Origin of the sequence: Pseudomonas sp. GM84 (genome assembly GCF_000282535.1) — a bacterium.
In the GTDB taxonomy this organism is placed as follows: Bacteria; Pseudomonadota; Gammaproteobacteria; order Pseudomonadales; family Pseudomonadaceae; genus Aquipseudomonas.
The window spans coordinates 1-42,495 of the sequence record NZ_AKJC01000166.1 but is presented as its reverse complement, the minus strand read 5'-3'; the positions used below and the strand labels follow the sequence as shown (position 1 = coordinate 42,495).

Genomic DNA, 42,495 nt, shown 5'->3' with positions numbered 1-42,495 from the left:
GGCACGTTGCAACAAATGTAGGAGCGAGCTTGCTCGCGATGCGCCGCGCGGGCGGCGCTCGATCTCAAGGGCGCTGCAACACCCAAGACAAGCGCCCGCAGCCAACACAAAAAAAGGAGAGCCTAAGCTCTCCTTCTTCTTCAACCACTAGCCATCAGCCAATGGTCATCAGGCTGGCGTTCCCCCCCGCCGCAGCGGTATTCACACTCACCGCCCGCTCGATCACCAGCCGCTCCAGGGCAATCTGATGATCCCCGCTGGACAGCCCATGCACGCCAACAATCGCCCCGGCACGCTTGGCCACCTGCTGGCAAACGCCGCGCAGCTGGTCCGAGTCGCCATGGTGGATCACGGCGTCGAACGCCACTTCATCCTTGTTCCAGTCCGCCACCAGCTTGACCTTGGCCTGCAGCTCCTTCGGCAGGCGGCTGCGCAGGGCTTTGCCTGGCTCGCCATCGACCCACACAGCCGAGCTGCCGACTGCCAATACAGCGGCGAACTGCGCGAGCAGGTCAGCCTCGTTGTCGGCCAGGCACAGCACGTGCTCGCGCGGCAGGATGGTGTAGCTGTTGCGCTCACCGGTAGGGCCTGGCAGCAGGCGGGCGATGCCGCTCTGCGACTGGCCGGCGAACTGGCTGCACAGGGCGGCCAGGTCGGCTTGCTGGTTGCTCTCGGCCCAGGCCTTGAGGCTGTGCAGCGGCTTGACCAACTGCTCGTGCAGGGTGCGGTCTGGCTTGCCTTCGCCATCCTGCAGCTGGAAGTGGCGGCCAATCGCGTCGGCCGGGCGGGTCGACAGCAGGCGGTACAGGTACAGCGGGCCACCGGCTTTCGGGCCGGTGCCGGACAGGCCTTCACCACCGAACGGCTGCACGCCCACCACCGCACCGACGATGTTGCGGTTGACGTACATGTTGCCGGCGTTGGCGGTTTCCACGACCTTGGCGATGGTCTCGTCGATGCGGGTGTGCACGCCGAGGGTCAGGCCATAGCCGGAATTGTTGATCTGCTCGATCAGCTGGTCGAGGTTGCGGCGGTTGTAGCGCACCACGTGCAGCACCGGGCCGAAGATCTCGCGCTTGAGCTCGTCGAAGCTTTCCAGCTCGATCAGGGTCGGCATGACGAAAGTGCCGCGCTTGACCTCGGCAGCATCGGCGATGGCCACCTGGTAGACCGAGCGACCTTTCTCACGCATGCCCTGGATGTGCTTCTCGATGCCGGCCTTGGCCTCGGCGTCGATCACCGGGCCGATATCTACGGCCAGGCGGTCCGGGTTGCCCAGGCGGCTTTCGGCCATGGCACCCTTGAGCATCTCGATCACGCGGTCGGCGGAGTCTTCCTGCAGGCACAGCACGCGCAGGGCCGAGCAACGCTGGCCGGCACTGTCGAAGGCCGACGACACCACGTCGATCACCACCTGCTCGGTCAGCGCCGAGGAGTCGACGATCATCGCGTTCTGGCCTCCGGTTTCGGCGATCAGCGGGATCGGGCGACCCTGGTTGTCCAAGCGCCCGGCGACATTGCGCTGCAGCAGGCGAGCTACCTCGGTGGAACCGGTGAACATCACACCTTTGACGCGTTCGTCACCGACCAGGCCGGCACCGACGGTTTCGCCGCGCCCTGGCAGCAGTTGCAGCACGCCTTGCGGAATGCCGGCTTCGAGCAGCAGGCGCACGGCCTGGGCCGCGATCAGCGGCGTCTGTTCAGCAGGCTTGGCCAGTACCGGGTTGCCGGCGGCCAGCGCAGCGGCCACTTGACCTGTGAAGATCGCCAGCGGGAAGTTCCACGGGCTGATGCACACCACCGGGCCCAGCGGGCGGTGGGCGTCGTTGCTGAAGTCGTTGCGTGCCTGCACCGCGTAGTAGCGCAGGAAGTCCACCGCTTCGCGCACTTCGGCGATGGCGTTGGCAAAGGTTTTGCCGGCCTCGCGGATGAGCAGGCCCATCAGCGGCTGGATCTCGGCTTCCATCAGATCGGCGGTGCGCTCCAGAATGGCGGCGCGCTCGGCGGGCGGGGTGGCCTGCCAGATCGGGGCGGCGTTCAGCGCGCACTGGATGGCGTTGTCGACGTCGGCGACCGTGGCTTCCTGGACGTGACCCACCACGTCGCGAAGGTCGGCCGGGTTCAGCACCGGCGCGGCAGCGGCTTCGCTGGCGGCGCAGGCCAGCAGCGGGGCGGCTTTCCAGTCGTTGTGAGCGGTGGCCAGCATGGCGCAGGACAGCGACGCCAGGCGATGTTCGTTGGCCATGTCGATGCCGGCCGAGTTGGCCCGCTCGCTGCCGTACAGGTCACGCGGCAGCGGAATGCGTGGGTGCGGCAGGCCAATGCTGCCTTCCTGGGTGCCCATGCGCTCGATGCTGGCGACCGGGTCGGCGACCAGTTCCTGAATGGAGATCGAGTGGTCGGCGATGCGGTTGACGAACGAGGTGTTGGCGCCGTTTTCCAGCAGGCGACGGACCAGGTAGGCCAGCAGGGTTTCGTGGGTGCCGACCGGCGCGTACACGCGGCACGGGCGGTTCAGCTTGCCTTCGGACACTTTGCCCACGACTTGCTCGTACAGCGGTTCGCCCATGCCGTGCAGGCACTGGAACTCGTACTGGCCGGGGTAATAGTTCTGGCCGGCGATGTGGTAGATGGCCGACAGGGTGTGGGCGTTGTGCGTGGCGAACTGCGGGTAGATGGCTTCCGGTACTGCCAGCAGTTTGCGGGCACAGGCGACGTAGGAAACGTCGGTGTACACCTTGCGGGTATACACCGGGTAGCCTTCCAGGCCTTCAACCTGGGCGCGCTTGATCTCGCTGTCCCAGTACGCGCCTTTCACCAGGCGAATCATCAGGCGGTGGCGGCTGCGCTTGGCCAGGTCGATCACGTAGTCGATCACATACGGGCAGCGCTTCTGGTAGGCCTGGATGACGAAGCCGATACCGTTCCAGCCGGCCAGCGACGGCTCGAAGCACAGGCGCTCGAGCAGGTCGAGGGACAGCTCCAGGCGGTCAGCCTCTTCGGCGTCGATGTTCAGGCCGATGTCGTACTGCTTGGCCAGCAGGGTCAGCGACAGCAGGCGCGGGTACAGCTCTTCCATCACGCGCTCGTACTGGGCGCGGCTGTAACGCGGGTGCAGGGCCGACAGCTTGATCGAGATGCCCGGGCCTTCATAGATGCCACGGCCGTGGGAGGCTTTGCCGATCGAGTGGATCGCCTGCTCGTAGGAGGCCAGGTATTTCTGTGCGTCGTGCTCGGTCAGTGCCGCTTCGCCGAGCATGTCGTAGGAATAGCGGAAGCCCTTGGCCTCGAAGCGGCTGGCGTTGGCCAGGGCTTCGGCGATGGTTTCGCCGGTGACGAACTGCTCGCCCATCAGGCGCATGGCCATGTCGACGCCCTTGCGGATCATCGGTTCGCCGCTCTTGCCGATGATGCGGGTGAGCGAGGAGGTGAGGCCGGATTCGTTGTGGGTGGAGACCAGCTTGCCGGTCAGCAGCAGGCCCCAGGTCGCGGCGTTGACGAACAGCGAGGGGCTGTTGCCCAGGTGCGGCTGCCAGTTGCCGGTGCTGATCTTGTCGCGGATCAGCGCATCGCGAGTGCCTTTGTCCGGGATGCGCAGCAGCGCCTCGGCCAGGCACATCAGGGCAACGCCTTCCTGGGACGACAGCGAGAATTCCTGCAGCAGGCCCTGAACGATGCCGGCACGGCCGCCGGCGCTCTTCTGGTTGCGCAGTTTTTCGGCGATGCCCGCGGCCAACTTGTTGGTCGCTTCAGCCAACGGCGCGCTCAGGCGCGCCTGTTCCAGCAGCATCGGCACGACTTCCGGCTCAGGGCGGCGGTAGGCGGCGGTAATGGCGGAGCGCAGTACCGACTGGGGCAGGATGCTCTCGGCAAACTCCAGGAAGCACTGGTGAGCGTGATCCGCTTGTACTTCGCCAGCGTCGTCGACCACGCTGCTGGCATGACCGTTGAGTTCGGTCAGGGTGGCACCACCCTCGAGCTTCTCCAGGTAATTGAAGATTGCTTGCTTGATCAACCAGTGCGGCGTGCGGTCGATGGACTGCGCTGCGGCCTTGAGTCGCTCGCGGGTCGGGTCGTCAAGTTTGACCCCAAGGGTGGTCGTCGCCATTTCTTATCCTCATTATTGGCCATCGGTCGTGGCCTAAGCTGGCATCAAGAGTATCTGTAGGACAATTCGGGTGCAACCAGGTGCAACCCGAATTTTTGCGGTTTCAGGTGCAACTCGTCTGGCGACATTTCTTACTCTTGAATTAGAGGCTTTCTATTGCTTTTTCTGATGGGAGTGCTGTCCTTTGCTCAAAAATTGAGCAAAAAATCGACATTGCCTGAAATCGCACAGGTGGGTGCAACTTGCAAATGAAAAATGGTTGCACCTGCTTCCGGTTGTTGCATAGGATTCGCCGCCTGGGTGCAACCGGCTGATTACGGTTGCGCATGAGATAAAAACAAACGCCAGGGCACAAGCATGGGCAATCCACTAACGATCACCTTTGTGATCTACATCGCGGCAATGGTGCTGATCGGCTTCGCCGCCTACCGCTCCACCAACAACCTTTCCGACTACATCCTGGGCGGGCGTAGCCTGGGGAGCGTGGTCACCGCGCTTTCCGCCGGTGCTTCCGACATGAGTGGCTGGCTGCTGATGGGTCTGCCGGGCGCTATCTACTTCTCCGGTTTGTCCGAAGCCTGGATCGCCATCGGCCTGACGGTCGGTGCCTACCTCAACTGGCTGTTCGTTGCCGGCCGCCTGCGCGTGCAGACCGAGCACAACGGCGATGCGCTGACCCTGCCGGACTACTTCTCCAGCCGCTTCGAAGATACCAGCGGCCTGCTGCGGATCATCTCGGCCATCGTCATCCTGGTGTTCTTCACCATCTATTGCGCTTCCGGCATCGTTGCCGGTGCCCGTCTGTTCGAGAGCACCTTCGGCATGCCTTACGAGACTGCGCTGTGGGCGGGTGCCGCGGCGACCATCGCCTACACCTTCGTCGGTGGTTTCCTGGCGGTGAGCTGGACCGACACCGTGCAAGCCTCGCTGATGATCTTCGCGCTGATCCTCACGCCGATCATCGTGCTGATCTCCACCGGCGGTTTCGACACCACCTTCCTTGCCATCGAAGCGCAGAACCCTGCCAACTTCGACATGTTCAAGGGCGCGACCTTCATCGGCATCATCTCGTTGATGGGCTGGGGGCTGGGCTATTTCGGCCAGCCGCACATCCTGGCGCGCTTCATGGCCGCCGATTCGGTGAAGTCGATCGCCAACGCCCGCCGCATCTCCATGACCTGGATGATCCTGTGCCTGGCCGGCACCTGTGCGGTGGGCTTCTTCGGTATCGCCTACTTCTCTGCGCACCCTGAGCTGGCGGGCCCGGTCACCGAGAACCGTGAGCGCGTGTTCATCGAGCTGGCGAAGATCCTGTTCAACCCGTGGATCGCCGGTGTGCTGCTGTCGGCCATTCTGGCGGCGGTAATGAGCACCCTGAGCTGCCAGTTGCTGGTGTGTTCCAGTGCCCTGACCGAGGACTTCTACAAGGCATTCCTGCGCAAGAATGCTTCCCAGGGTGAGCTGGTCTGGGTCGGTCGTCTGATGGTGCTGGCCGTGGCCCTGATCGCCATCGCCATGGCCGCAAACCCGGAAAACCGCGTGCTGGGCCTGGTGGCCTACGCCTGGGCTGGCTTCGGTGCCGCCTTCGGTCCGGTGGTGCTGATTTCGGTGCTGTGGAAGGGCATGACCCGTAACGGCGCACTGGCCGGTATCGTGGTCGGCGCACTGACCGTGATCCTGTGGAAGCAGATCGATACCTGGGGCCTGTATGAAATCATCCCGGGCTTCCTGTTCGCCAGTATCGCCATCGTGCTGGTGAGCAAGCTGGGCAGCCCGTCCAAGGGCATGGTTCAGCGTTTTGAAACGGCTGATGCGGCGTATCACGCCGACAAGTAACCGCTGAAGACGTTTCGGCCTGCCGCGCGAGCCCTGCAGGGTTCGCGCGGCAGGCCGTGCTGTTACAGCGAGAAGTTCAGGCGGGTGGCTTCGAACACACCTGCTTCCCTTGGGCGGATCACGGCTTCGTAGTTCCCGGGTACGCAGTTGTTCAAGGTGATCTCCCACGCTTCGCTGCCGGTGCTGGATACCACGATGTTGTCGGTGCTGCCGTCTGGCCTGGTCAGTTCGACCACGGCCGTGTAGGGCGCGTTGATGACGCCCAGCGTGCCGTTGAGGCGAGGGACGGAAGCGCTAGTGTCGAGCTTGATGGAAGCTTTCATTGCAGGTACTCCTGAGTGGGTGGAGGCAGGAGTGTCGCCAGTGCGAATGAATGAAGGGATCTGGAATTACCCCCTGCTTTTTGCGCTGCCAATCGGCTGGTGCACCTGACTCCGCTCCTGTGACAAGGTAAACTTGTCGCCCCCGCAGGAGTTTCCATGAACTATCGTCACGCCTTCCACGCCGGCAACCACGCCGACGTCCTCAAGCACATCGTGCTGACCCGCCTCATCGCCCTGATGTCGCGCAAGGAGCAGCCGTTCGCCTACATCGATACCCACGCAGGCCTTGGTCTGTACGACCTGCAAGGTGACCAGGCGACCCGTACCGGTGAATACCTGGAAGGTGTCGCGCGCCTGTGGAATCGTGATGACCTGCCCGCGATGGCTGCCGATTATCTGCGCATCATCAAGCGCCTCAATGCCGATGGGGAGCTGCGCTACTACCCGGGCTCGCCTGAGCTGGCTCGCCGCCTGATGCGCCAGCAAGACCGCGCGTTGCTGAATGAAAAGCACCCTGAAGACGGGCCGCTGCTCAAAGAAAACATGAAGAAGGATCCACGCGTAGTGGTCCATCTGGGCGAGGGCTGGCACGTGCCGAGGGCGCTGCTGCCGGTGCCGGAGAAGCGCGCGATCATGCTCATCGACCCGCCGTTCGAACAGGCGGATGAGCTCAAGCGCTGCACCACATCGATGAAAGAGGCGATCGGCCGCATGCGCCAGACTGTCGCGGCCATCTGGTACCCGATCAAGGATCAGCGCTCGCTGACCCGCTTCTATCAGGACCTGACCAGCACTGGCGCGCCCAAGCTGTTGCGGGTCGAGCTCTATGTGCATCACCAGGACAGCCCGCAGGGCCTCAATGGCTCGGGCCTGGCCATCGCCAACCCGCCATGGGGGCTGGAGGAGGAGCTCAAGGAGCTGCTGCCCTGGCTGGCCAAGGAGCTGGCGCAGACTGCGGGCAGCTACCGCATGGACTGGCTGATCGCCGAATAAGCGGTTGTCCCTTCTGGCCCTGTCGCCGGCAAGCCGGCTCCCACAGGTATGGTGCTGCTCCTGGAGGTAGCGCCGTACCTGTGGGAGCCGGCTTGCCGGCGATAAGGCCAGTTGGAATTCTTTGCGTTATAATCTCGCCCTTTAGCCGCCACCCGCCTACGAGGCCGCTGGCGCATCTCTACCGAATGAAGAGGCTAAACCCTTGGCATTGACGATTCTTGGCCTGTCCGGCGCCCTTAGCCATGACCCTTCCGCGGCCCTGTACATCGACGGCAAGCTGATTGCCGCCGCCGAAGAAGAGCGCTTCGTGCGTGACAAGCATGCGAAGAACCGCATGCCCTACGAGTCGGCGAAGTTCTGCCTGGAGCAGGCAGGTATCAAACCGTCCGATGTCGACGTGGTCGCCATCCCGTTCGCGCCCATCAGCCTGTTCGGCAAGGCCCGCTGGCACTATGCCAAGCGTTACTGGTACGCCCCGGACCGCGCGCTTGACGCCATCCTGATGGGTAACCGCCGCTACAAGCGCTACCGCAAGAAGATCGTCTGGTGCCTGGAGCAACTCGGCTTCGACCCGAAAAAGGTCAAGATCGAGCCGGTCGAGCACCACCTGGCCCACGCATCCAGTGCTTACCACTGCTCGGGCTTCAAGGAAAAAACCGCGATCCTCGGCATCGACGGCAAGGGCGAGTACGCCACGACCTTCTTCGGCTACGGCGAAAACGGCAAGATCCACAAGATCAAAGAGTTCTTCGACCCGGATTCGCTGGGCGGCCTGTATGGCGCGATCACCGAGTTCCTCGGCTTCGAAATGCTCGACGGCGAGTTCAAGGTCATGGGCATGGCGCCTTACGGTGATGCCAGCAAATATGACTTCTCGCGTCTGGCCAGCTTCGAGAACGGCGAACTGGTGATCAACACCGAATACGCCAACGTGATTGGCCTGCGCCGCTATAAAGAGAAGGGCAAGGGCTTCTACTTCTCGCCGAAGCTGATCGAATGGCTGGGCCCCAAGCGCGAAGGCGATATCGCCGACGAGCCGTACATTCACTATGCGGCGAGCATGCAGGCGCTGTTCGAGAAGCTGGCCCTGCAGATGATCGACCACTACCTGGGCGATACCCTGCGTGAAACCGGCAAGCTGGCCTTCGCCGGCGGCTGCGCGCTGAACGTCAAGCTCAACCAGAAGATCATCGCCCGTTCCGACGTCAAGGAACTGTTCGTCCAGCCGGCCTCCGGCGACGCCGGTACTGCGGTCGGTGCCGCGGCCTACGTGTCTCACGCCCGTGGCGTGCCGGTCGAGAAGATGGAACACGTCTACCTCGGCCCGTCGTACTCCAACGAGGACGTGATCGCGGCCTGCGCCCGTCACCCGAACCAGCCGAAGTGGCGCAAGCTCGACAACATGCCGCAGCAGATCGCCAAGATCATGGTCGACGGCAACCCGGTGGCCTGGTTCCAGGGTCGCATGGAGTTCGGCCCGCGTGCGCTGGGCGGTCGTTCGATCATCGGCTGCCCGAGCGTTGAAGGCGTGGCTGACCGCATCAACCACCAGATCAAGTTCCGCGAGCGCTGGAGACCTTTCTGCCCGTCGATGCTCGACACCGTCGCCCCGCAGATGATCAAGGTCGATCACCCGGCGCCGTTCATGACCTTCACCTTCGAAGTGGCTGAAGAGTGGAAGACCCGTGTGCCCGAAGTGGTCCACGAAGACGGCACCTCGCGTGCCCAGGTGCTCAAGCGCGAGTACAACCCGCGCTACTACGACATGATGAAGGCGCTGGAAGACCTGACCGGCAACGGCGTGTCGCTGAACACCTCGCTCAACCGCCGTGGCGAGCCGATGATCTGCTCGCCGACCGATGCCTTGAACATGTTCTTCGGCTCGGACCTGCAGTACCTGATCATGGAAGACATCCTGGTCGTGAAGGACGGCGCAGCCGCGTATGACCAGCCGCTCTGAACAGCGTGTCCTGCAGTTCTGCCATGGCTATGACGGGCCGTTCCTCGACTGTGCCCGTCAATACGCCAGCCTGTTTCAGGGTAGTGGCTACAAGGTCACCACGGTCTTTCTCACCGGCGCCAGCGACCCGCAGGTCGCGGCCGGCTGCGCCTCGGACGAGGTGCTGTTCCTGGAGTTCAGCTCCAAGGCCGTGCGCGGCCTGAAGCTGGGTGCCATCCGCGCGCTGCGTCGGATCGCGGCCGAGCGCCATTTCAGTTTCTGCATCGCTCACCGGTTCAAGCCGATCTATGTGGCCTTGCTGGGCACCAACCTGCCAGTCATTGGTGTGCACCATGCCTTTGGTGACTACCAGCGCAAGGGGCGGCGGCTGTTCGCCAACCTGTTCAGCAAACGGTTGAGCCTGCTCGGCGTGTCCGATGCGGTGCGTGACGACATGCGCCGTTGCTTGCCGCAGTGGCCCGCCGAACGTATCCAGACCCTGTACAACCGCATCGACATCGAGGCGCTGCAAGCAGCGTTGGTGCCTCGTGCCGAAGCGCGTCAGGCCCTGGGGCTGGACGCACAGGCCTGGGTCGTCGGCAACGTCGGCCGCCTGCATCCAGACAAGGACCAGGCCACCTTGCTACGTGGCTTTGCCCAGGCGCTGCCAACGCTTCCTGCCGGCGCACGCCTGGCGATCCTTGGCAAAGGGCGTCTGGAAGACAAGCTCAAGGCGCAGGCCGCAGAGCTGGGCATCGCCGGGCAGGTCGACTTTCTTGGCCAGGTGCCCGATGCCCGGCGCTACTTCCAGGCGTTCGACGTGTTCGCCCTGAGCTCCGACCATGAGCCGTTCGGCATGGTCCTGCTCGAAGCCATGGTCGCTGGCGTGCCGCTGCTGGCCACTGCCTGCGGCGGTGCCCGCGAAGTGGTCGAGGGTGTCGGCATGCTGTTCCCGCTCGGTGATGCCGGGCAGTTGGCGCAGGGCCTGAAACACATGGGCGAGCTGGATGCGCAGCAGCGCGAGGCATGTGCCACGCACATGCTGCAGCGCCTGCACCGGCGGTTTTCCGACCAGGCAGTACGCGAGGCCTTCTGGCAGCTGCCACAAGTTCGCGCGTTGGTGGCGCAGGCGTGATGCTCAATCATATTCAGGCCTTCCGCGAACGCGGTTGGCAGGTCATCGATGCAGCCGCCTATGCCGAAGCCTGGGCGCGCTTTGGTGGCAGTGTCGCGACGCATCCATTGGTGATCGAACAACTGGCCGATCTTGCGCAGATCCCCGTGCGCTACCTGGGCTGGCATCAGTCGGGTGAACTGAAGGCTGCCATTCCTGCCTGGGGGCGTCATCTGGCACTGTCCAAGGAAGTGCTCAAGCGCGCCGGCAAGAAAGGGCTGTTCGATCTGGGCAATGCCGAACTCATTCTGCCGGCCGCCGCCGATGCCGCTGCCCCCTTGCGCCATGCCGGGCGCTACCTGTCCGAACTGAACCAGGGGCGCTTCACCGGCCTCAAGGTGCAGAAAGAACAGTTGGCCATGGCCAGGGCGCACGAAGACCTGTCGAAAAAATTCCGCTACAACCAGCGCCGCGAATTGCGCCTGCTGGAAGAGGCGGGCGGCGTGGTGCGCCCGATCAGCGACTTCAGCAGCAGCGAAATCGCAGTGATGTACTGCGACCTGTTCCAGCGCCGCTGGGGCTTCCCCGCTACCGGTGCGGAGCGTATGGCCGATGTGCTCGAGCGCCTGCGCGAGCTGTTGATCGGCTCGGTGCTGCTGCTTGACGACAAGCCCATCGCCATTCAGTTGGTGTATCGGGTCGAAGCCCCAGAGTGGATCAGCGTCGAATACGTCAACGGCGGCGTCGACCCTGAAACCAAAGCCTTCAGCCCCGGCAGCGTGCTGAGCTTCCTCAATACCCAGGCTGCCTGGGAGGACGCCCGCGCGCGCAACAAGCCGCTGCGGTTCTCGTTCGGTCGTGCCGATCGCGAGTACAAGGACCGTTGGTGCAACCCTGTGCCGGTGTTCCAGGCGTGAGTCGCAAGCAGCAGTTGCTCAAGCGCCACCGGCGCAACAAGCGCCTGGGCCTGCTTGCGGGTCTGGTCGCACTGGTCTGCCTCGGGGTATTTGCCTGGTGGTGGCTGCCGCTGTTGCTGCTGCCGTTGCTCTGGGCCGCGCATGAGGCTTGGTTCGCCGATCACCTGTTCTATGCGCCGAATGAAGACTACGCCTATCGCTTTGGCGAGCAGACCCGTGAAGGCGCGGTCAGCTGGCGTGACGGGCAGCTCAAGGCCGACGCCCTGCTGCAAGGGAATGAAACACTGATTCTCGAAATGCGGGTGAAAAGCGGGTGGCTGGGGCGTTTCCTTGATCCTTGCGTGCAGCTGCTGGCCGACTCGCAAAGCGATCGCCAGACGTTCGAGCGTGGCGTCGACGGGGTGCGCTTTCTCAACCTGACCGGCCTGGCCGCGCCGCTGCAGGCAGGTACGTTGCGCGTGCGGGGTCGCCATTGCCGGTTATTGGGTGAGCCGCGTCTGTGGATCACGCCCAGCGTCGAGTTGCAGCGTCGCCGCGTGATGGTCATCGCCCCGCATGCCGATGATGCCGAACTGGCTGCCTACGGCTTGTACAGCCAGTCTGACGAGACTTGGGTGGTGACCCTGACCGCCGGCGAAATCGAGGCCGAGCACTATCAGCAGATGGGGTTGGGCAAGGCCGAGGCTGCACGCCTGAAAGGCCGCCTGCGCGCCTGGGACAGCATTGCCGTACCGCGCTGGGCCGGCGTGCCGGAGGCGCGTTGCCTGCAGTTGGGCTATTTCTGTCTGCAACTGCCGGCCATGCAGGCCGCGCCGGATGTACCTGCGGCCTCCCGCGAGGCCGAGATGGCCGATATCCGCCCATTCCGTCAGTTCAATCCGTTCACGCTGCCGGGCGATAGCGATGGTGCGCCGACCTGGCACAACCTGCTGGCCGACCTCCGTGCGCTGCTGACATTGGCCAGGCCAGAGGTGCTGGTCATGCCACACCCGCAACTCGACCCGCACCCTGACCATATCTGCGCCCAGGCAGCCGTGCTCGAGGCCTTGCAGGGCCTGGAATGGCAGCCACAAACGCTGCTGTGCTACGCCAACCACCTGCATGACAACGACCGCTGGCCGATGGGTGACAGCGGTGATGGCGTGGCCCTGCCGCCGCAGATGACGGCCGACCAGGCCTGGGCGCCATGCGCGCTGGTGCTGGACCTGCCGACCCAGCGCGACAAGGCCATGGCCTTGGGCATGATGCACGACCTGCAGCCTCCGGCACCGTTCAAGCGCCGTTTGCGTCGCCTGCTGCAGCGCTGGCTGGCCGGGCGGCGGCCGTCGCCTTACGGGGAGAACGAGTTCTTCCGCAAGGCCGTGCGCCGCCATGAACTGTTCTGGCGCCGTGAGCTGTAAAACAATGCCCATGGTTGACCGCGATGGCGCAGAGCGCCCAAGGAAAGCAATGAAAGTCCTATTTCTGGTGCAGAAGGAACAGCGGGCGATCCTCGATCGCCTGTACGACGGCGTCGCGGCCAACTGCGAATGCGACTTGCGCTGGTTGACCAGCGAAGACCAGCGCAACCTGCGCCGCTACTTCAAGCGCGAAGTGCAGGTCGAGCGCTATGACCGCATCGTCTTCTTCCTGCGCTTCAAGCAGGAAATCCGTCAGGTCGCATTCATCCGCACGGTGCCGAACCTGGTCATCCTCGAGCACGACGCGTACCAGAACTACATCCCTTGCAAATACACCGGCAAGTTCAGCGCCCACTACCGCAAGCTGCCGTGGGCGCGGGTCATCAGCTCCGGCCACATGGTCAGCGAGCGCCTGCGTCAGGAAGGTTTCGACGCAGTATTCGTGCCCAAGGGCTACGATGAACAACTGCTCACCGACCAGGGTCGCGAGCGTGATATCGAGCTGGCCTTCGTCGGCAGTACCAACAGTGTCGCCTATAGCGGGCGCAAGGCGCTGCTGGACGAACTGGGGCGGGTGGAGAACCTGGTGGTTACCCGTACCAAGTCGGGTGAGGACTACTGCAATACCCTCAACCGCATTCGATTTTTCGTCAGTGCCGATGTCGGCATGGGCGAGTACATGATCAAGAACTTCGAAGCCATGGCCTGCGGCTGTGTGCTGCTGGCGTTCGATCAGGGCGAAGAGGAAAATCGCGCCCTGGGCCTGCAGGACATGCACAACGTGGTGTTCTACGACAGCATTCCTGCACTGCAGGCGAAACTGAAAACCTTGCGCGGCGATCCTGCGCTGGCGCGGCAAATTGCTGAAAACGGGCGCCATTTGGCAATTTCTCGTTTCAGTTTTGCCGAAGTTGGCCGTAGCATCGTCGACCATATGCGCCCGGCACTGAGGCCGCATCCACCCCTGTCTGCATGGCAGCGGTTGCGGTTGAAGTTGGGTTTTTAACCAACAGAACTTTCGTGCTCACGGACCGGGAACGGGAAGTCGATTGTCGCAACGCGGAGGGAGTCCGGTGCGCTTTTCTGAAGAAAGTGATGTCACGCTTGTCGTGACCAGCTGCGGTCGATTCGACCTGCTCAAGCATACCCTTGAGAGTTTCGATCGCTTTAACACCGCGCCGATACGTGAAGTGTTCATTACCGAAGACTCGGGTGACGATGCCGTGCACGGTGCCGTGCCCGAGCATTGGAAACCGTATTGCACGGTATTCGTCAACCGCCCCAAGCTCGGGCAGTTGGCGTCCATCGACCTGGCCTACAGCCGGGTCAAGACGCCCTACATCTTTCATTGCGAAGATGACTGGCAGTTCTACCGCCAGGCATTCGTGGAGGACTCCCGGGCGGTCCTGCAGGAGCGGCCCGAACTGCTGCAAGTCTGGTTGCGCAGCTACGCCCACGACTTGGCCATCCACAGCCCCTACATTCACTTGGGCGATCGCCAGGTGGTGGCGGGGGTGCCGTGCTACCCGCTGCTGTCCGAAAAAGCCGAGTGGCAGGCGTTTTCGCTCAACCCAGGCTTGCGTCGCCTCAGTGATTATCAGCGTTGTGCGCCTTTTGCCGCCTATGCTGGTGAAAAGGCGCTTTCCCGTCGCTATGCTGAGTTAAATCTTACAGCCGTGACGCTGGAAGGTGATGCAGTGTTGCACACTGGGTTTGGCAGCCACGTAACCTTGCCTGAAGAGGTTCAGCGCAAGGCCAAACGGCGCCAAAGGGATCGGGTAAAGCTGGCATTGACGCTGCTTATGGGTGCCTTGGTAGGCATGGGAATATCACTATTTGTTCACTGAATTCGCTGTCCCACCTGGCTTGAGCGGGAGAGGGGCACTATCCCCATGAACATCGTCAACATGATGTGGGCTGGCGGTTCGCCATACATGTCCATCCATCAGGTTCACCGGCAGGTGCTGTCGCACGCTGGCGCAGATGCTCGCATCAGTAACTGGCTGCTGCTGGGCAGTGGCTTGTGCTGTGGGTTGGGCTCCACGCGCGAATGGCACATGCCGCAGCGGGCGCTGAAAGGACGGCATCTGTGGCGCCTGTTGCGGCCGTGGTTGCGCATGCGTCTGCGCAAGGCGCTGGCCGAGGCCGAGGTCGATGTGCTGCTGCTGGATGGTGTCGGCGTTGCCCGCCTGGTGCTGCCATTGCTGCAGCAGATTCCTGACGTGCGGGCCAAGGTGCTGTTCCATGGTCGGACGCGTTTGAACGCCAGTGACATTCGCCTGTTGCGCGAACTGCCTGCCGAACGCCTGAGCATCGCAGCGGTTTCGCAGACGCTCGCTCAGGCGCTGGAGCAGGATCTCGGTCGGCCGGTTCAGACACTGCGTATCGCCCTTGAGCCAGAAGCTTTCCGTCGATCCTTGATGAGCCGCGAACAGGCGCGACTGGCCCTGGCCTTGCCGCAAACCGACGGCCAGGTGCTTGGCGCCGTGGGCCGGTTGGTGGAGAGCAAGGGTTTCGAGATCTTGATCGACGCGTTCGCCAAAGGCGCTGCCCGGCATCCGCACATGCACCTGGCGATCATCGGTGACGGTCCGTTGCGCGCGGATCTGCAGGCGCATGTCTATGCACTGGGGCTGAGTGACCGCGTGCACTTGTGCGGCCACCGCGATGACCTGCGACAGCTGTACTGTGCGTTCGACTGGTTGCTGGTGCCATCGCGCGCCGAGGGCCTGGGCCTGGTGGTGCAGGAAGCGGTGATGGCCGATGTGCCGGTCATCTGCAGTGACTTGCCGGTGTTTCACGAGCAGCTCGAAGGGGCTGGTTGCTACCTGCCGGTTGGCGACATGGACGCCTGGGCCGAAGCGATAGCGCGCTGCGATGCACTCGGCGCGGCGACCTTGGCCGCCCGGCAGCGTCAGGCTCTGGCGCCGGAAGCGGCCTGGCGGGCCTTCCAGAATGGCTCGGCGAGCCTGCTGCGCGGCTGAGGTTCAGCGCGCCAGCAGGGCCGCCTCGAAGTCGGCGAGGGGGAAGCGGTCGCCAAGTTTCTCGCGCTCGATGTAACGTACCATGTGCTGCACATTACGCCGGATCATGCGTGCGGAAAGGGGCGGGCGCAGGAAACGCATGTCCGCCACGTCGATCAGGCCAAGGCGCTCATCAGGCGTTACCACCACATTGCCCAGGTGCAGCGAGCGGAAGTAGATGCCGCTGCGGTGCAGTTGGCGGATCAATTCGATCAGGCGGGGCAGGTAGGTGGCCCAGCTGAAGTCGGCATCGCGAGACATCTGCAACAGCGTGCGCCCGGGAAGCGGGCGGTACAGCACTGCAGTTCGGCCTGGCAGGTCGAGCTTGTGCTGGCTGATCACCTGCAGCGTGGGAATGCCCATTTGCGCGAGGCGCGCAGCATTGTCGACGAAACGCTGGGAGTAGGGGCGAAGCAGCGCAGATGAAATCAAACGTTTACGACGAAAAACCTTGAGGAAATTGCCATCCTCGAGCAGGTAGACTTTGGCACCATAGCTGTCTGCCTCTAGAACCTGGGCGCCACGTGTCAGCTGATCGAAGTCGACCTGGTTGAGCGGGGAGCATTGCATGAATTGAGCCTTGTCGTCTGGCGATCAAAATGACGGCAATAATGCCGAAAATAATGCGGTAGCACCATGATGGTGTCTTTGATTGACCGGGGGAATGAATGTTGTACGAAAAAAGCTGGGCACGGGCCTGGTTGGGTTTTGGTCTGGTCTGGTTCATTGCTGCGATTGCATTGGCGCCTAGCAACAAGGTCTATCAACAGGGTCTGGTGGTGTTCTTGTGGTTGCCGACGCTGGTCGTGGCCTGGTCTGCCCGCGGCGTGTTCATGGAGGCCTGGCGGCGCCAGCCGGCGCTATGGGGGGCACTGCTGGCGTTGATGCTGTGGGCAGGGCTCAGCTTGTCCTGGTCAACAGGTGAGGAGCCTGGGCGGGAGGTCAAGCGCCTGGTGTACATCCTGGTATTCCTGATGGCGTTTCCGTTGCTGGCCCAAGCCGGCCTTGTGCGGATCCGCCACTTGCTGCAGCTGGGTGGCGGCTTGCTGGCCGTCGCCGCGCTGATCTCCATCATCAACTTCTATGTCGTACTGGGCATCCCGTTGATCGGGCGGCTGGAAGGCATTGGCGAAATTTCCCACCCGATTCTCGGCGCCTACGTGGTGGGGGCCGCGATACTGATGCTGCTCTATCAGGTACCTCGCAAGCGCGGTGCGCAGCTTGCCTGGTTCCTGGCATTGGCGTGCCTGGGGACGTATGTCTTGCTCAGTCAGAGCCGTGGTGCGTCGCTGGCGCTGGTGCTCACCGCCGTGCTCGCGCCGCTGTGGTTCCGTGACCGCCACAGCCGGCTGATTGCAATTGCGGCGATGCTCGCCTCTGGCTTGGCCTTCTACATGCTCTACGAGGATCTGACAGCTCGTGGCTCCTCGTTCCGCCCGGAAATTTTCGGGTCGGTGCTGCAGATGATTGGCGAGCACCCTTGGACCGGGCTGGGCCTGGGCGCAGAGTACAAGGTGAGTGCGGCGGGCATGCTGTTCGATCACTCGCACAACATGTTTACCCATGTCGCCATGGAGCTGGGCCTCCCGGGCATGCTGCTGTGGATCACGGTGTGGTTGTTCACGTTGGGCGAAATCGTTCGCGCCCGGGATACCGTGCTCGGCAAGATCCTGCTCGCGTTGTGGGTTTACTCCACCATGGCCATGCAGTTCGATGCCGCCAGCCTGACCGGGACACCGCGTGCCGAGTGGTTCGTCAGCTGGCTGACGGTCGGCCTGGCCATGTTGTTACCCTGGGGGCGTGCCGAAAATGGCGCCTGTGGTAAAATTTCCGGTTCAACCTGAACAGCGAGCTCGATGATGGCCGAAACACCGCTACCGGCGGAGCACACCTCCAGCCTGAAGATCTACTTCCGGCTGCTGAGCTACGTGAAACCCTATGTCGGCATTTTCCTGCTGAGCATCATCGGTTTCGTGATCTTTGCCTCGACCCAGCCCATGCTGGCCGGGATTCTCAAGTACTTCGTCGATGGCCTGAGCAACCCCGAAGCGGTGTTGTTCCCCAACGTGCCGTACTTGCGCGACCTGCAGCTGCTGCAGGCGGTGCCGCTGCTGATCATCCTGATCGCCGCCTGGCAGGGGCTGGGCTCTTTCCTGGGTAACTACTTTCTGGCCAAGGTCTCCTTGTGCCTGGTGCACGATCTGCGCGTCGAATTGTTCAACAAACTGCTGGTACTGCCCAACCGCTACTTCGACAACCACAACTCCGGGCACCTGATCTCGCGCATCACCTTCAACGTGACCATGGTCACCGGCGCCGCTACCGACGCGATCAAGGTGGTCATCCGCGAAGGCCTGACCGTGGTGTTCCTGTTTGCCTACCTGCTGTGGATGAACTGGCACCTGACCCTGGTGATGGTGGCCATCCTGCCGGTGATCGCGGTGATGGTCAGCGTTGCCAGCAAGAAATTCCGCAAGCAGAGCAAGAAGATCCAGGTGGCCATGGGTGATGTCACCCACGTCGCTTCCGAGACTATCCAGGGTTACCGCGTGGTCCGCAGCTTCGGCGGCGAGGCTTACGAGCAGCAGCGCTTCGGTCGCGCCAGCCAGAGCAACACCGACAAGCAACTGCGCATGACCAAGACCGGTTCGCTGTACACGCCGATGCTGCAGCTGGTGATCTACAGCGCCATGGCGGCGCTGATGTTCCTGGTGCTGTTCCTGCGCGGTGAGTCCACCGCCGGCGACCTGGTGGCCTACATCACCGCGGCGGGCCTGCTGCCCAAGCCGATCCGCCAGCTTTCGGAAGTCAGCTCGACCATCCAGAAAGGCCTGGCCGGTGCCGAGAGCATCTTCGAGCAGTTGGACGAAGAGCCCGAGATCGATACCGGCACGGTCGAGAAAGAGCGGGTGCAGGGGCGCCTCGAAGTGCGCAACCTGAGCTTCACCTACCCTGGCACCGAGCGCGAAGTGCTGCGCGATATCAACTTCGTTGCCGAACCTGGGCAGATGATTGCCCTGGTGGGGCGCTCGGGTAGCGGCAAGTCGACCCTGGCGGCGTTGATCCCACGCTTCTACCACCACAACGAAGGGCAGATTCTGCTCGATGGTGTGGAAATCGAGGACTACCGCCTGCGCAATCTGCGCAAGCACGTGTCGCAGGTGACCCAGCATGTCACCCTGTTCAACGACACCGTGGCCAACAACATCGCCTATGGTGACCTGGCCGGCGCGCCGCGCGCGGACATCGAAGCGGCGGCAGCCGATGCCTATGCCAAGGAGTTCGTCGACCAGTTGCCCAAAGGCTTCGATACCGAGGTTGGCGAGAACGGTGTGCTGCTTTCCGGCGGCCAGCGCCAGCGCCTGGCGATTGCCCGGGCCTTGCTGAAGAACGCACCGTTGCTGATCCTCGACGAGGCGACCTCGGCCCTGGACACCGAATCCGAGCGGCACATCCAGGCCGCCCTGGACCACGTGATGCAAGGCCGTACCACGCTGGTGATCGCTCACCGCCTGTCGACCATCGAGAAGGCCGATCTGATTCTGGTCATGGACCAGGGTCGCCTGGTGGAGCGTGGCACCCATGCCGAGCTGCTGGCTGCCAATGGCCATTATGCCCGCCTGCATGCCATGGGCCTGGATGAGCCGGCCAAGGCCGATATCACCTGAGTCCTCTGTGATCGGGGCCTGCGGCCCCGATTGTCACCGGAATTTTCCAGGGTCGATCTGGCCATAAAGCCGTCGTCTACCCTGTGCTAATATCCTGCCCCTGTTCATTATTTTCATATGGGTTGCCCATGAAGTTATCCATGCCGCGTTTCGATCAAGCCCCGGTATTGGTGGTCGGCGATGTCATGCTCGACCGCTACTGGCATGGTGGTACTTCGCGTATCTCGCCGGAAGCGCCAGTGCCGGTGGTCAAGGTCGATCAGATTGAAGATCGCCCAGGCGGCGCGGCCAACGTTGCCTTGAACATTGCCGCGCTGGGTGCACCGGCTTCGCTGATCGGCGTTACCGGTCAGGACGAGGCCGCCGACAGCCTGGCCAACAGCCTGCAGGCCGCCGGCGTACGTTCGGTATTCCAGCGTATCGCCCACCAGCCGACCATCGTCAAGTTGCGGGTCATGAGTCGCCACCAGCAACTGCTGCGCATCGATTTCGAAGAGCCGTTCGCCACCGACCCGCTGTCGCTTGGCACGGAAGTCGACAGCCTGCTCGAAGGCGTCAAGGTGCTGGTCCTGTCCGACTACGGCAAGGGTGCGCTGAAAAATCACCAGAGCCTGATCCAGGCCGCGCGTGCCAAGGGCATCCCGGTGCTGGCCGATCCCAAGGGCAAGGATTTTTCGATCTACCGTGGCGCCAGCCTGATTACCCCGAACCTCAGCGAATTCGAAACCATCGTCGGCCGCTGCGCCGATGAAGCGGAATTGGTCACCAAGGGCCTGCAACTGCTGCAGGACCTTGACCTGGGTGCGCTGCTGGTGACCCGTGGCGAGCATGGCATGACCCTGCTGCGCGTCGGCCAGCCGGCGCTGCACCTGCCGGCCCGTGCCCGTGAAGTGTTCGATGTGACCGGTGCCGGTGATACCGTCATCTCCACCTTGGCGGCTGCCATCGCGGCCGGTGAAGACCTGCCTCATGCGGTGGCCCTGGCCAACCTGGCTGCGGGTATCGTGGTCGGCAAGCTGGGTACTGCGGCCATCAGTGCGCCTGAACTGCGCCGTGCAATACAGCGCGAAGAAGGTTCCGAGCGTGGTGTGCTGGGGCTGGAGCAACTGCTGCTGGCCATCGACGACGCGCGTGCGCACAACGAGAAGATCGTGTTCACCAACGGTTGCTTCGACATCCTGCATGCCGGGCATGTGACCTACCTGGAGCAGGCCCGTGCCCAAGGTGATCGGTTGATCGTTGCGGTCAACGACGACGCTTCGGTCAGCCGCCTGAAAGGGCCGGGTCGGCCGATCAACAGTGTCGACCGGCGCATGGCTGTGCTGGCGGGGCTAGGGGCGGTGGACTGGGTAATCAGCTTCCCGGAAGGTACCCCGGAAAACCTGCTTAGCCAGGTCAAGCCGGACGTGCTGGTCAAGGGCGGTGACTATGGCATCGACCAGGTGGTCGGGGCCGATATCGTCCGCGCCTACGGCGGTACGGTGAAGGTGCTGGGGCTGGTCGAGAACAGCTCGACCACGGCGATTGTCGAGAAAATCCGCAAGAACTGAGGTAGCTGGGGCCGCTGTGGGAGCGGGCTTGTCCCGCGAAAGGGCCGGCCCTGACGTTAGAGGTGCATGGCCAGGGCTTCGCCCTGGTTCGCGGGGCAAGCCCGCTCCCACATACAAGCCCTCCCGCAAGCTCGCTTGTACAAAGAACTCCCAGGCTACTTGTGCAGTGAGGTACGCGCCCGCTCCAACAGCGCCCGCGCCTTGTCGCCAAAACGCTGCAGGTGTGAAGCCGGCATAGCCTTGCGCTCCACCAGGCCCTGCTGCTTCACCCAGTCCTTCCAGCGAATACGCTCCTCCGCGACCACCCAACCGTTCTGCCGGGCAAAGCTCTCGGCCAGGTAAAGCCCGCGGGTGCTCGCCGGCACCAATTCGTCCTTCTTCAGCGTATACAGCTCGGCCAGTGGCTGGCCGTCCTGCAGTGGCATCAGGTACAGGTCTGGCCGCTTGCGGTTGAGGCGCGCAACCAGTTGGCCGCCTTCGAGGCGTTCGTCGACGTGGAACAGGCTCAGCTTCTTCGCCTCCCGGGGCACTTGCAGGCGCATGTCGTAGATCAACTGCAACGATGCGGTAGGCAGGTGCACATAGGCTCGCGGGCGCTCCAGCAGGGTCAGGTTGCCGCAATGCACGGGCCGGGCAGCGCCCGACTGCGGCGTCAGCACGAACGGCAATGCCTCGCGGTAATGCAGGGCTGCGGCGTAGGGAGCCGGCAGCCAGGTATCGTTGAAGCGCCCACCCAGCCAGCCTTCCGGAGTCTCCAGCAAGCATTCCTCCGCCACTTCCTGCACGGCGGTATGCAGCGGCAGGTTGAGCTCCTGGGCGGGGACATAGCCAGAAATCAGCTTCAGCACCACATCGCCGCGGTCCTGGCGGCGTTGCCGTACCAGCACCCAGTAGTCACGCTGCTGCCAGTGCAAGGTCAAACGCACCGAGACACCCAGGTTGGCCAGTTCCACCACGAAACGCTGGTTGTCGGGCAGCTGGATGGCCCGGCGCCGCTGCTGGGTCTGGGCAAAGTTCAGCGGCATCCCGATGCTTTGGTAGACCAGGCCCTCGGCGGTGGCTTCGACATGCAGCGGCAGTGTCTTGAAGTTGCTCGGGTTCTTGCGAATCAGAGTACGCGGCACGAGGCTCCTCCTTGCGTCGGGTCAGTCTCCAGGCCCTAGGGGTGGCGACAACTCAATGCTGGCCCAGGATACGGGCGACGGTGGCCACGTTGTGGGCCAGGTGCAACGGATTGATGGTGCCGACGATAGCACTGCTCACGCCAGGGTGTGAGAACAGCAGCTCGAAGCTGGCCTGTACCGGATCGACACCTGGCGCAAGGCAGACATGCCCACTGGCCAAGGCTTTCTTCACCAGAATGGCCTTGCCGTGTTCGGCAGCGTAGTCCAGCACCGGGCGTTCCGCCTGCTCATTGAGGTTGTAGGTGACCATGGCGCAGTCGCCCTGTTCCAGCGCCTTCAGGCCGCCGGCCACGGTCTTGCCGGAGAGCCCATAAGCGAGGATCTTGCCTTCCTGCTTGAGCGCGGCGAGGGTCTGGTAGACCTCTTGCTGCTCCAGGATCGCCAAGTCGTTGCCATCGGAATGCACCAGCACCAGTTCGATGCGGTCGGTTTCCAGCCGTTGCAAGCTGCGCTCGACCGAGCGACGGGTATGGGCGGCACTGAAATCGAAGTGCGACTGGCCATCCTCGAACTCTTCACCGACCTTGCTGACGATCACCCATTCATCGCGCTGGCCTCGCAGCAGCGGGCCCAGGCGTTCTTCACTGCGGCCATAGGCCGGCGCAGTGTCGATCAGGTTGATGCCCAGTTCGCGGGCCTGGGCCAACAACAAGCGGGCTTCATCGTCACCGGGGATGGTGAAGCCGGTGGGGTATTTCACGCCCTGATCGCGGCCTAGCTTGACCGTGCCCAGGCCCAGGGGCGACACCCTGAGGCCGGTGCTGCCCAGGGGGCGGTGAAAGTCATGCAGGGTCGGCAGGCTCATGGCAGCAGTTGCTCCCAGGCCGGCACGGCCAGCGGTGGACGTGGCAGGTCGGACAGGTCGGCCTGCGCCTGCGGGCGGATGCCGTCGCGCTCCAGGTGGGTGATCACCCGGTCGCTGAAGTCGGGTGCCAGCGCCAGCTTGGTCGGCCAGCCCACCAGCAAGCGCTGCTGATCGGCGAGGAAGGCGTTGTCCGGGCGTACCAGGCCGGATTGTGCGGGCTCGGCCCGGTCGACGCGCAGCGTGGCCCAGCTAACCTGGCTCTGGTCGACCCATGGCAGCAACTGGGCGATTTCCTTTTGTGCCGCGGCAATCTGCGCCGCAGGCTCGCGGGCTACCCCGTCGGCTTCGGCAAGGTCGCCGCCCAGGTACCACACCCATTGCCCGTCCGCGGCCGGGTGAGTGGTGACCGTCACCCGTGGCTTCGGCCCGCCGCCCAGGCAGTGAGCATAGAGCGGCTTGAGGTTGGCGCCCTTGGCCATGACCATGTGCAAGGGGCGTGTTTGCATGGCGGGTTGACGCAAGCCCAAGGCATGCAGCAGGTCCTCGGTGCCAGCGCCTGCGCTCAGCACAACGCGCTGGGCGCGAATTTCGCGCTCGTCGACGCGCAGGCCAACCAGTTCGTCGCCTTCGCGCAGCGGCTCGATGCGCTGGCCGGCCAGCAGGCTGTCACCTGCCAGTTCGGCCAGGTTGGCCAGCAGGCTGGGCACGTCGATGACCAGTTCGGCCAGGCGATAGACCTTGCCCTTGAAGGCTCGATCCTGCAGCGCAGGCGGCAGTTGCTCCCCTTTGACTTGTTCGACCCGGGTACGCACGGCCTTGCTGGCGAAGAAACTGGTGATATTGCCGGCCAGCGTGCCCGGGGACCACAGGTAGTGAGCGTCGGAAAGCAGGCGGGTGCGGCCAAGGTCCAGCTCGCCGTTGCCGTCAATGGCTTCGCGCCAGCGGCGAGGCATGTCGGCGATGGCCTCTGAGGCGCCGGTCAGGGCGCCGTGCAAGGCGTACTTGGTACCACCGTGGATGATGCCCTGGGACTTGATGGTCTGCTCGCCGCCGAGGCTGGCGCGTTCCACCAGCACGGTGGAGTAGCCCAGGCGACGCAGCCGGGCATTGAGCCAGAGGCCTGCGACCCCGGCGCCGACGATCAACACGTCAGTGGAAATGGCGGATGGCATGGCGGTACCTCGAAGATTGGGACAGCAGGCAAGTATACAGGCTATATCTGCGACGGCCCTATCGCCGGCAAGCCGGCTCCCACAGAGTTCCACGGCGCCGCAGATACCTGTGGGAGCCGGCTTGCCGGCGAGAGGCCCTCCCAGGCAAACATCAATGCCCGGCAGTTTTCGAGAACAGCTGAATCACCACCACGCCGCCCACGATCATCGCCATGCCCAGCATCGCTGGCACATCCAGTTTCTGCCCATAGATCACCAGGGCCGCCACGCTGATCAGCACAATCCCCAACCCCGACCAGATCGCATAGGCGATGCCCACCGGAATGCTGCGCACCACCAGGGTCAGCATCCAGAACGCGATCCCGTAGCCAACGACCATCAGCAGCAACGGCAACGGCGTGCTCAGACCCTTGACCGCTTTCATGGAAGCGGTGGCGATGACTTCGGCGCAGATGGCGATGGCAAGGTAGGTATAGGCGTTCATGGGTGATTCTCCGGTTACTGGTCGAGCATTCTAGACGTCCCTCGGATGGGGTAAAGTCATTACCTATCAGCATGGGAGATAGGTTGATGGCAGAGCGTTGGGATCTCGAACAATTGCGTCTGTTCGCGCGGGTTGCCGAATTGCGCTCGTTCTCGGCGGTTGCCCGTGAGCAACGCCGGGCGCAATCGGCGATCAGCAACGCGATTGCCTTGCTGGAAGCTGACCTCGGCGTCACCCTGTTCGAACGCAGCAGCGGTCGGCAGCCCAGGCTGACTGAAAATGGCACGGCCTTGCTGGAGGATGCCCGCGAGCTGTTGCGTCAGTGCGAACGCCTGGATGGTCGCGCGTTGGCGCTGATGCGGGGGCAGGAAGCCATGTTGCGGGTTGCCCAGGACGAGGCCATGCCCTATCAGCCCGTCATCGACAGCCTCGACGAACTGGCCAGCCGCTATCCCTTTCTGGAGGTGCAACTGGCCAGTGGTGCCCAGGGCGATGTGGCGCGCAAGCTGGCGGAGCGGCGCGCTGACCTGGGGTTGTTCTTTCATCACGAAAGCATTCCCGCATCGCTGGAGCGGCGTGCCCTGGGCAGCGTGGAGATGGTCACGGTGTGCGCGGTCGATCACCCGCTGGCGCGTGAAGCGCGGGTCACCCGCCAGCAACTGGCGCTTCACCGCCAATTGCTCATCACCCCTCAGCAAAGCGGCTACCCCGGCGGCGAGGCGATCAGCCCGCAGGTCTGGCGTGCCGACAGCTTCTACGCCATGGCCGAGCTGTTGATGCGTGGCCTGGGCTGGGCCTGGTTGCCGCGACATGTGGTGCAGTACCCTACCTACCAGGCGCAGATGGTCGAGCTGGCCAGCGAGTGGCGGCCCCCGGCCTTGGTAGTGGAGCTTGCCTGGCGCCGCGATGAGCCGCTGGGGCCGGCCGCACAATGGTTGGCCGAGCGCTTTGCGGTGCACCTGCGCGCGATCGGTTAAACTTCGCCGCCATGAACAGAACCCTCTATACCCTGCTGTTTCACCTGGGCCTGCCGCTGGTCGCGCTGCGCCTGTACCTGCGTGCCCGCAAGGCGCCTGCCTATGGTCAGCGCATTGGCGAACGCTTTGCACGCAACCTGCCGACCATGCGCCAGGGCGGCATCTGGGTGCATGCGGTGTCGGTCGGTGAAAGCATCGCCGCCGCGCCGATGGTGCGCGCGCTGCTCAAGGCTTACCCGCAGTTGCCGATCACCCTCACCTGCATGACCCCGACCGGCTCCGAGCGCATTCGTGCAATGTTCGCCGATGAGCCTCGCATCCAGCATTGCTACCTGCCGTATGACCTGCCGTGGGCGGCGGGGCGCTTTCTCGATCATGTGCGCCCGTGCCTGGGCGTCATCATGGAAACCGAGCTGTGGCCCAACCACATCCACCAGTGTGCCAAGCGGGGTATTCCCGTGGCCCTGGCCAATGCACGGTTGTCCGAGCGCTCGGCGCGTGGTTATGCGCGCTTTGCCAAGCTGACCCGGCCAATGCTGGCCGAGATGAGCCTGATTGCGGTGCAGACCGAAACCGAGGCGCAGCGTTTCCGCGACCTGGGCGCGCGGCCCGCGTGTGTGCAGGTGACCGGTTCGATCAAGTTCGACCTGAAGATCGACGAGCAGTTGCTGCCGCGTGCCAAGGCCTTGCGCCAGCAATGGAGAGCCGATCAGCGCCCGGTATGGATCGCGGCCAGCACCCACGAAGGGGAAGATGCGTTGATCCTGCAGGCCCATCGGCAGTTGCTGCAGGTGCATGGCGATGCGCTGTTGATTCTGGTGCCGCGCCACCCCGAACGGTTCGATGCTGTGCATGCCTTGTGCAGCGAGCAGTTCGCCACGGTGCGTCGCTCGGCCGGCACGGCAGTCGATGGCCAGACCCGTGTGTTGCTCGGCGACACCATGGGTGAGTTGCTGTTCCTCTATGCGCTGGCCGACATCGCCTTCGTCGGCGGTAGCCTGGTCGCCACCGGTGGCCACAACCCGCTGGAACCGGCGGCCTTGGCGTTGCCGGTGGTCATGGGGCCGCACGTGTTCAACTTCCTCGAGATCACGGCAATGCTGCGTGAGGCGGGCGCGTTGCAGCAGATCGACGATGCCGAGGGGCTGGCCGAAGCGGTGCGCCGTCTGGTGGAGTTGCCCCAGGATGCGCAGCGCATGGGCGAGGCGGGCAGGGCGGTGATGCGGGCCAATCAGGGGGCCTTGCAGCGGTTGCTCGATGGGCTGGGGGCACTTGTTCGCTGAGGGCTGTGGTGGCTTCTTCGCGGGACAAGCCCGCTCCCACAAGTACACCGTGCTTTTTCCTGTGGGAGCCGGCTTGCCGGCGATTGGGCCCGTACAGACCATTTGATTTGCCTGCTCCCACAGGGATTTGCGTCAGCTTTCAGACGTTGAGCAAGGCAGTGGCTCGCACAGAAGCCACCAGCAGGTTCAAGGCTTGCGTTCGAAGTTCTTGGCGGCAGCGGCGGCCAGGTCCGGCGGCAGGAAATCCTTGTCCGGGTTGTAGTCCGCCTTCAGATAGCGTTTCAGGTCGATCAGGTCCTGCGGGCTCAAGGTGCCGGCCGCCTGCTTCAGGCTCAGGTTGTCGAGAATGTAGTCATAGCGGCTGTTGTTGTAGTCACGCACCGACGTATACAGCTGGCGCTGTGCATCGAGCACGTCGACGATGTTGCGGGTACCGACCTGGTAGCCGATCTCGGTGGCTTCCAGCGCGCTCTGGTTGGAAATGATCGACTGTTTGCGCGCCTGAACCTGTTCCACATCGGTGTTCACCGCGCGGTGCAGGTTGCGGGTGTTTTCCACCACCTGGCGGCGCAGGCTCTCGCGCTGCTGCTCGCTCTGGCTCAGGCGTTGGTACGCCTCGCGCACCTGCGAGCTGGTCAGGCCGCCGCTGTAGATCGGAATGTTCAGCTGCAGCCCGATGGTGGTCTGTTCCACATCACCGCTGTAGCGCTGGCCGGGGAAGGGCGAGGGGTTGGAGAAACCGAGGTTGTCGTTGTCGCCCTTGTCGTAGCGCGCCACCGCATCCAGGGTCGGTGCATGGCCGGCCTTGCGCTGGCGCAAGGTTTCTTCAGCGGCGTCGACCGCGTGGTTGGTGGCCAGCAGGTTGAGGTTCTGGCGTCCGGCCGTTTCTACCCACGCCTTGGCGTCATTGGGGATCGGAACCTGGATCGGCAAGGTGTGGACCACGCCCTGGATCGCGCTGTACTCGCGGTTGGTCAGGGTCACCAGGGCCTCGAAGGCGTCCTGCACCTGGCGCTCGGCGATGATCCGGTTGGCCCGGGCGGTGTCGTAGCTGGCCTGGGACTGCAGCACGTCGGTCTTGTCGGAAAGGCCGACGTCGAAACGTTCATTGGACTGGTCCAGCTGGCGCTTGAACGCCGCTTCCTCGGCCTTGGTCGCGGCCAGGTTGTCCTGGGCGCGCAGCACGGCGAAGTAGTTCTGCGCGGTCTGCAGGATCAGGTTCTGCTCGGTGGCCGACAGTTCCAGCGCGGCCTGTTCGTTGACGGCCTCGGCTGCCTGCAGCTGGAACCAGCGGTCGGCGCGAAAGATCGGCTGCGAGAGGGTTGCATTCCACGAATTGCCACTGCGGTTGGTGGTGGCCGACGGCTCGTCGAACTTGGTGCGCGTGTTCTGCATCTCGGCACCGGCCGACAGGTTAGGCAGCAGGCCGGCGCGGGCCTGGGGCACCACTTCGCGGCGGGCGCCGTAGTCGGCACGTGCGGCAGCAAGATCGGCGTTGTTGTCTACCGCTTCCTGGTAGACGCTGACCAGATCGGTCTTCACTGTCGTGGGCACTTGCGCTGCCCAGACCACACCGTTGGACGCACAAGACACGGCAATCGCCAGTGAGAGTTTGCGCAGCATAGAGGCAATCCTTGTACGAGATTGTAATTTCTGAACTGTTGGGTATCGAACGACGGGCCAGTGTAGTGCCGTGTGCCCCTGGCAACAATCGCCGAGTTTGCCTTTCATCATCGCCTTGTTTTACCCGCTTGGCTTTGCCGACCACTCCAGTCTAGACTGCGCATGTTCTTGTCGGGGTGCCTTGAATCAAAGGCTGAGATCGGAGAGTTCCGGATCCCGTTGAACCTGATCAGGTTAGCGCCTGCGTAGGGAACAAGATTGCTCGCCTTCCCGGGGAGCCTCTTGTGCCAGGTCCGGGAATGTCGCAGCTGCATGCAGCTCAAGGCACCCCCCATCCGGCACTGCACACCCGTCAAGGGGTGCGTTCATGCCTTTCAGGTTCTCCCCGACATTCGCCCGCAAGGAAGACGTCTGGAGAGCCTGTGATGAGCAAACAAGAAAAATCGATCAACCTCAGCGAGTCGGCGCAAGTCGACCAGCAGTCCGTGCAACCTTTCCCGCGCTCGCGCAAGGTCTATGTCGAAGGCTCGCGCCCGGACATCCGCGTGCCCATGCGCGAAATCAGCCTGCACGACACCCCCACCGACTTCGGTGGCGAAAGCAACGCGCCGGTGCTGGTCTATGACACCTCCGGCCCGTACACCGATCCTGAGGTCATCATCGACGTGCGCAAAGGCCTGGCCGATGTGCGTTCGGCCTGGGTCGACGCCCGCGGCGACACCGAGCGCCTGGCCGGCCTGAGCTCCAACTTCGGCCAGCAACGCCTGAACGACGCCGAGCTGGCCAAGCTGCGCTTCGCTCACGTGAACAACCCACGCCGGGCCAAGGCCGGGGCCAACGTCACGCAGATGCACTATGCGCGCCAGGGCATCATCACCGCCGAGATGGAATACGTCGCCATCCGCGAAAACATGAAGCTGCAGGAGGCCCGCGCCGCCGGCCTGCTCAACCAGCAGCACGCCGGCCACAGCTTCGGCGCGAGCATCCCGAAAGAGATCACCGCCGAATTCGTGCGCGAGGAAATCGCCCGTGGCCGCGCGATCATTCCGGCCAACATCAACCACCCGGAGCTGGAGCCGATGATCATCGGCCGTAACTTCCTGGTGAAGATCAACGGCAACATCGGCAACAGCGCCCTGGGTTCCTCGATCGAGGAAGAAGTGGCCAAGCTGACCTGGGGTATCCGCTGGGGTTCGGACACGGTCATGGACCTGTCCACCGGCAAGCACATCCACGAAACCCGCGAGTGGATCATCCGCAACTCGCCGGTACCGATCGGCACCGTGCCGATCTACCAGGCCCTGGAAAAAGTCGGCGGCATCGCCGAGGACCTGACCTGGGAGCTGTTCCGCGACACCCTGATCGAACAGGCCGAGCAGGGCGTGGACTACTTCACCATCCACGCTGGCGTGCTGCTGCGCTACGTGCCGATGACCGCCAAGCGGGTCACCGGCATCGTCAGCCGTGGCGGTTCGATCATGGCCAAGTGGTGCCTGGCGCATCACCAGGAGAACTTCCTGTACACGCACTTCGACGAGATCTGCGAAATCATGAAGGCCTACGATGTCAGCTTCTCGCTGGGTGACGGCCTGCGCCCGGGCTCGATCGCCGACGCCAACGACGCGGCCCAGTTCGGTGAACTGGAAACCCTCGGCGAGCTGACCAAGATCGCCTGGAAGCACGACGTGCAGTGCATGATCGAAGGCCCTGGCCATGTGCCGATGCAGCTGATCAAAGAGAACATGGACAAGCAGCTGGAGTGCTGTGACGAGGCGCCGTTCTACACCCTCGGCCCGCTGACCACCGACATCGCACCGGGCTATGACCACATCACCTCGGGTATCGGTGCGGCGATGATCGGCTGGTTCGGTTGCGCGATGCTGTGCTATGTCACGCCGAAAGAGCACCTGGGTCTGCCGAACAAGGACGACGTCAAGACCGGTATCATCACCTACAAGATCGCCGCGCATGCTGCCGACCTTGCGAAAGGCCACCCGGGCGCGCAGATTCGTGACAACGCGCTGTCCAAGGCACGTTTCGAATTCCGCTGGGAAGACCAGTTCAACCTGGGCCTGGACCCGGACACCGCGCGGGCCTACCACGACGAGACGTTGCCGAAGGAATCGGCCAAGGTCGCGCACTTCTGCTCGATGTGCGGGCCGAAGTTCTGCTCGATGAAGATCACCCAGGAAGTACGTGAATACGCCGCCAACCAACGCATCGAGGCGGTGGATGTCGCGGTCGAGGATGGCATGCGCGAGCAGGCCGAGCGGTTCCGCCAGGAAGGCAGCCAGCTTTACAAGAAAGTGTAACAACGCCACTCCCCTTGTGGGAGCGGGCTTGCCCCGCGAAAGCGGCAGCTGGGCCAGCGCGGTTGGCAGGCCTGGCCCTTTCGCGGGGCAAGCCCGCTCCCACAAAGGTGGCTGTAGCCCATCAATTCTTCCGGCGAACATAACAATGACCACCCCCAGCCATTTCTCCCCCGACCACCCGGTCCCCTCCAGCCAGCGCCCGTTTGGCGGCCGTGACCTGTTCTCGCTGTGGTTCTCCCTCGGCATCGGCCTGATGGTCCTGCAGGTGGGCGCCATGCTCGCCCCTGGCCTTGGCCTGGCAGGCGCCGTTCTGGCCATTGCCCTCGGCACCGGCGTGGGCGTGCTGCTGCTGGGCGCAGCCGGCGTCATCGGCAGCGACACCGGCCTGTCGGCCATGGCCACCCTGCGCCTGAGCCTGGGCCGCCACGGCGCACGCTTGCCGGCGCTGCTCAACCTCCTGCAACTGGTGGGCTGGGGCGCGTTCGAGATCATCGTCATGCGTGATGCGGCCAGCCTGCTCGGCGCACGTACCTTCGGCGAAGACAGCCTGTGGAACAGCCCGATGCTCTGGACCCTCTGCTTCGGCGGTCTGGCCACCCTGCTAGCGGTCAGCGGGCCGTTGGCCTTCGTGCGCAAGATCTTGCGCAAATGGGGTATCTGGGTACTGATGGGGGCTTGCCTGTGGCTGACCTGGAACCTGTTCGCCAAGGCCGACCTGGTCGAGTTGTGGAAGCGCAGTGGTGACGGTTCGATGTCGCTGGCCGTGGGCTTTGACATCGTCATTGCCATGCCGCTGTCGTGGCTGCCGCTGATCGCCGACTACTCGCGTTTCGCCAGCAACGGCAAGCGTGTCTTCGGCGGGACTGTGCTGGGCTACTTCATTGGCAACACCTGGCTGATGAGCCTGGGTGTGGCCTACACCCTGGCATTCGCCCCGAGCGGCGAGGCCAATGCCCTGCTGCTGGCCCTGGCGGGTGCTGGCATGGGCCTTCCGTTGCTGTTGATCCTGCTGGATGAGTCGGAAAAAGCCTTTGCCGACATCCACTCGGCTGCGGTTTCCAGCGGCTTGCTGGTGCCTGTGAAAGTCGAACACCTGGCCTTGGCCATCGGCGTGCTGTGCACCCTGATCGCCCTGCTGGCGCCGTTGGCCCAGTACGAAAACTTCCTGCTGCTGATCGGTTCGGTGTTCGCGCCGCTGTTCGGCGTGGTGCTGATGGACCACTACGTGATCCGCCGCCGCCGCGCGCCAGCACAGGTCGACGGGTTGCACTGGGAGGCGCTGCTGGCCTGGGTTGCGGGTGTCGCGGCCTACCATTTGATCGCCGCGCAAGCGCCAGCGCTGGGGGCGACCCTGCCAGCACTGATGCTGGCAGGTGGGCTGCATGCGCTACTGAGCCTCAGCCGCGGCCGGGAAACAGTTCAGGCTTGATGACGCCATTCAGGCGCGGGTAGGGGAGCTTGAGTTCCACGTGGCCCATGGAATAGGGCGCGATGGTATAGACCTCATACTTGACCACTACCGCGCCGTAGGTCAGGGCGATGTGCGGGGACTTCTGGAACGGCCAGGTCTTCACGAACTGGGCGTCCTTGTCCATGCCCACGCTGATCAGCCAGGCACGGTGCGATTCCTCGACGGTCTTCCAGAAGGTGTCCTCCTGGCCCGGCACCAGCATGTCCTGGAGGGTCAGCTCCTTGTCCAGCTTGCGCGAGTAGTTGATGAAGCCACGCCCGGGCATGCCGTGGGCACCGCCGCTGTCGAGGTAGCTGGACAGCTCGATGATCACCAGTCCGTCATGCTGTTCACGTACCTTGGCCTGCAGGTAGCTGCTGTTGCGCTTGTCGGCGCTGGCCAGGTATTGCTGCTCATAGGCCTGCAAAGTGCTTGGCGCAGTCCCACGCTGGTTGTCCTCGGTCAGCTGCAGCAGGCGTTTCTCGACGATGGCGTCGAGTTTCGGCAGGTCCGGGAAGTGGATGGTATCGATGTTCACCAGCGGGCAGTCACTGGCGCTGCAGCCGGGTTTGACGTGTTCCCAGGCATCGCGCTTGACCTCTAGCGGGGCCCGGTAATTGGGCGTGAACAGGCTCTGGCAGGCACCCAGGGCCAAGGCCAGCACAGCCACGGAAGTCAGTTTGACAAGTGTCATGATGATCCTTGCAGAACGGGGAAAAGTCGGCCTTTGACCGTCTGCGCGGCCTTCAGTTCGCCACTAAGCTAACAGAGAGAAGACGCGCTGTCCCGACTGCACGAACGGTTGCCGGAAAGGGATGAAACCGGCAAGCGTGCAGAGTAGGATGGCGCGATGCGGTATTCGAGGTCATGAGGATTTCCATGTCAGACACGTTGAATTCAGTGCCCAAGGGCTTCGAGATCATCGAGCGGGCCAATTGCTTCCAGGGCTTTTACAAGCTCGACAAGGTGCGCCTGCGCCATGAACTGTTCGCTGGGGGCATGGGTCGTGAAATCAGCCGGGAACTGTTCGTGCGGCACGATGCCGTGTGCGTGTTGCCCTACGATCCGCTGCGCGATGAAGTGGTGCTGATAGAGCAGTTTCGAGTCGGGGCGTTGGGAAAGGTTGCCAACCCTTGGCTGATCGAGCAGGTTGCCGGGCTGATCGACAAGGACGAACAACCGGAAGAGGTGGCCCACCGTGAAGCCGAAGAGGAAGCCGGCCTGACCTTCAGCGCCCTGTGGCCGATGACGCGTTACTTCCCGTCGCCGGGTGGCAGCGATGAATTCGTGCACCTGTTCCTCGGGCGTTGCAGCAGCGAAGGCGCCGGAGGCCTGCATGGCCTGGAAGAAGAAGGCGAGGACATCCGGGTAAGCGTCTGGCCGTTCGAGGATGCCTTGCAGGCCGTGCGCGACGGGCGCATCTGCAACGCGGCGACCATCATCGGCCTGCAATGGCTGGCACTGAACCGTGACGAAGTTCGAGGTATGTGGAAGTGAACCTGCTGCGTGAGCGTTATCGGGTCGACCTGGCCGGGCTGCAAGCAGCCTGCGAGGCCAACTATGCCCGGCTCATGCGCCTTCTGCCCGACATGCGCACCAGCCAGAGCTCGCGGCGCATCGGCATGACCCAGGGCGATCAGATGCTCGGCGTGCTGGTGCTGGACGTGGTGCTGGCCTGCCCATACACCACTACCTTGCGCGTTCGTCAGGAGCACAGCCTGCCCTGGCTGCCGGTGCCGCACCTGGAGGTGCAGGTGTACCACGATGCGCGCATGGCCGAAGTGATCAGCGCCGAACATACCCGGCGCCTGCGCAGTATCTACCCGTATCCCAATGAAGCGATGCATCAGCCGGACGAGAAAGCCCAGCTCAATCTTTTCCTCGGCGAATGGCTGAGCCACTGCCTGGCGTGTGGCCATGAACTGGCAAGTGTGCGCTGAAATGTGAAGCCGGTCGGTTTCGCCTGTTTGCTCGCCACGGCTGCAGCGCGATAATCCCTGCTGAATCCGTTCGAGGAGACGGCCGTTGCCGCACCCAGATCTTTCCCCGGCACCCGTGCATGTGGTGCAACTCACCGACGCCCATCTGTTCGCCGACCCGGCGGGCACCATGCTGGGCCTGAACACCCGTGACAGCCTGCGCCATGTGATCGAGCAGGTGCGGCGCGAGCAACCGCGTATCGATCTGCTGCTGTGTACAGGTGATTTGTCACAGGACGCCAGTGTCGCTTCCTATGAAGCGTTCCGTGCCTTGACCGCTGGGCTGGGTGCTCCCGCGCGCTGGTTGCCGGGCAATCATGACGAAGCGCGGGTGATGGCCGAAGTGGCGCCGCAGCTGGTGCAGGCGGTCACCGACGTGGGTGCCTGGCGGGTAGTGATGCTCAATACGGCGGTGGCAGGGGCTACCCATGGGCTGCTTGAGCAGGACCAGTTGTCGCTGCTCGACGAGGCGCTGGCATCGGCAGGCGAGCGCCATTGCCTGGTGTGCTGCCACCACCAGCCCGTAGACATCGGCTGTGCGTGGATTGCCCCCATCGGATTGCGCAATGCCAATGAACTGTTGCAGCGGCTGGCGAGTTATCCACAAGTGAAAGCCTTGCTTTGGGGGCATATCCATCAGCCGTGGGATGAAACGCGCGATGGCCTGCGCCTGCTGGCCACCCCGTCCACCTGCATCCAGTTCGCCGCCGCCAGCGAGGATTTCAAGGTCAGCGAAGAGCAGCCCGGGTATCGCTGGTTGCGTCTGCACGCCGACGGACGACTGGAGACTGGCGTGGAGCGGGCCCGGGACTTCGAAGTCAGGCTCGACTTCGACAGCCCGGGCTATTGAGGTAAAGGGGCTGCTGCGCAGCCCAATCGCCGGCAAGCCGGCTCCCACAGAGAAAGGGCAGCGATTCCCCTTGTGGGAGCCGGCTTGCCGGCGATTGGGCCGCGCAGCGGCCCAGGTTCACAAGACGAATTTGTTGCGAAAAACCAGCCGCGGCACCAAAACCCGGCGAACACGCTACACTGCGCATCCCTGCGCCCGCACCCTCGGGCGCGAAGCCAAAGATTCCGGGGGCAGCATGTCGGGTTCCATCCTCTATATCCATGGCTTCAACAGCTCTCCGCTGTCCACCAAGGCGCGTCAGCTCGAAGCCGTGATGCAGCAACTGGGGCTGTCCGGCCAACTGCGTGCACCGGCCTTGCACCATCACCCGCGCCAGGCCATGGTGCAGCTCGAAGCCGCCATCGCCGAGCTGGGCGCGCCGCTGCTGGTCGGCAGCTCGCTCGGCGGCTACTATGCCACCCATCTGGCCGAGCGCCATGGCCTGAAGGCATTGCTGGTCAACCCAGCGGTAACCCCGCACAAGCGGTTCGACGGCTACCTGGGCAGCCAGCGCAATCATTACACGGGTGAAACCTGGGAGCTGACCCACGACCACGTGCAGGCGCTGGCCGAGCTGGAAGTGCCGGCACCCGAGGACCCCAGCCGCTATCAAGTGTGGTTGCAGACCGCCGATGAAACCCTGGACTATCGCCACGCCGAACGCTATTACCGGGCCTGCGCCCTGCGTATCCAGGCCGGTGGCGACCACAGTTACCAGGGCTTCGCCGCGCAGCTGCCGGCCCTGCTGGCGTTCGCCGGGATTGCCCGGCAGCAGTACGCGGCGCTCGATTTTTCTGTATTTTGATTTTTTCGCATTCACCAGACTGACGACGAGAACCCATGGCCAATCCCAGCGCTAGCGCCTATAACGCAGACGCCATCGAAGTCCTCTCGGGCCTTGACCCGGTCCGCAAGCGGCCGGGCATGTACACCGATACCAGCCGGCCGAACCACCTGGCCCAGGAAGTCATCGACAACAGCGTCGACGAAGCCCTGGCAGGCCACGCCCGTTCGGTCCAGGTCATCCTGCATGCCGACCATTCGCTGGAAGTCAGCGACGATGGTCGCGGCATGCCCGTGGATATCCACCCTGAAGAGGGCGTGTCGGGGGTCGAGCTGATCCTCACCAAGCTGCACGCCGGCGGCAAGTTCTCCAACAAGAACTACCAGTTCTCCGGCGGCTTGCACGGCGTTGGCATCTCGGTGGTCAACGCCCTGTCGACCCAGGTGCGCGTACGCGTCAAGCGCGACGGCAACGAGTACCAGATGAGCTTCGCCGATGGCTTCAAGGCCAGCGAGCTGGAAGTAGTCGGTACGGTCGGCAAACGCAACACCGGTACCAGCGTGTACTTCAGCCCTGACCCGAAGTATTTCGACTCGCCGAAATTCTCCATCAGCCGCCTCAAGCACGTGCTCAAGGCCAAGGCTGTCCTGTGCCCAGGCCTGCTGGTGAGCTTCGAGGACAAGGCCAGTGGCGAGAAGGTCGAGTGGCATTATGAAGATGGCCTGCGTTCCTACCTGGTCGACTCGGTCAGCGAGTTCCTGCGCCTGCCCGACGAGCCGTTCTGCGGCAGCCTGGCCGGCAACAAGGAGGCCGTGGACTGGGCGCTGCTGTGGCTGCCCGAAGGCGGCGACAGTGTTCAGGAAAGCTACGTCAACCTGATTCCCACCGCCCAGGGCGGCACCCACGTCAACGGCCTGCGACAGGGCCTGCTGGATGCCATGCGCGAGTTCTGCGAGTTCCGCAACCTGCTGCCGCGCGGCGTCAAGCTGGCGCCCGAAGACGTCTGGGAACGCATCACCTTCGTGCTCTCGATGAAGATGCAGGAGCCGCAGTTCTCCGGGCAGACCAAGGAACGCCTGTCGTCCCGCGAGGCCGCGGCTTTCGTCTCGGGTGTGGTCAAGGATGCCTTCAGCCTGTGGCTCAATGCCCACCCCGAGCTGGGCATGCAACTGGCGGAGCTGGCCATCAGCAACGCCGGGCGGCGCCTCAAGGCGAGCAAGAAGGTCGAACGCAAGCGCATCACCCAGGGCCCGGCCTTGCCAGGCAAGCTGGCCGACTGCGCCGGACAGGATCCCATGCGTGCCGAGCTGTTCCTGGTCGAGGGCGACTCCGCCGGTGGTTCGGCCAAGCAGGCGCGGGACAAGGAATTCCAGGCAATCCTGCCGCTGCGCGGCAAGATCCTCAACACCTGGGAAGTCGACGGCGGCGAAGTCCTGGCCAGTCAGGAAGTGCATAACATCGCCGTGGCCATCGGGGTCGACCCCGGTGCCGCCGATCTGACGCAGCTGCGCTATGGCAAGATCTGCATCCTCGCCGACGCCGACTCCGACGGCCTGCACATCGCGACCCTGCTGTGCGCGCTGTTCGTGCAGCACTTCCGCCCGCTGGTCGAAGCCGGCCACGTCTACGTCGCCATGCCGCCGCTGTATCGCATCGACCTGGGCAAGGAAATCTACTACGCCCTCGACGAAGCCGAGCGTGACGGCATTCTCGACCGCCTGGTGGCCGAGAAGAAGCGCGGCAAGCCACAGGTCACCCGATTCAAGGGTCTGGGCGAGATGAACCCGCCGCAGCTGCGCGAAACCACCATGGACCCGAACACCCGGCGCCTGGTCCAGCTGACCCTGGACGACCTGGCGGGCACCACCGAGATCATGGACATGCTGCTGGCCAAGAAGCGCGCCGGTGATCGCAAGAACTGGCTGGAAACCAAAGGCAATCTGGCTGAGGTCCTGGTTTGATTCGTCTGTTGGTCGCGGTTCTGCTGAGCCTGATTGCCCTGCCTACCCTGGCAGGCAACTGGCCAGAACTGAAACTGGCATCCGAGCACCCCATCGACGGCATGCGCGGCGGCAACCTTTCCGGGTTGGCCTTTTGCCGAGGCGCGCTGTGGGGCGTTTCAGACCGCGACGATGATCGAATTTACCAGTTCGATCAGCAGGACGCGGTGTGGCGCGCCCAGCCGCTGGCTTTCACCCCGCCGCTGGTGCCGGAGAGCGGCTTGCCCTGGGGCTTGAAAACACGCAACTGGGTCGCGTCGTACGTACGCGGCGGCGAGCTGGATTATGAAGGCATCACCTGCGATCAGGCGGGCAACCTCTATGTGGTCAGCGAAGCCCATGCGGCGGTGCTGCAACTGCCGGTCCAAGGTGAGCCAGACTGGTTGAAAATCGACCCGGCGATGATTCGCCAGGCCCGGGCCAGCGGCATGCTGTTGCACTTCAACGCCTTGTTCGAAGGCCTGGCGATCAACCCGGCCGGTGACCGCCTGTGGCTGGCGGCCGAGCGCGAGCGCCGCGGCCTGGTGGCGATAGAGCGCCAGCACTCGGTGTGGACCTGCGGGCGCACGTGCGTAGTGCTCAGCGAAGCCGGGGTCGAGATGCAGCCGCCGCAGATGCCCAATGCCCGCGCGCTATCGCGTGATTTCGCTGACCTGGCCTGGTTCGAGGGCAAGCTGTTCACCCTCGAGCGCAATGCATACCGACTCTGCCGGCGTGACGCCGACAGTGGCAGCGTCGAGCGCTGCTGGTCGTTCGCAGCCGATACCCTGAAGCCGGAACGCCTCTACGATCAGCCCTTCGGCCTCGCCGAAGCACTGGTGGTCGACGCCAAGGGCGCCTGGGTAGGTATCGACAACAACAACGGTGATCGTGCCGATGGCGAAAGCCGGCCGGTGGTCTGGCGTTTCGACGCCCCGCAAGGTGGCTGGAGCGCCAAGCCATGAGCCAGGCACCGGGCAAGCGCGCGGGCAGGGTACTGATGATCGTCGCCTGGGCGGCGGCGCTGTTCCTTGCCACGCGCTTCTTCGGGCAGTGGGAGGAACGCGAGCGCAACCCCAATACCCAGGTACAGTCCGAGCATGGCGAAGGCTTCATCGAGGTGCGCCTGCTGAGTAACGGCCAGGGCCACTTCGTCGCCGATGGCGCGATCAATGGCCAGGTGGTGCACTTCATGCTCGACACCGGCGCCACCGACGTGGCGATCCCCGAGTCGTTGGCCCGTGGCCTGGACCTGCAGCGCGGCAGCCCGGTGACGCTGAGTACCGCCAATGGCCGCACCGAAGGTTACCGCACCCGCCTGGACAGCCTGCAGCTGGGTGATATCCGCCTGCACAACGTGCGCGCGCTGGTGGTGCCCGGGCTGGATGGGCAAACCGTGCTGCTCGGCATGAGCGCGTTGAAACAACTTGAATTTACCCAGCGCGGCGGCACCATGCTGTTGCGCCAGAACTTGAAATGACGAGGCCCGCATGAGCGACCCACTGGAACTCAGCCTCGACGGCGTCGAACGCCGTTCGCTGGCTGACTTCACCGAACAGGCCTACCTCAACTACTCCATGTACGTGATCATGGACCGGGCCCTGCCGCACATCGGCGATGGCCTGAAGCCTGTGCAACGACGCATCGTCTATGCCATGAGCGAGTTGGGGCTCGATGCCGACGCCAAGCACAAGAAGTCGGCGCGTACCGTCGGCGACGTGCTCGGCAAGTTCCACCCCCACGGCGACTCGGCCTGCTACGAGGCCATGGTGCTGATGGCGCAGCCGTTCAGCTACCGCTACACGCTGGTCGATGGCCAGGGTAACTGGGGTGCGCCGGACGATCCGAAGTCGTTCGCCGCCATGCGTTATACCGAGGCGCGCTTGTCGCGTTACTCCGAGGTGCTGCTCAGCGAACTGGGCCAGGGCACCGCGGACTGGGTGCCGAACTTCGACGGCACGCTGGAGGAACCGGCAGTGCTGCCGGCGCGCCTGCCGAACATTCTGCTCAATGGCACCACCGGCATCGCCGTGGGCATGGCCACCGACGTACCGCCGCACAACCTGCGCGAAGTGGCCAGCGCCTGCGTGCGCCTGCTCGACGAGCCCAAGGCGACCATCGAGCAGTTGTGCGAGCACATTCAAGGCCCCGACTACCCGACCGAAGCCGAAATCATCACGCCCCGTGCCGAGATCCTGAAGATCTACGAAAGTGGCCGTGGTTCGATCCGCATGCGCGCCGTGTACCGGGTCGAGGACGGTGACATCGTCGTCACCGCGCTGCCGCACCAGGTTTCCGGGGCCAAGGTACTGGAACAGATCGCCGCGCAGATGCAGGCCAAGAAGCTGCCGATGGTCGCCGACCTGCGTGACGAATCGGACCACGAGAACCCGTGCCGTATCGTCATCATCCCGCGCTCCAACCGGGTGGATGCCGCCGAGCTGATGCAGCACCTGTTCGCTACCACTGACCTGGAAAGCAGCTACCGGGTCAACGTCAACATCATCGGCCTTGACGGTCGGCCGCAGTTGAAGAACCTGCGCGTCTTGCTGCTGGAGTGGCTGGAGTACCGCATCGGTACCGTTCGTCGCCGCCTGCAGCACCGCCTGGACAAGGTCGAGAGGCGCCTGCACCTGTTGGAAGGCTTGCTCACCGCGTTCCTCAACCTGGATGAAGTGATTCACATCATCCGTACCGAGGAACACCCCAAGCAGGCACTGATTGCCCGTTTCGAGCTGTCCGAGATCCAGGCCGAGTACATCCTCGAAACTCGCCTGCGTCAGCTGGCGCGCCTGGAAGAGATGAAGATCCGTGGCGAGCAGGACGAACTGCTGAAGGAACAGGCCAAGCTGCAAACGCTGCTCGGCAGCGATGCCAAGCTGCGCAAGCTGGTGCGCAGCGAACTGATCAAGGACGCCGAGACCTATGGCGACGACCGCCGCTCGCCCATCGTCGAGCGCGCCGAAGCCAAGGCCCTGTCCGAAAACGAATTGATGCCGACCGAGCCGGTCACCGTGGTGCTGTCGGAGAAGGGCTGGGTGCGTTGCGCCAAGGGCCACGATATCGATGCCACCGGGCTTTCCTACAAGGCCGGCGACGGCTTCAAGGCTGCGGCCGCCGGCCGCTCCAACCAGTTTGCCGTGCTCATCGACTCCACTGGGCGCAGTTATTCGGTGGCTGCGCATACCTTGCCTTCGGCACGTGGCCAGGGCGAGCCGCTGACCGGCCGCCTGACGCCGCCACCGGGCGCCACCTTCGAATGCGTGCTGTTGCCGGAGGACGATGCCCTGTACGTGGTGGCCTCAGACGCCGGCTACGGCTTCGTGGTCAAGGGCGAAGACCTGCAGGCCAAGAACAAGGCAGGCAAAGGCCTGCTCAGCCTGCCCAACGGCGCCAAGGTGATCAGCCCGCGCCTGGTGGCCAACCGCGAACAGGACTGGCTGGCGGCAGTGACCACCGAGGGCCGCTTGCTGGTGTTCAAAGTGGCCGATTTGCCGCAACTGGGCAAAGGCAAGGGCAACAAGATCATCGGTGTGCCTGGCGACCGGGTGGCCAGTCGGGAAGAATACGTCACCGACCTGGCGGTGATTGCCGAGGGCGCGACGCTTGTGTTGCAGGCGGGCAAACGTACACTGTCGCTGAAACCGGACGACCTTGAGCATTACAAGGGCGAGCGGGGCCGGCGCGGTAGCAAGCTGCCACGCGGGTTCCAGCGGGTTGATGGGTTGCAGGTGGAGGGGCCCGCCTGACCCGATGAATGGTCTGGGACGGCATTTTCAGCGCCGTTCCAGGCGGAAATGCTGGAGTCGGACCAACATTTCGCGGATGATAGTGCCCCTGCGGTGCCGGCGTGGCCGTGTGCCCGAATGAATGAATATCAGTATCACTGCGGTTTGCCTGGTGGCGACCGCCTGGATGGGATGAATGAAATTTCTGCGCCTTCCATTTGCGCTGTTGTTGACGGGTTTGCTGGGCCTGAGCGGATGCAGCATGCATCAGCCGGTTGCCCTGTATCAGCTCGACAGCGGTGATCCTGGCCAGCCCTCGCAAAGTGCGGGCATGGCCGTGGTGCTCGGCCCGGTGTCGATCGCCGATTACCTGCAGCGCGAAACCTTCTTGCAGCGTCAGGCCGATGGCAGCCTGAGTTCGGCGACCGACGGTCGTTGGGCCGGTAGCCTGTCGGCGGACATCGATCAACTGCTGGTACGCCAGCTGGCTTGGCGCCTGGACAGCCAGCGCGTGGTCCTGGCCCCTGCCAGCACCGGCTTCTCGCCAGACGTGCAGGTACTGCTGTCGATTACGCGTCTGGACTCGGGCAAGAACCAGCCGGCTATTCTCGACGCCCAATGGCGTCTGCTGGACCGTCGTGGCCATGTGCGTGACAACCGTATCGTGCACCTCGAGCAGCAGCATGAGGGCACCGAGTCGTCGCAGGTGCAGGCTCAGGGCCAATTGCTGCAGAAGCTGGCCGAACAGTTGAGCACTGCAGTCAAGCCACTGGCCAACCAGCCGGCGATCGCCGAGGACACGCCGAAGAAGGCTGCGGCCCCGGTGCAGGTCAAGAAAGAGCCGGAGAAGTCGAAGATCCCGATGGCTTCGCCGATTCGTACCGATATGGAAGTCTATCGGTTCTGATGGTTTTGCCAGATACAAGAAAGCCCGCACATGTGCGGGCTTTTTTATTGCCTGTACCGGCCTCATCG

34 protein-coding genes and 1 riboswitch are annotated in these 42,495 nt (G+C 63.7%); of the genes, 25 read left to right on the top strand and 9 right to left on the bottom strand.

Annotated features, from left to right (window positions below; all coding sequences use genetic code 11):
- Window positions 1-154 precede the first annotated feature (154 nt).
- Window positions 155-4,108, bottom strand: a complete 3,954-nt coding sequence (gene putA / locus PMI38_RS14140; RefSeq protein ID WP_008095089.1) for a trifunctional transcriptional regulator/proline dehydrogenase/L-glutamate gamma-semialdehyde dehydrogenase — start codon at window positions 4,106-4,108, stop codon at window positions 155-157.
- Window positions 4,109-4,465: 357 nt separating this feature from the next.
- Here putA and putP point away from each other — a divergent pair, with 357 nt between their 5' ends.
- Entirely contained in the window at window positions 4,466-5,944 is a 1,479-nt protein-coding gene (gene putP, locus PMI38_RS14135; protein WP_008095087.1) for a sodium/proline symporter PutP, read from the top strand.
- A 62-nt stretch (window positions 5,945-6,006) separates the two neighbouring features.
- Here the strand turns inward: putP and PMI38_RS14130 are convergent, their stop codons facing one another.
- Complete coding sequence (locus PMI38_RS14130) at window positions 6,007-6,267, bottom strand: hypothetical protein (protein WP_008095085.1); 261 nt, start codon at window positions 6,265-6,267, stop codon at window positions 6,007-6,009.
- Between the two features lie 156 nt (window positions 6,268-6,423).
- Here PMI38_RS14130 and PMI38_RS14125 point away from each other — a divergent pair, with 156 nt between their 5' ends.
- The 8 genes from PMI38_RS14125 (at window position 6,424) to PMI38_RS14090 (ending at window position 15,614) form a co-directional block, all read left to right on the top strand.
- On the top strand, window positions 6,424-7,260 hold the full coding sequence (locus PMI38_RS14125; RefSeq protein ID WP_008095083.1) for a 23S rRNA (adenine(2030)-N(6))-methyltransferase RlmJ: 837 nt from the start codon (window positions 6,424-6,426) through the stop codon (window positions 7,258-7,260).
- A gap of 202 nt (window positions 7,261-7,462) precedes the next feature.
- Complete coding sequence (locus PMI38_RS14120) at window positions 7,463-9,220, top strand: carbamoyltransferase family protein (protein WP_008095081.1); 1,758 nt, start codon at window positions 7,463-7,465, stop codon at window positions 9,218-9,220.
- Window positions 9,204-10,334: a glycosyltransferase gene (locus tag PMI38_RS14115; RefSeq protein WP_008095079.1), complete on the top strand. Its 1,131-nt coding sequence runs from the start codon at window positions 9,204-9,206 to the stop codon at window positions 10,332-10,334. The genes PMI38_RS14120 and PMI38_RS14115 overlap by 17 nt, the downstream gene beginning before the upstream one ends.
- On the top strand, window positions 10,334-11,230 hold the full coding sequence (locus PMI38_RS14110) for an antimicrobial resistance protein Mig-14 (protein WP_008095078.1): 897 nt from the start codon (window positions 10,334-10,336) through the stop codon (window positions 11,228-11,230). Before PMI38_RS14115 ends, PMI38_RS14110 begins: the two co-directional genes overlap by 1 nt.
- Window positions 11,227-12,630: a PIG-L deacetylase family protein gene (locus PMI38_RS14105; protein ID WP_043273636.1), complete on the top strand. Its 1,404-nt coding sequence runs from the start codon at window positions 11,227-11,229 to the stop codon at window positions 12,628-12,630. The genes PMI38_RS14110 and PMI38_RS14105 overlap by 4 nt, the downstream gene beginning before the upstream one ends.
- 49 nt (window positions 12,631-12,679) lie before the next feature.
- Complete coding sequence (locus PMI38_RS14100) at window positions 12,680-13,636, top strand: glycosyltransferase family protein (protein WP_008095073.1); 957 nt, start codon at window positions 12,680-12,682, stop codon at window positions 13,634-13,636.
- Window positions 13,637-13,703: 67 nt separating this feature from the next.
- Window positions 13,704-14,477: a glycosyltransferase family 2 protein gene (locus tag PMI38_RS14095; protein ID WP_008095071.1), complete on the top strand. Its 774-nt coding sequence runs from the start codon at window positions 13,704-13,706 to the stop codon at window positions 14,475-14,477.
- Window positions 14,478-14,522: 45 nt separating this feature from the next.
- Entirely contained in the window at window positions 14,523-15,614 is a 1,092-nt protein-coding gene (locus tag PMI38_RS14090) for a glycosyltransferase (protein ID WP_008095069.1), read from the top strand.
- 3 nt (window positions 15,615-15,617) lie between these two features.
- Here the strand turns inward: PMI38_RS14090 and PMI38_RS14085 are convergent, their stop codons facing one another.
- Window positions 15,618-16,223, bottom strand: coding sequence for a hypothetical protein (locus tag PMI38_RS14085; RefSeq protein WP_008095067.1), 606 nt, complete (start codon window positions 16,221-16,223; stop codon window positions 15,618-15,620).
- Window positions 16,224-16,321: 98 nt separating this feature from the next.
- Between PMI38_RS14085 and PMI38_RS14080 the strand changes: the two genes are divergently transcribed.
- The 3 genes from PMI38_RS14080 to hldE all read left to right on the top strand — a co-directional run bounded on the left by PMI38_RS14080 (window position 16,322) and on the right by hldE (window position 20,871).
- Entirely contained in the window at window positions 16,322-17,497 is a 1,176-nt protein-coding gene (locus PMI38_RS14080) for an O-antigen ligase family protein (protein WP_008095066.1), read from the top strand.
- A gap of 15 nt (window positions 17,498-17,512) precedes the next feature.
- Window positions 17,513-19,321: a lipid A export permease/ATP-binding protein MsbA gene (gene msbA, locus PMI38_RS14075; protein WP_008095063.1), complete on the top strand. Its 1,809-nt coding sequence runs from the start codon at window positions 17,513-17,515 to the stop codon at window positions 19,319-19,321.
- A 128-nt stretch (window positions 19,322-19,449) separates the two neighbouring features.
- Window positions 19,450-20,871 (top strand): bifunctional D-glycero-beta-D-manno-heptose-7-phosphate kinase/D-glycero-beta-D-manno-heptose 1-phosphate adenylyltransferase HldE, encoded by a 1,422-nt coding sequence (gene hldE / locus PMI38_RS14070; protein ID WP_008095061.1) that lies wholly within the window; start codon window positions 19,450-19,452, stop codon window positions 20,869-20,871.
- 155 nt (window positions 20,872-21,026) lie between these two features.
- Here the strand turns inward: hldE and PMI38_RS14065 are convergent, their stop codons facing one another.
- From PMI38_RS14065 to PMI38_RS14050, 4 genes are all read right to left on the bottom strand, one after another.
- Complete coding sequence (locus PMI38_RS14065; protein ID WP_008095060.1) at window positions 21,027-21,995, bottom strand: hypothetical protein; 969 nt, start codon at window positions 21,993-21,995, stop codon at window positions 21,027-21,029.
- Between the two features lie 52 nt (window positions 21,996-22,047).
- Window positions 22,048-22,860, bottom strand: a complete 813-nt coding sequence (locus PMI38_RS14060; RefSeq protein WP_008095059.1) for an aldo/keto reductase — start codon at window positions 22,858-22,860, stop codon at window positions 22,048-22,050.
- The gene (locus PMI38_RS14055) at window positions 22,857-24,032 is read right to left on the bottom strand and encodes an NAD(P)/FAD-dependent oxidoreductase (protein ID WP_008095058.1); all 1,176 of its coding nucleotides are present in this window, start codon (window positions 24,030-24,032) and stop codon (window positions 22,857-22,859) included. Before PMI38_RS14055 ends, PMI38_RS14060 begins: the two co-directional genes overlap by 4 nt.
- 151 nt (window positions 24,033-24,183) lie before the next feature.
- Window positions 24,184-24,516, bottom strand: coding sequence for a DMT family transporter (locus PMI38_RS14050; protein ID WP_008095055.1), 333 nt, complete (start codon window positions 24,514-24,516; stop codon window positions 24,184-24,186).
- A gap of 86 nt (window positions 24,517-24,602) precedes the next feature.
- On the opposite strand from PMI38_RS14050, the gene PMI38_RS14045 reads away from it, so the two are divergent.
- Window positions 24,603-25,493, top strand: a complete 891-nt coding sequence (locus PMI38_RS14045) for a LysR family transcriptional regulator (protein WP_008095053.1) — start codon at window positions 24,603-24,605, stop codon at window positions 25,491-25,493.
- An 11-nt stretch (window positions 25,494-25,504) separates the two neighbouring features.
- Window positions 25,505-26,776 carry a lipid IV(A) 3-deoxy-D-manno-octulosonic acid transferase gene (gene waaA / locus PMI38_RS14040; RefSeq protein ID WP_008095051.1) on the top strand — a complete coding sequence of 424 codons (1,272 nt, stop codon included), beginning with the start codon at window positions 25,505-25,507 and terminating at the stop codon, window positions 26,774-26,776.
- Window positions 26,777-26,962: 186 nt separating this feature from the next.
- Here the strand turns inward: waaA and PMI38_RS14035 are convergent, their stop codons facing one another.
- The gene (locus PMI38_RS14035) at window positions 26,963-28,399 is read right to left on the bottom strand and encodes a TolC family outer membrane protein (RefSeq protein WP_008095049.1); all 1,437 of its coding nucleotides are present in this window, start codon (window positions 28,397-28,399) and stop codon (window positions 26,963-26,965) included.
- A gap of 162 nt (window positions 28,400-28,561) precedes the next feature.
- Window positions 28,562-28,668, top strand: a riboswitch (TPP riboswitch).
- Window positions 28,669-28,824: 156 nt separating this feature from the next.
- Between PMI38_RS14035 and thiC the strand changes: the two genes are divergently transcribed.
- Window positions 28,825-30,711, top strand: coding sequence for a phosphomethylpyrimidine synthase ThiC (gene thiC, locus PMI38_RS14030; protein ID WP_008095047.1), 1,887 nt, complete (start codon window positions 28,825-28,827; stop codon window positions 30,709-30,711).
- Window positions 30,712-30,856: 145 nt separating this feature from the next.
- On the top strand, window positions 30,857-32,140 hold the full coding sequence (gene cytX, locus PMI38_RS14025) for a putative hydroxymethylpyrimidine transporter CytX (protein ID WP_008095046.1): 1,284 nt from the start codon (window positions 30,857-30,859) through the stop codon (window positions 32,138-32,140).
- On the opposite strand, the gene PMI38_RS14020 is transcribed toward cytX, so the two are convergent.
- On the bottom strand, window positions 32,109-32,855 hold the full coding sequence (locus PMI38_RS14020) for an RsiV family protein (RefSeq protein ID WP_008095044.1): 747 nt from the start codon (window positions 32,853-32,855) through the stop codon (window positions 32,109-32,111). The two genes, cytX and PMI38_RS14020, sit on opposite strands and share 32 nt — an antisense overlap.
- Before the next feature lie 185 nt (window positions 32,856-33,040).
- On the opposite strand from PMI38_RS14020, the gene PMI38_RS14015 reads away from it, so the two are divergent.
- The 9 genes from PMI38_RS14015 (at window position 33,041) to PMI38_RS13975 (ending at window position 42,427) form a co-directional block, all read left to right on the top strand.
- Window positions 33,041-33,658: an NUDIX domain-containing protein gene (locus PMI38_RS14015; protein WP_008095042.1), complete on the top strand. Its 618-nt coding sequence runs from the start codon at window positions 33,041-33,043 to the stop codon at window positions 33,656-33,658.
- Window positions 33,649-34,101 (top strand): DUF1249 domain-containing protein, encoded by a 453-nt coding sequence (locus PMI38_RS14010; RefSeq protein ID WP_043273633.1) that lies wholly within the window; start codon window positions 33,649-33,651, stop codon window positions 34,099-34,101. The genes PMI38_RS14015 and PMI38_RS14010 overlap by 10 nt, the downstream gene beginning before the upstream one ends.
- Before the next feature lie 85 nt (window positions 34,102-34,186).
- Window positions 34,187-34,990 carry a 3',5'-cyclic-AMP phosphodiesterase gene (gene cpdA / locus PMI38_RS14005; RefSeq protein WP_008095038.1) on the top strand — a complete coding sequence of 268 codons (804 nt, stop codon included), beginning with the start codon at window positions 34,187-34,189 and terminating at the stop codon, window positions 34,988-34,990.
- A 235-nt stretch (window positions 34,991-35,225) separates the two neighbouring features.
- On the top strand, window positions 35,226-35,834 hold the full coding sequence (locus PMI38_RS14000) for a YqiA/YcfP family alpha/beta fold hydrolase (RefSeq protein WP_008095036.1): 609 nt from the start codon (window positions 35,226-35,228) through the stop codon (window positions 35,832-35,834).
- Between the two features lie 35 nt (window positions 35,835-35,869).
- Window positions 35,870-37,774, top strand: coding sequence for a DNA topoisomerase IV subunit B (gene parE, locus PMI38_RS13995; RefSeq protein ID WP_008095035.1), 1,905 nt, complete (start codon window positions 35,870-35,872; stop codon window positions 37,772-37,774).
- Window positions 37,771-38,757 (top strand): esterase-like activity of phytase family protein, encoded by a 987-nt coding sequence (locus PMI38_RS13990; RefSeq protein ID WP_008095034.1) that lies wholly within the window; start codon window positions 37,771-37,773, stop codon window positions 38,755-38,757. The genes parE and PMI38_RS13990 overlap by 4 nt, the downstream gene beginning before the upstream one ends.
- Window positions 38,754-39,272 (top strand): retropepsin-like aspartic protease family protein, encoded by a 519-nt coding sequence (locus PMI38_RS13985; RefSeq protein WP_008095033.1) that lies wholly within the window; start codon window positions 38,754-38,756, stop codon window positions 39,270-39,272. The genes PMI38_RS13990 and PMI38_RS13985 overlap by 4 nt, the downstream gene beginning before the upstream one ends.
- Window positions 39,273-39,282: 10 nt before the next feature.
- A complete protein-coding gene (parC, locus tag PMI38_RS13980; protein WP_008095032.1) occupies window positions 39,283-41,541 on the top strand; it encodes a DNA topoisomerase IV subunit A in 2,259 nt (752 codons plus the stop codon).
- Between the two features lie 175 nt (window positions 41,542-41,716).
- The gene (locus tag PMI38_RS13975) at window positions 41,717-42,427 is read left to right on the top strand and encodes a PqiC family protein (RefSeq protein WP_008095030.1); all 711 of its coding nucleotides are present in this window, start codon (window positions 41,717-41,719) and stop codon (window positions 42,425-42,427) included.
- Window positions 42,428-42,495: the final 68 nt, after the last annotated feature.

Excerpts from the sequence above, each read along its gene's own strand:
- PMI38_RS14130 (WP_008095085.1), bottom strand. The coding sequence starts at position 6,267 with ATGAAAGCTTCCATCAAGCTCGACACTAGCGCTTCCGTCCCTCGCCTC.
- PMI38_RS14050 (WP_008095055.1), bottom strand. The coding sequence starts at position 24,516 with ATGAACGCCTATACCTACCTTGCCATCGCCATCTGCGCCGAAGTCATC.
- thiC (WP_008095047.1), top strand. The coding sequence starts at position 28,825 with ATGAGCAAACAAGAAAAATCGATCAACCTCAGCGAGTCGGCGCAAGTC.
- putP (WP_008095087.1), top strand. The coding sequence starts at position 4,466 with ATGGGCAATCCACTAACGATCACCTTTGTGATCTACATCGCGGCAATG.
- parE (WP_008095035.1), top strand. The coding sequence starts at position 35,870 with ATGGCCAATCCCAGCGCTAGCGCCTATAACGCAGACGCCATCGAAGTC.
- PMI38_RS14080 (WP_008095066.1), top strand. The coding sequence starts at position 16,322 with ATGTTGTACGAAAAAAGCTGGGCACGGGCCTGGTTGGGTTTTGGTCTG.
- PMI38_RS14000 (WP_008095036.1), top strand. The coding sequence starts at position 35,226 with ATGTCGGGTTCCATCCTCTATATCCATGGCTTCAACAGCTCTCCGCTG.
- PMI38_RS14045 (WP_008095053.1), top strand. The coding sequence starts at position 24,603 with ATGGCAGAGCGTTGGGATCTCGAACAATTGCGTCTGTTCGCGCGGGTT.
- PMI38_RS14090 (WP_008095069.1), top strand. The coding sequence starts at position 14,523 with ATGAACATCGTCAACATGATGTGGGCTGGCGGTTCGCCATACATGTCC.
- PMI38_RS14085 (WP_008095067.1), bottom strand. The coding sequence starts at position 16,223 with ATGCAATGCTCCCCGCTCAACCAGGTCGACTTCGATCAGCTGACACGT.
- PMI38_RS14015 (WP_008095042.1), top strand. The coding sequence starts at position 33,041 with ATGTCAGACACGTTGAATTCAGTGCCCAAGGGCTTCGAGATCATCGAG.
- hldE (WP_008095061.1), top strand. The coding sequence starts at position 19,450 with ATGAAGTTATCCATGCCGCGTTTCGATCAAGCCCCGGTATTGGTGGTC.
- PMI38_RS14110 (WP_008095078.1), top strand. The coding sequence starts at position 10,334 with ATGCTCAATCATATTCAGGCCTTCCGCGAACGCGGTTGGCAGGTCATC.
- PMI38_RS14035 (WP_008095049.1), bottom strand. The coding sequence starts at position 28,399 with ATGCTGCGCAAACTCTCACTGGCGATTGCCGTGTCTTGTGCGTCCAAC.
- parC (WP_008095032.1), top strand. The coding sequence starts at position 39,283 with ATGAGCGACCCACTGGAACTCAGCCTCGACGGCGTCGAACGCCGTTCG.
- PMI38_RS14115 (WP_008095079.1), top strand. The coding sequence starts at position 9,204 with ATGACCAGCCGCTCTGAACAGCGTGTCCTGCAGTTCTGCCATGGCTAT.
- PMI38_RS14100 (WP_008095073.1), top strand. The coding sequence starts at position 12,680 with ATGAAAGTCCTATTTCTGGTGCAGAAGGAACAGCGGGCGATCCTCGAT.
- msbA (WP_008095063.1), top strand. The coding sequence starts at position 17,513 with ATGGCCGAAACACCGCTACCGGCGGAGCACACCTCCAGCCTGAAGATC.
- PMI38_RS13975 (WP_008095030.1), top strand. The coding sequence starts at position 41,717 with ATGAAATTTCTGCGCCTTCCATTTGCGCTGTTGTTGACGGGTTTGCTG.
- PMI38_RS14055 (WP_008095058.1), bottom strand. The coding sequence starts at position 24,032 with ATGCCATCCGCCATTTCCACTGACGTGTTGATCGTCGGCGCCGGGGTC.
- PMI38_RS14125 (WP_008095083.1), top strand. The coding sequence starts at position 6,424 with ATGAACTATCGTCACGCCTTCCACGCCGGCAACCACGCCGACGTCCTC.
- PMI38_RS14060 (WP_008095059.1), bottom strand. The coding sequence starts at position 22,860 with ATGAGCCTGCCGACCCTGCATGACTTTCACCGCCCCCTGGGCAGCACC.
- waaA (WP_008095051.1), top strand. The coding sequence starts at position 25,505 with ATGAACAGAACCCTCTATACCCTGCTGTTTCACCTGGGCCTGCCGCTG.
- putA (WP_008095089.1), bottom strand. The coding sequence starts at position 4,108 with ATGGCGACGACCACCCTTGGGGTCAAACTTGACGACCCGACCCGCGAG.
- PMI38_RS13985 (WP_008095033.1), top strand. The coding sequence starts at position 38,754 with ATGAGCCAGGCACCGGGCAAGCGCGCGGGCAGGGTACTGATGATCGTC.
- PMI38_RS14020 (WP_008095044.1), bottom strand. The coding sequence starts at position 32,855 with ATGACACTTGTCAAACTGACTTCCGTGGCTGTGCTGGCCTTGGCCCTG.
- cytX (WP_008095046.1), top strand. The coding sequence starts at position 30,857 with ATGACCACCCCCAGCCATTTCTCCCCCGACCACCCGGTCCCCTCCAGC.